This is a genomic window from Streptomyces sp. NPDC037100 (assembly GCF_055606225.1).
Map to the genome: position 1 here is coordinate 78,450 of NZ_JBVJSX010000003.1, position 55,023 is coordinate 133,472.

52 protein-coding genes, 3 tRNA genes and 3 pseudogenes (1 of these 58 cut by a window edge) are annotated in these 55,023 nt (G+C 71.0%); 29 read left to right on the forward strand and 29 right to left on the reverse strand.

Going from position 1 to position 55,023, the window contains the following annotated elements:
- Window positions 1-155: 155 nt before the first annotated feature.
- Complete coding sequence (locus ACZ7EG_RS10415) at window positions 156-323, reverse strand: hypothetical protein (protein WP_471075112.1); 168 nt, start codon at window positions 321-323, stop codon at window positions 156-158.
- A 13-nt stretch (window positions 324-336) separates the two neighbouring features.
- Window positions 337-2,814 carry a SpoIIE family protein phosphatase gene (locus ACZ7EG_RS10420; RefSeq protein WP_471075115.1) on the reverse strand — a complete coding sequence of 826 codons (2,478 nt, stop codon included), beginning with the start codon at window positions 2,812-2,814 and terminating at the stop codon, window positions 337-339.
- Between the two features lie 146 nt (window positions 2,815-2,960).
- Here ACZ7EG_RS10420 and ACZ7EG_RS10425 point away from each other — a divergent pair, with 146 nt between their 5' ends.
- Window positions 2,961-3,923: a DUF72 domain-containing protein gene (locus tag ACZ7EG_RS10425; protein ID WP_471075118.1), complete on the forward strand. Its 963-nt coding sequence runs from the start codon at window positions 2,961-2,963 to the stop codon at window positions 3,921-3,923.
- Here the strand turns inward: ACZ7EG_RS10425 and ACZ7EG_RS10430 are convergent.
- The 4 genes from ACZ7EG_RS10430 to ACZ7EG_RS10445 form a co-directional block, all read right to left on the reverse strand.
- On the reverse strand, window positions 3,823-5,727 hold the full coding sequence (locus ACZ7EG_RS10430) for a copper resistance CopC/CopD family protein (protein WP_471077024.1): 1,905 nt from the start codon (window positions 5,725-5,727) through the stop codon (window positions 3,823-3,825). The two genes, ACZ7EG_RS10425 and ACZ7EG_RS10430, sit on opposite strands and share 101 nt — an antisense overlap.
- 227 nt (window positions 5,728-5,954) lie before the next feature.
- Entirely contained in the window at window positions 5,955-6,434 is a 480-nt protein-coding gene (locus tag ACZ7EG_RS10435; protein WP_471075121.1) for a cupin domain-containing protein, read from the reverse strand.
- On the reverse strand, window positions 6,431-7,039 hold the full coding sequence (locus tag ACZ7EG_RS10440) for a GNAT family N-acetyltransferase (protein ID WP_471075124.1): 609 nt from the start codon (window positions 7,037-7,039) through the stop codon (window positions 6,431-6,433). Before ACZ7EG_RS10440 ends, ACZ7EG_RS10435 begins: the two co-directional genes overlap by 4 nt.
- Window positions 7,032-9,332 (reverse strand): penicillin acylase family protein, encoded by a 2,301-nt coding sequence (locus ACZ7EG_RS10445; RefSeq protein ID WP_471075127.1) that lies wholly within the window; start codon window positions 9,330-9,332, stop codon window positions 7,032-7,034. Before ACZ7EG_RS10445 ends, ACZ7EG_RS10440 begins: the two co-directional genes overlap by 8 nt.
- Window positions 9,333-9,413: 81 nt before the next feature.
- On the opposite strand from ACZ7EG_RS10445, the gene ACZ7EG_RS10450 reads away from it, so the two are divergent.
- From ACZ7EG_RS10450 to ACZ7EG_RS10465, 4 genes are all read left to right on the forward strand, one after another.
- Window positions 9,414-10,136, forward strand: coding sequence for a siderophore-interacting protein (locus tag ACZ7EG_RS10450; protein WP_471075130.1), 723 nt, complete (start codon window positions 9,414-9,416; stop codon window positions 10,134-10,136).
- Window positions 10,137-10,172: 36 nt separating this feature from the next.
- Window positions 10,173-10,766, forward strand: a complete 594-nt coding sequence (locus ACZ7EG_RS10455; RefSeq protein ID WP_471075133.1) for an HhH-GPD-type base excision DNA repair protein — start codon at window positions 10,173-10,175, stop codon at window positions 10,764-10,766.
- 309 nt (window positions 10,767-11,075) lie between these two features.
- Window positions 11,076-11,501, forward strand: a complete 426-nt coding sequence (locus ACZ7EG_RS10460) for a hypothetical protein (protein WP_471075136.1) — start codon at window positions 11,076-11,078, stop codon at window positions 11,499-11,501.
- A 77-nt stretch (window positions 11,502-11,578) separates the two neighbouring features.
- The gene (locus tag ACZ7EG_RS10465; protein ID WP_471075139.1) at window positions 11,579-11,716 is read left to right on the forward strand and encodes a hypothetical protein; all 138 of its coding nucleotides are present in this window, start codon (window positions 11,579-11,581) and stop codon (window positions 11,714-11,716) included.
- A 333-nt stretch (window positions 11,717-12,049) separates the two neighbouring features.
- Here ACZ7EG_RS10465 and ACZ7EG_RS10470 read toward each other — a convergent pair whose 3' ends face one another.
- Window positions 12,050-13,651, reverse strand: a complete 1,602-nt coding sequence (locus ACZ7EG_RS10470) for a helicase HerA-like domain-containing protein (RefSeq protein ID WP_471075142.1) — start codon at window positions 13,649-13,651, stop codon at window positions 12,050-12,052.
- Between the two features lie 106 nt (window positions 13,652-13,757).
- Here ACZ7EG_RS10470 and ACZ7EG_RS10475 point away from each other — a divergent pair, with 106 nt between their 5' ends.
- Together ACZ7EG_RS10475 and ACZ7EG_RS10480 are read left to right on the forward strand one after the other, a co-directional pair.
- Window positions 13,758-14,054: a type II toxin-antitoxin system VapB family antitoxin gene (locus ACZ7EG_RS10475; protein ID WP_003999914.1), complete on the forward strand. Its 297-nt coding sequence runs from the start codon at window positions 13,758-13,760 to the stop codon at window positions 14,052-14,054.
- Between the two features lie 121 nt (window positions 14,055-14,175).
- Window positions 14,176-14,793 (forward strand): LytR C-terminal domain-containing protein, encoded by a 618-nt coding sequence (locus ACZ7EG_RS10480; protein ID WP_471077027.1) that lies wholly within the window; start codon window positions 14,176-14,178, stop codon window positions 14,791-14,793.
- A gap of 25 nt (window positions 14,794-14,818) precedes the next feature.
- Here the strand turns inward: ACZ7EG_RS10480 and upp are convergent, their stop codons facing one another.
- On the reverse strand, window positions 14,819-15,454 hold the full coding sequence (gene upp, locus ACZ7EG_RS10485; RefSeq protein ID WP_104778992.1) for a uracil phosphoribosyltransferase: 636 nt from the start codon (window positions 15,452-15,454) through the stop codon (window positions 14,819-14,821).
- Window positions 15,455-15,586: 132 nt separating this feature from the next.
- Here upp and ACZ7EG_RS10490 point away from each other — a divergent pair, with 132 nt between their 5' ends.
- The 4 genes from ACZ7EG_RS10490 to ACZ7EG_RS10505 all read left to right on the forward strand — a co-directional run bounded on the left by ACZ7EG_RS10490 (window position 15,587) and on the right by ACZ7EG_RS10505 (window position 17,257).
- A complete protein-coding gene (locus ACZ7EG_RS10490; protein ID WP_471075145.1) occupies window positions 15,587-15,820 on the forward strand; it encodes a hypothetical protein in 234 nt (77 codons plus the stop codon).
- A gap of 276 nt (window positions 15,821-16,096) precedes the next feature.
- Window positions 16,097-16,639 (forward strand): tRNA adenosine deaminase-associated protein, encoded by a 543-nt coding sequence (locus ACZ7EG_RS10495; RefSeq protein ID WP_471077030.1) that lies wholly within the window; start codon window positions 16,097-16,099, stop codon window positions 16,637-16,639.
- Between the two features lie 56 nt (window positions 16,640-16,695).
- Entirely contained in the window at window positions 16,696-17,127 is a 432-nt protein-coding gene (gene tadA, locus ACZ7EG_RS10500) for a tRNA adenosine(34) deaminase TadA (RefSeq protein ID WP_471075148.1), read from the forward strand.
- 45 nt (window positions 17,128-17,172) lie between these two features.
- A tRNA-Ser gene (locus ACZ7EG_RS10505) sits at window positions 17,173-17,257 on the forward strand.
- A gap of 58 nt (window positions 17,258-17,315) precedes the next feature.
- On the opposite strand, the gene ACZ7EG_RS10510 is transcribed toward ACZ7EG_RS10505, so the two are convergent.
- Entirely contained in the window at window positions 17,316-18,041 is a 726-nt protein-coding gene (locus ACZ7EG_RS10510) for a hypothetical protein (RefSeq protein ID WP_471075151.1), read from the reverse strand.
- Window positions 18,042-18,260: 219 nt separating this feature from the next.
- On the opposite strand from ACZ7EG_RS10510, the gene ACZ7EG_RS10515 reads away from it, so the two are divergent.
- From ACZ7EG_RS10515 to ACZ7EG_RS10530, 4 genes are all read left to right on the forward strand, one after another.
- Window positions 18,261-18,437, forward strand: a complete 177-nt coding sequence (locus ACZ7EG_RS10515; protein WP_104778998.1) for a hypothetical protein — start codon at window positions 18,261-18,263, stop codon at window positions 18,435-18,437.
- On the forward strand, window positions 18,437-18,730 hold the full coding sequence (locus ACZ7EG_RS10520) for a Dabb family protein (RefSeq protein WP_031105389.1): 294 nt from the start codon (window positions 18,437-18,439) through the stop codon (window positions 18,728-18,730). The genes ACZ7EG_RS10515 and ACZ7EG_RS10520 overlap by 1 nt, the downstream gene beginning before the upstream one ends.
- Window positions 18,731-18,870: 140 nt before the next feature.
- The gene (locus tag ACZ7EG_RS10525) at window positions 18,871-19,863 is read left to right on the forward strand and encodes an RNA polymerase sigma factor SigF (protein WP_471075155.1); all 993 of its coding nucleotides are present in this window, start codon (window positions 18,871-18,873) and stop codon (window positions 19,861-19,863) included.
- 268 nt (window positions 19,864-20,131) lie between these two features.
- Window positions 20,132-21,034 carry an RNA polymerase sigma factor SigF gene (locus ACZ7EG_RS10530; RefSeq protein ID WP_471075158.1) on the forward strand — a complete coding sequence of 301 codons (903 nt, stop codon included), beginning with the start codon at window positions 20,132-20,134 and terminating at the stop codon, window positions 21,032-21,034.
- A gap of 357 nt (window positions 21,035-21,391) precedes the next feature.
- Here ACZ7EG_RS10530 and ACZ7EG_RS10535 read toward each other — a convergent pair whose 3' ends face one another.
- Window positions 21,392-21,589 carry a hypothetical protein gene (locus tag ACZ7EG_RS10535; RefSeq protein ID WP_471075161.1) on the reverse strand — a complete coding sequence of 66 codons (198 nt, stop codon included), beginning with the start codon at window positions 21,587-21,589 and terminating at the stop codon, window positions 21,392-21,394.
- A gap of 217 nt (window positions 21,590-21,806) precedes the next feature.
- On the opposite strand from ACZ7EG_RS10535, the gene ACZ7EG_RS10540 reads away from it, so the two are divergent.
- The 3 genes from ACZ7EG_RS10540 to ACZ7EG_RS10550 all read left to right on the forward strand — a co-directional run bounded on the left by ACZ7EG_RS10540 (window position 21,807) and on the right by ACZ7EG_RS10550 (window position 25,874).
- A complete protein-coding gene (locus ACZ7EG_RS10540) occupies window positions 21,807-22,295 on the forward strand; it encodes a MarR family winged helix-turn-helix transcriptional regulator (protein WP_471075164.1) in 489 nt (162 codons plus the stop codon).
- A 97-nt stretch (window positions 22,296-22,392) separates the two neighbouring features.
- Entirely contained in the window at window positions 22,393-24,927 is a 2,535-nt protein-coding gene (locus ACZ7EG_RS10545; protein WP_471077033.1) for an MFS transporter, read from the forward strand.
- An 89-nt stretch (window positions 24,928-25,016) separates the two neighbouring features.
- Complete coding sequence (locus ACZ7EG_RS10550) at window positions 25,017-25,874, forward strand: YceI family protein (protein WP_471075167.1); 858 nt, start codon at window positions 25,017-25,019, stop codon at window positions 25,872-25,874.
- On the opposite strand, the gene ACZ7EG_RS10555 is transcribed toward ACZ7EG_RS10550, so the two are convergent.
- A complete protein-coding gene (locus tag ACZ7EG_RS10555) occupies window positions 25,857-26,558 on the reverse strand; it encodes a GAF and ANTAR domain-containing protein (RefSeq protein ID WP_471075170.1) in 702 nt (233 codons plus the stop codon). The two genes, ACZ7EG_RS10550 and ACZ7EG_RS10555, sit on opposite strands and share 18 nt — an antisense overlap.
- A 57-nt stretch (window positions 26,559-26,615) precedes the next feature.
- On the reverse strand, window positions 26,616-27,335 hold the full coding sequence (locus ACZ7EG_RS10560; protein WP_471075173.1) for an ANTAR domain-containing protein: 720 nt from the start codon (window positions 27,333-27,335) through the stop codon (window positions 26,616-26,618).
- A gap of 206 nt (window positions 27,336-27,541) precedes the next feature.
- On the opposite strand from ACZ7EG_RS10560, the gene ACZ7EG_RS10565 reads away from it, so the two are divergent.
- Both ACZ7EG_RS10565 and ACZ7EG_RS10570 read left to right on the forward strand, forming a co-directional pair.
- Window positions 27,542-27,904 (forward strand): STAS domain-containing protein, encoded by a 363-nt coding sequence (locus ACZ7EG_RS10565; RefSeq protein WP_471075176.1) that lies wholly within the window; start codon window positions 27,542-27,544, stop codon window positions 27,902-27,904.
- Between the two features lie 10 nt (window positions 27,905-27,914).
- A complete protein-coding gene (locus ACZ7EG_RS10570) occupies window positions 27,915-28,385 on the forward strand; it encodes a PPOX class F420-dependent oxidoreductase (RefSeq protein WP_471075179.1) in 471 nt (156 codons plus the stop codon).
- 243 nt (window positions 28,386-28,628) lie between these two features.
- Here the strand turns inward: ACZ7EG_RS10570 and ACZ7EG_RS10575 are convergent, their stop codons facing one another.
- The 8 genes from ACZ7EG_RS10575 to ACZ7EG_RS10610 all read right to left on the reverse strand — a co-directional run bounded on the left by ACZ7EG_RS10575 (window position 28,629) and on the right by ACZ7EG_RS10610 (window position 38,891).
- Window positions 28,629-29,435 carry a TetR/AcrR family transcriptional regulator gene (locus tag ACZ7EG_RS10575; protein ID WP_471075182.1) on the reverse strand — a complete coding sequence of 269 codons (807 nt, stop codon included), beginning with the start codon at window positions 29,433-29,435 and terminating at the stop codon, window positions 28,629-28,631.
- A gap of 155 nt (window positions 29,436-29,590) precedes the next feature.
- Window positions 29,591-31,087 carry an MFS transporter gene (locus tag ACZ7EG_RS10580; protein WP_471075185.1) on the reverse strand — a complete coding sequence of 499 codons (1,497 nt, stop codon included), beginning with the start codon at window positions 31,085-31,087 and terminating at the stop codon, window positions 29,591-29,593.
- A 106-nt stretch (window positions 31,088-31,193) separates the two neighbouring features.
- On the reverse strand, window positions 31,194-33,386 hold the full coding sequence (locus ACZ7EG_RS10585; protein WP_471075188.1) for a glycosyltransferase family 39 protein: 2,193 nt from the start codon (window positions 33,384-33,386) through the stop codon (window positions 31,194-31,196).
- On the reverse strand, window positions 33,383-34,804 hold the full coding sequence (locus ACZ7EG_RS10590; RefSeq protein ID WP_471075191.1) for a bifunctional glycosyltransferase family 2/GtrA family protein: 1,422 nt from the start codon (window positions 34,802-34,804) through the stop codon (window positions 33,383-33,385). The genes ACZ7EG_RS10585 and ACZ7EG_RS10590 overlap by 4 nt, the downstream gene beginning before the upstream one ends.
- Window positions 34,805-34,818: 14 nt before the next feature.
- Entirely contained in the window at window positions 34,819-36,450 is a 1,632-nt protein-coding gene (locus ACZ7EG_RS10595) for a sensor histidine kinase (RefSeq protein WP_471075194.1), read from the reverse strand.
- On the reverse strand, window positions 36,447-37,187 hold the full coding sequence (locus ACZ7EG_RS10600; RefSeq protein ID WP_471075197.1) for a response regulator transcription factor: 741 nt from the start codon (window positions 37,185-37,187) through the stop codon (window positions 36,447-36,449). Before ACZ7EG_RS10600 ends, ACZ7EG_RS10595 begins: the two co-directional genes overlap by 4 nt.
- Before the next feature lie 307 nt (window positions 37,188-37,494).
- A complete protein-coding gene (locus ACZ7EG_RS10605) occupies window positions 37,495-38,367 on the reverse strand; it encodes a DUF2797 domain-containing protein (RefSeq protein WP_471075200.1) in 873 nt (290 codons plus the stop codon).
- Between the two features lie 131 nt (window positions 38,368-38,498).
- Complete coding sequence (locus tag ACZ7EG_RS10610; protein ID WP_471075203.1) at window positions 38,499-38,891, reverse strand: HGxxPAAW family protein; 393 nt, start codon at window positions 38,889-38,891, stop codon at window positions 38,499-38,501.
- Between the two features lie 94 nt (window positions 38,892-38,985).
- On the opposite strand from ACZ7EG_RS10610, the gene ACZ7EG_RS10615 reads away from it, so the two are divergent.
- Window positions 38,986-39,462: a MarR family winged helix-turn-helix transcriptional regulator gene (locus tag ACZ7EG_RS10615; protein ID WP_471075206.1), complete on the forward strand. Its 477-nt coding sequence runs from the start codon at window positions 38,986-38,988 to the stop codon at window positions 39,460-39,462.
- A 122-nt stretch (window positions 39,463-39,584) separates the two neighbouring features.
- Here ACZ7EG_RS10615 and ACZ7EG_RS10620 read toward each other — a convergent pair whose 3' ends face one another.
- The 5 genes and pseudogenes from ACZ7EG_RS10620 to ACZ7EG_RS10640 all read right to left on the reverse strand — a co-directional run bounded on the left by ACZ7EG_RS10620 (window position 39,585) and on the right by ACZ7EG_RS10640 (window position 45,242).
- Entirely contained in the window at window positions 39,585-39,848 is a 264-nt protein-coding gene (locus ACZ7EG_RS10620) for a hypothetical protein (RefSeq protein ID WP_471075209.1), read from the reverse strand.
- 313 nt (window positions 39,849-40,161) lie between these two features.
- Complete coding sequence (locus tag ACZ7EG_RS10625; RefSeq protein WP_471075212.1) at window positions 40,162-41,382, reverse strand: hypothetical protein; 1,221 nt, start codon at window positions 41,380-41,382, stop codon at window positions 40,162-40,164.
- Window positions 41,383-42,873: 1,491 nt separating this feature from the next.
- A pseudogene (locus ACZ7EG_RS10630) lies at window positions 42,874-43,236 on the reverse strand (hypothetical protein); the annotation flags it as partial.
- Window positions 43,237-43,502: 266 nt separating this feature from the next.
- Window positions 43,503-44,006, reverse strand: a complete 504-nt coding sequence (locus ACZ7EG_RS10635) for a hypothetical protein (RefSeq protein ID WP_471075215.1) — start codon at window positions 44,004-44,006, stop codon at window positions 43,503-43,505.
- A 237-nt stretch (window positions 44,007-44,243) separates the two neighbouring features.
- Window positions 44,244-45,242, reverse strand: a complete 999-nt coding sequence (locus ACZ7EG_RS10640) for a zinc-dependent alcohol dehydrogenase family protein (RefSeq protein ID WP_471075218.1) — start codon at window positions 45,240-45,242, stop codon at window positions 44,244-44,246.
- A gap of 98 nt (window positions 45,243-45,340) precedes the next feature.
- Here ACZ7EG_RS10640 and ACZ7EG_RS10645 point away from each other — a divergent pair, with 98 nt between their 5' ends.
- Window positions 45,341-46,282 carry an AraC family transcriptional regulator gene (locus tag ACZ7EG_RS10645; RefSeq protein WP_471075221.1) on the forward strand — a complete coding sequence of 314 codons (942 nt, stop codon included), beginning with the start codon at window positions 45,341-45,343 and terminating at the stop codon, window positions 46,280-46,282.
- A 14-nt stretch (window positions 46,283-46,296) separates the two neighbouring features.
- Here ACZ7EG_RS10645 and ACZ7EG_RS10650 read toward each other — a convergent pair.
- Both ACZ7EG_RS10650 and ACZ7EG_RS10655 read right to left on the reverse strand, forming a co-directional pair.
- Window positions 46,297-46,754 (reverse strand): annotated as a pseudogene (locus ACZ7EG_RS10650) (IS5 family transposase); the annotation flags it as partial.
- A pseudogene (locus tag ACZ7EG_RS10655) lies at window positions 46,755-47,484 on the reverse strand (tetratricopeptide repeat protein); the annotation flags it as partial.
- A 113-nt stretch (window positions 47,485-47,597) separates the two neighbouring features.
- Here ACZ7EG_RS10655 and ACZ7EG_RS10660 point away from each other — a divergent pair.
- The 5 genes from ACZ7EG_RS10660 to ACZ7EG_RS10680 all read left to right on the forward strand — a co-directional run bounded on the left by ACZ7EG_RS10660 (window position 47,598) and on the right by ACZ7EG_RS10680 (window position 51,370).
- Complete coding sequence (locus ACZ7EG_RS10660) at window positions 47,598-47,840, forward strand: hypothetical protein (RefSeq protein ID WP_471075224.1); 243 nt, start codon at window positions 47,598-47,600, stop codon at window positions 47,838-47,840.
- Between the two features lie 206 nt (window positions 47,841-48,046).
- Window positions 48,047-48,490, forward strand: a complete 444-nt coding sequence (locus ACZ7EG_RS10665) for a glycine-rich domain-containing protein (RefSeq protein ID WP_471075227.1) — start codon at window positions 48,047-48,049, stop codon at window positions 48,488-48,490.
- A gap of 68 nt (window positions 48,491-48,558) precedes the next feature.
- Window positions 48,559-49,401: a protein kinase family protein gene (locus tag ACZ7EG_RS10670; protein ID WP_471075230.1), complete on the forward strand. Its 843-nt coding sequence runs from the start codon at window positions 48,559-48,561 to the stop codon at window positions 49,399-49,401.
- A 456-nt stretch (window positions 49,402-49,857) separates the two neighbouring features.
- A complete protein-coding gene (locus ACZ7EG_RS10675) occupies window positions 49,858-50,226 on the forward strand; it encodes a tyrosine-type recombinase/integrase (RefSeq protein ID WP_471075232.1) in 369 nt (122 codons plus the stop codon).
- Between the two features lie 163 nt (window positions 50,227-50,389).
- Window positions 50,390-51,370, forward strand: coding sequence for a hypothetical protein (locus ACZ7EG_RS10680; protein ID WP_471075235.1), 981 nt, complete (start codon window positions 50,390-50,392; stop codon window positions 51,368-51,370).
- A 447-nt stretch (window positions 51,371-51,817) separates the two neighbouring features.
- On the opposite strand, the gene ACZ7EG_RS10685 is transcribed toward ACZ7EG_RS10680, so the two are convergent.
- Window positions 51,818-51,890: transfer RNA gene (locus tag ACZ7EG_RS10685), tRNA-Arg, on the reverse strand.
- Window positions 51,891-52,086: 196 nt separating this feature from the next.
- A tRNA-Ser gene (locus ACZ7EG_RS10690) sits at window positions 52,087-52,177 on the reverse strand.
- Between the two features lie 184 nt (window positions 52,178-52,361).
- Between ACZ7EG_RS10690 and ACZ7EG_RS10695 the strand changes: the two genes are divergently transcribed.
- Both ACZ7EG_RS10695 and ACZ7EG_RS10700 read left to right on the forward strand, forming a co-directional pair.
- Entirely contained in the window at window positions 52,362-52,880 is a 519-nt protein-coding gene (locus ACZ7EG_RS10695) for an SSI family serine proteinase inhibitor (protein ID WP_471075238.1), read from the forward strand.
- Between the two features lie 534 nt (window positions 52,881-53,414).
- Window positions 53,415-55,023 carry the beginning of a PAS domain-containing protein gene (locus tag ACZ7EG_RS10700; protein ID WP_471075241.1) on the forward strand. Its footprint extends 3,521 nt past the window's final position, so the window shows 1,609 of its 5,130 coding nt (coding positions 1-1,609); its start codon is at window positions 53,415-53,417; the stop codon falls past the right edge of the window.

The window sequence follows — 55,023 nt, forward strand, 5'->3', positions numbered from 1 at the left end:
TGGCACGGAAGTCGGGGTAGGGCAGGAAGGTCTGCATGACGTCCTCGGTGATCCTTACCGTGCGTCGGTACGCGGGCCGCGCCTGCCGAGGTCCAAGGCCGTGGCACGGAAGTCGGGGTAGGGCAGGAAGGTCTGCATGACGTCCTCGGTGATCCTTACCGTGCGTCGGTACGCGGGCCGCGCCTGCCGAGGTCCAGGGGCAGGCCGACCATGGCGATGCCCGGGACGACGTGGAGCCAGTCGTCCGCGGAGTTCCTGCCGCCCGTCAGGGCGGCCTGCTGCACGGGTGCGCGGGCGGCCGGGCGGGACGCTCGTCGGGTCATGGCCGGTGGCTCCTCACGCGGGGGACAGGGTCTGTTCCGCCCAGATGGTCTTTCCCGTCTCGCTCTGGCGGGTGCCCCAGCGCTCGGTCAGCTGGGCGACGAGAAGCAGGCCGCGGCCGCCCTCGTCGTAGGTGCGGGCGCGCCGCAGATGGGGCGCGGTGTTGCCGCCGTCGGAGACCTCGCAGATCAGGGTCGTGTCGTGGATCAGGCGCAGCTGGACCGGTGGCTCGGCGTGCCGGATGGCGTTGGTGACGAGTTCGCTGACGACCAGCTCCGTGACGAACACGGCGTCGGACAGCCCCCACCGTTCCAATTGCGCCACCACGTCCTTGCGGGTCTGCGCGACCGCGGACGGGTCGGCCGGCACCGCCCAGGTGGCGACCTGCGTCGCGTCGAGCGCGCGGGTACGGGCGATGAGCAGGGCCACGTCGTCGGCCGGCCGCGGCGGCAGCAGGTCGGCGAGGACCGTGTCGCACAGGGCGTCCAGCGAGGCAGCCGGGCGGCCCAGGGCCTCCCGCAGCCGGCCGACGCCGGTGTCGAGGTCGCGGTCGGGGGTCTCGACGAGGCCGTTGGTGTAGAGGGCGAGCAGACTGCCCTCGGGGACGACGACCTCGGTGGACTCGTACGGCAGGCCGCCCACGCCGAGCGGGGGCGCGGTCGGGAGCCCGACGAGTTCGACGCTGCCCTCCGGGCTCACCACGGCGGGTACGGGATGCCCGGCCCCCGCGAAGCAGCAGTGCCGGGTCACGGGGTCGTAGACGGCGTACAGGCAGGTGGCCCCCAGGTCGCCGGCGGTCCGGGCCGGGCCCGTCGCGCTGCCCTCGGCGTCGCTCTCCTCCTCCCTGTTCAGCCGGGCTACCAGGTCGTCGAGGTGGGTCAGCAGCTCGTCGCAGGGCAGGTCGATGTCGGCCAGCGTGCGGACCGCCGTACGCAGCCGTCCCATGGTCGCCGACGCCACCAGCCCGTGGCCGACCACGTCTCCGACGACCAGCGCGACCCGTGCCCCCGAGAGCGGGATGACATCGAACCAGTCCCCGCCGACACCGGCGTGCCCGCCTGCGGGGAGGTAGCGGGAGGCGACCTCGACGGCGGCCTGCCGGGGCAGCCGCCGCGGCAGCAGGCTGCGCTGGAGCGTGACCGCCGTGGCACGTTCGCGGGTGTAGCGGCGGGCGTTGTCGATGCTGACCGCGGCCCGTGCCACCAGTTCCCCGGCCAGGACCAGGTCGTCGTGCCGGAAGGGGTCCTGGTTGCGGTGCCGGACGAAGAAGACGACGCCCAGGGTGGTGCCCCGGGCGGCCAGGGGCACGGTCATCACGGAGTGGATGCCGAACGCGCGGACCCGGGCCGCACGGGCCGGGTCGCGGGCGAGCCAGGCGGTGAAGGCCGGGTCGGTCGTCTCGTGCAGTGCGGGCCGTCCGGTGCGCAGGCTCTCGAAGGGCATCGAGTCCGCCGGGTAGGCGTCCACGGTGCCGGCCGGTACGACCGACTCCGGGGCGCCCGGGGTCACCGACCGCAGGGCGGCCCGGCGCAGCAGCAACGGCCCGTCCGCCGGAACGGCCCGCGCGGGCGGCTCGGCCACGTCGTCCAGCGCGGCCAGCAGATCGACACTGACGAAGTCGGCCAGGGCCGGGACGGTCACGTCCGCCAGCTCCTCGGCCGTGCGCGTCACGTCGAGGGAGCTGCCGATGCGGCGGCCGGCCTCGGCGATCAGCTGGAGGCGCTTGCGGGCCCAGAACTGCTCCGTCATGTCGTGCGCCGACAGGCAGACGCCCCGGATGGTGCCCTCCTGGTCGCGCAGCGCGGACAGGAAGACCGACCAGGCGTGCTCATGGCTTTCGCCGGGGGCGCGCAGGTAGTTCTCCTCGTACTCCGGCTCACCGGTCCGCAGCACCCGGGCCATGCCCTGTTCCGCCCGTCGGCCGGCGTCGTCGTCGACGATCTCGGACACGCGCAGGCCCCGCATCTCCTCCTCGGTGAGTGCGGTGGCGCGTTCCATGTCGGCGTTGGCCCGGCGCAGCCGGAGCCGGGTGTCGTAGATCGCCAGGGCGCAGCACGGGGACTGGGCGAAGCTCCAGCTCACGAGGGACTCCTCGATACCGGCCGGCTGCCGGTCGGTCAGGGCGGAGACGATGAGCCAGGCGGGGCCGTCGGCGCCGGGCGGCCTGTGGTGGGCGAGGATCCCGACCGTCATCCTCCGGCCGTCGCGGTGCCGGAGCGCGACGTCGCCGTTCCAGCGGGGCAGTCCGGTGAGCGTGGGCAGGCCTCCCCGCATCGGTATCGGCTCGGCCAGCAGATCCGCGGCACGGCGGCCGGTCACCTGCCCGGCCGAGTAGCCGAGGAGCCGCTCGGCGCCCGCGTTCCAGCCGGTCACGATGCCGTGTTCGTCGAGGGTCACTCGGGCCGTGAGGGAGGCCCCGACGAGGGCTTCCAGGTCTTCCGGCTCTGCTCCGTGGGACCGGGTGGCCCGGCCGGCGGTGACGGGCTGCTCCATGATCGGTCATCTCACTCTCGGGGGAATCAGCCGTAACCCCGCATTTACGCAGATATCACCTGGTTACCAACATAGGGGGAGTCTCACCGTGCCGCCCCATCGAGAAGCCGAGCCTGCCGCCGGCCGGCCCGGGTAACCGCTCCCCCATGGGTCAGATCCGCGTGGGCACGTGTTCCTGGACCGACCGGGCGCTGGTCGGCAGCGGCTGGTATCCCCCGGGGCGGCGGGACGCGGAGGGCCGGTTACGGCACTACGCCGAGCGGTTTCCGGTCGTCGAGGTCGACGCCTCGTACTACGCGCTGCCGAGCGAGCGGAACAGCCGGTTGTGGACCGAGCGGACACCGGACGGTTTCCTCTTCGACGTGAAGGCGTTCTCACTGCTCACCGGGCACCCCACCCGGCAGGCGGTGATGCCCGGGGGGCTGCCGGCCGAGCACCGGGACCCGGCGGTGCTCGACGCGGTGTGGGCCCGGTTCGCGGCCGGGATCGAGCCGCTTCGGGAGGCCGGGCGGCTCGGGAGCGTGCTGTTCCAGTTCCCGCCCTGGTTCCGGCCCGGGCAGCGGGCGGAGGCGTTCCTGCGGGAGTGCGCGCAGCGGACGGCGGGCTGGCCCCTCGCCGTCGAGTTCCGGCATCCCTCCTGGTGGGAGCCGGGGCAGGCCGAGGCCACGGTCGCGCTGCTCGCCGGGCACGGCATGGCCGCGGTCGCCGTCGACATGACGCAGACGCTTGCGTCCTCCGTCCCGCCGGTCACTCCCGTGACCTCGCCCCGGCTCTCCGTCGTCCGCTTCCACGGCCGCAGCAGCGCCTGGGGCACCGGCAGCAAGGAGGACCGCTTCCGGTACGCGTACGACGAGGACGAACTCACCGAGTGGCTGCCGCGCGTGCGGCGGCTGGCCGAGCGGACCGAGCAGGTCCACGTCCTGTTCAACAACTGCTGCGGCGACGCCGCCGTCCGCGACGCCGAGACCATGACACGGCTCCTCGAACGGGACGGGCCGGTGGTGCTGCCTAGCGCGCGATCCGCACCTGACGCTCCACCGACACCTGGTCCACCTCCGACACCCGCACGGTCGTCTTCATCGTCCAGTTCCCGGGGAGCGGCAGGTTGACGGAGTTGGTGCTCCAGTAGCCGCCCTGGTCGGTGAGTTCGGCGTCGATCGGGCCGACCTTCCGGGAGGGCAGGGTGAAGGTGATGCGGACCTCGGGGACGACGACCAGGCCCTTGTCGGAGCCGGCGACCACGGCCTGGATGCCGTTCTCGCCGACGCGGGCCGGGTCCACGGTGACCTGCACCGTGCCGCGACCGCTCACCGATTCCGTGCCCGTGTCGTAGGGCACCGTGATCAGGGTGGTGGGCGGCAGCGCGCCTGCCGGGGCCTGCCGGGCCGCCTCGGCCTGGGCTCGGGCCGGAAGGGTGCCCGTGAGCACGGTCGTGATCATCAACACCACCGCGGCGACGGCGACTTCCACGAGGACGGAGCGGCGCAGGCGGCGCCAGGTGTCCGGGTCGGCCCCGGACGCGGGAGGCTCCTCGGCCGCCTCGCCCGGCGCCCCGGCGGCCCCGGACGCGGGAGGCTCCTCGGCCGCCTCGCCCGGCGCCCCGGCGGCCCCGGACGCGGGAGGCTCCTCGGCCGCCTCGTCCGGCGTCCCGCGTTCCTCGGAGCCGTCGTGTGCCGCCGGTGCCCCGACCGGCTGCAGGACCCGCTCCTGGACGGCGGCGGCCCGGGTGACGGCGGCCGGGGCCGCGAGCCTCGCCGTCCAGCGCCGCGAGTACCGGGCCACCAGCAACAGCACGGCCACCCCCGCCAGTTTGGCGAGCAGCAGACGGCCGTACGACGTGCCGGTCAGTGCGGAGAGGGAGCCGAGGCCGCGCCAGGACTGGTAGACGCCCGTGACGGCCAGGACGGTCACCGAGGCGAAGGCGATGCGCGAGAAGCGGGGTACGACCTCCACCATGTCGTCCGCCACCGCGTCGCCGGACGAGCGGCGCAGGGTCAGCAGCAGTGCCGCGAGGCCGCCGAGCCAGACACCGGTCGCCAGGAGGTGCAGGACGGACGACGTCATCGCCAGGGGCACCTGGATCCCGGCGGAGGCGTGCTCGGCCGCCGCCCAGGTCAGGGCCAGGGCGGCGGCCAGGGCCGTGCCGATCGCCAGGGCGACGGGCCGCTCCCTCGGGTCACGGCGCCGGGACAGCCACAGCAGGAAGGCCGCGGTCAGCAGGAGCAGGACCAGCCGGGCGACCAGGGCCAGGCCCGGGCGGCCGGTCAGGGTGCGGCCGAGGGCGGAGGCGTCGAAGGCGGTGGCCGGACCCGTGCCCGCCTCGTACGGGGCGCGCAGCAGGAGCAGGACGAGCGTCGAGCCCAGCAGCGTCCACCATGCCGCCACCAGCGGCCGGCGCAGGGCGGAGGTGTTCGCCGGCCGGCAGAGCAGGGCGAACGCGGCCAGGCCGACGAGCAGCGCGGCCGCGAGGTAGGCGAGGTAGCGGGCGGCGTCGTTGAGGCCGCCGGTGAGCGGGTCCTCGGTCGAGCCGGTGTCGATCTGGACCGTCGTCGCCGAACGCTTCCCCACGGAGAAGGAGAAGGCGCCGGAGACGGGGTGACTGTCGGCGGAGACTACTCGCCAGGCCACCGTGTACGTGCCCTGGGCGAGCTTGCCGGGCAGGCCGACCCGGGCCGTGTCGGAGCGGCCGTCCGCGTGCGTGGCCTCGCCGGTGTGGACCCGGCGCTGGTCGGGGCCGAAGACCCGGAAGGAGTCGTCGAGCAGGCCCACGGACTCGGTGAAGGTCAGGGTGATGTGACGGGGTGCCTGCCGGACGAGGGATCCGTCGTCGGGGTCGGTGCCGCGGAGGGCGGCGTGGGCGGAGGCGGGGGCTGCTCCGGCGAGGAGCAGTACCAGCACGGTGCCGAGCAGCACCAGGGCTTGGAATCGCCGGGGATGTCCGACATTGCGATCCTCGTTCCGCCGTTGGTCCACGTGGGTCTCCGGGGTCTGGCTGTACGGCTACGAGTGGAGTACGGACGGGATCGGTGTAGTGCTCACCGGAGTGGGCGCTGTCCGTCGTTCGGCGGGCGACTGTTGTCCGTGTACGGGGCGGATCGCCCGCACGCGGCGGAGCCGCACATCGGTACGGTTCCGCGCCCCTAGGAGGCAGACCTGGACAGTGCTGCGATCTCGTCGGCCACGGCCGGATAGCGGGCCGTCAGCTCGGCGGCGTCCCCGTGCTCGTAGCCGTCGAACGTGAAGCCGGGCGCCATGGTGCAGCCGAACAAGGTCCACCGCCCGGCCCCGCGCACCCTCCCGCCCATCCACGTGCCGGCGGGGACCGTGAACTGGACGTGCTGGCCGTGCAGGACGTCCGGCCCGAGCACCACCGTCCTCGTGGTGCCGTCCGGGGCGAGCAGCAGGAGCTCCAGGGGGTCGCCCCGGTAGAAGTGCCAGATCTCGTCCGTCGGCAGGCGGTGCAGGGCGGAGAAGTCGTCCGCCGTCAGCAGCGCGACGATCGCCGTGCCCTCCGGCCTGCCGTCGGGTCGTTCGGGGCCGGCCCAGGTCTGGCGGAACAGGCCGCCCTCGCGCGGGATCGGCTCCAGGCGGTAGTGGGCGATGAGGTCCTCGGGGGTCACCCGGGGAACAGTATCTCCCGGTCCAGGAAGGCGAGCTGGGCCTTCTTCTCCGGCAGGTACACGTCCGGGAGGTCGATCTCCGGCAGGACCACCACCGGGCCGGAAGTGAAGCCCATCCGGAGGAAACGGGCGATCGCCTTCTCGTTGCGCACGTCCGGGTCGACCACGATCCGGCGGCGGTCCAGGCCGGGCAGGACGTATGCCGCGATGGCGGCCAGCAGCCCGGCGGTCCAGCCGCGTTGTCCGCCGCCCGGACCCGCGGGAGCGAGGAGCAGGTGCAGGCCGATGTCGCCGGGGCGGACCTCGTAGCACTCGCTCACGCGGTCGGCCTCCGGCTCGTAGGTCTGGAGGAGGGCGACCGGCTGGCCGTCCCGCACGACGAGGTGGGCGTGGTGGGTGTCGAGCGTGGCCATGTGGGCGTAGACGCCGGCGACCTGCTGTTCCGTCAGCTCGGTCATGCCCCAGAACGCGGCCCGTTCCTCGCTGACCCACCGGTGGATGACGGGGGCGTCGGCCGCGGGGTCCAGCGGCAGGACGCGGACGGTGCCGAAGCCGTCGGTCACCTCCTCGTGGACGGAGGTGCGGGAGGCGTACGGGTCAGACATCGGTTTCCTTCTTCAGCAGGGACCAGTCGGTGACGACCGGGGCGAGGTCTCCCGCGAGCCACAGGGGGAGCTGATCGCGGTGGTGGGGCGAGCCGGGGACGCCCGAGGCGCCGAGCGGGACCACCCAGCGGCTGTCCTCGCGCCGGGCCAGGTCCCAGACGTACCGGGCGGCCGGGCCCCGGGCGGCTCGGTCGGTGAGGCCCGGCACGCCCGAGGTGCACAGCACGCAGTCGTGGTCGCCGGACAGCCCCGGTTCGTCGTACGGCCGCTCCGGCTCCAGGGCCCGCCAGGGGGCGAGGCGATGGGTGTCGCCCCAGACCCCGGCCGGCGGGCGCAGCGCCACGTCCTCGATCGCCGCGCGGACGGCCGCCGGGCGGTCGATTCCGTACAGTTCCCCGGCCCGCAGCAGGTGTTCCAGGGCGAAGCCGACCCGGGGCACGAGGGCCAGCCACGGCTGGAACACCTCGGGGTACGCCGGTGGTGTGGTGAGACCCGCGAAGACGGGGTGCGCCGCGAGCCGCCGCACGACCGCTCCGCGCACGGCCGCGTAAAGCGCCGCGTCGGCGCTGCCCGCGTCCATGCGGCGGTCCCAGCCGAGGAGGCGGTCCCGGAGGGCGGCGGCCTCCGGGGTGAGGGCGTCGAGGGCGGCGAGGTGGTCCAGGAGGGGGGCCGCGGAGGCCAGGTGGGTGTCGGTGTGGAGGGCGGGCATGTCGGCGGCGGACCAGTGCTCCTTGCCCGCGAGCAGCGCGGCGATGCGGTCGGCGCGGTGCGGCGGGGCGAACTCGACGCCGAGGGGTTCGGCCGGGCCGCGCTGGTTGGCCATGACGGCGACGCCGTCGGTGAGCCCGGCGCGCGGTGACACGTGCCAGCCCTGCCACTCGTGGCCGGGCTCCCAGGCGGGCACGATCCGCAGGGAGTTGACCCCGGCGCGCACCGGCACCCGCCCGGCCACGCGGTGCAGGACACCGCCCTCGGTGTCGGCGGCCTGGACGACGTTGACCGGCTCGGCCCAGCGGTCGAAGGCCCGGTCCACATCGGCGACCCGGCGGGAGCGCAGCAGCGGCAGCAGGGCACTGAAGCCGAGGTCGCCGGTGACGCGGGGCGGGTAGCGCAGGCTGATCGCCACGGGCGGGGCGACGGGAGCGGCGGGAGCGGCGTCGGCAGGACCGGCGGGAACGGCGTCGGCAGGAGCGGCGTGGGCAGGACCGGCGGGAGCGGCGTGGGCAGGACCGGCGGGAACGGCGTCGGCAGGAACGGCATCGGCAGGACCGGCGGGAACGGCGTCGGCAGGACCGGCGGGAACGGCGTCGGCAGGACCGGCGGGAACGGCGTCAGCGGGACCGGCGGGAGCGGCGTCGGCGAGGCCGTCGTCGATCCCCTCGGGTCCGCCGATGATCACCGGGCCCCGATCGGTCTCGATCACCTCGACCTCGACCGGCTCCGCGCCCGCCACCTCGACCGTCTCCGTGTGCCGGGCCGCCCGCCGCCAGACCCCGTCCGGGCCGAGGGCCTCCACCCCGGCGCCGGTGCGCCGCAGCCGCTCCCTGTAGAGGTCCTGGTAGTCGGCCATGGCGTTGGTGATGGCCCAGGCGACCGAGCCGGTGTGCCCGAAGTGGGCGATGCCGGGGACACCGGGGACGGCCAGGCCCACGACGTCGAACTCGGGGCAGGACAGGTGGATCTGCTGGTAGACGCCCGGGTCCTCGATCCAGCGGTGGGGGTCGCCGGCGATGACGGCCTGCCCGGTGACCGTCCGCTCGCCGCCGACCAGCCAGCCGTTGCTGCCGGAGGTGCCGGGACCGTCGGTGGCGAAGAGGCCGATGGCGTCCGCGTCCAGGTGGGCGGCGACCTGCTCGCGCCAGAGCTTGGCGGGGAACCCGGCGAAGAGGATGTGGATGGCGAGCCAGACGCCGAGGGGGGTCCAGGGCTCCCAGCGGCCGGGGGTGAGACCGGTGCGGGCGAACTCGGGTGCGGTGGCGTGGGCCAGCCCCTCGTTGACCCCGTCGACGTACGCCCGCACCCAGCGCGCCGTCCCGGGGTCGCGTCTGTCCAGGTCCGCGAAACAACGTCTCGCGGTGTCGTCGAGTCGTGCCCGTCTCGCGAACCGGTCCCAGGCCAGGGCGTCCTCACCGAGGAAGGACGCCGAGGTGCCCTGCGCCCGGTGGCGGTCGGTCTCCAGCTGCCAGGCCCGGTCGCGGGCGGTGACGAGGCCCTGCGCCCGGGCGAGTTCGGCCGCACTGTCCGCACGCAGGTGCGGAATGCCCCAGGCGTCACGGTAGATCTCGGTGGCCACGCTGTACCCCCACTTACCTTTAGGTTAGCCTTGCCTAAGTCAAAGCTGTGGCCGAAATCGTACGCGAGGGGCTGGAACGCGATGGGGCAGGGGCGGGGTTGGGAGGGCGCGGTCCTCAAACTGCTGCGTGCCAAGGACTTCGAGTTCACGGTGACGGACGTCGAGGACGTCACCCCGGACTACCGGCGGCTGCGCTTCACGGACGGCGGTCTGCTGGCCGCGACCGGAGTGCACCCCACCATGTGGGTACGGCTGTGGTTCGACAACGCGGGCAAGCCGCACCAGCGGGCCTACACCCTGGTCGATCCGGACGCCCGGGCCGGCACCTTCGGCCTGGAGTTCGCCCTGCACGAGGGGTGCGCGAGCGACTGGGCCAGGGGGGCGAGCCCGGGCGACACCATCGAGGCGACCGTCCAGGGCACCGGCTTCGAGCACCCGAGCCCCGCCCCCTCCCACGTCTTCGCCGTCGGCGACCCGGCCTCGCTCCCGGCCATCAACTCCCTCCTGGGCGCCCTCGGTTCCGCCCCGGCCACGGTCTGGTTCGAGGGCGGCGACGAGGACCTGCCGTTCCGTGCCGACCCGGACCGGCACGAGCTCCGGAGGGTGCCCCGCCGGGACTCCGGCGCCCACCTGGTCGACCGGGTGAAGTCGGACCTGCCCGGCCTGCTCCAGGACACGGCCGACCCCTATGTCTGGATCGCCTGCGACACGGCGACGACCCGGGCCCTCGCGACGTACGTCCGCAAAGAACTGGGGCTGCCCAAGCAGCGGGTGCATGCGCTGGGCTACTGGCGGGCGACCTGAGCAGCGGGCGGGCCCGCCCCGGGGGATGATCGGGGCATGGACGTCACTCTTCACCTCGCCCAGGATCCCGAGGCCGACGCGCTGCTCGGCCGCAGCCCGCTCGCCGCGCTGGTCGGCATGCTGCTGGACCAGCAGGTCCCCATGGAGTGGGCGTTCAAGGGCCCGGCGACGATCGCCCGGCGGCTCGGCACGGACGATCTGGACGCGCACGAGATCGCCGCGCACGAGCCGGAGGCCTTCGCCGCGCTGCTCTCCGAGAAACCGGCGGTACACCGCTACCCGGGCTCCATGGCCAAGCGGATCCAGCAGCTGTGCCAGTACCTCGTCGAGCATTACGAGGGTGACGCCGAGGCCGTCTGGAAGGACGTCGGCACCGGCAAGGAACTGCTGAAGCGTCTCGCCGAACTGCCCGGCTTCGGCAAGCAGAAGGCCCAGATCTTCCTCGCCCTGCTGGGCAAGCAGCTCGGCGTGCGCCCCACGGGCTGGCGCGAGGCGGCGGGCTCCTACGGCGAGCCGGACTCGTTCCGCTCGGTCGCCGACATCACGGGCCCCGAGTCGCTGGTCAAGGTGCGGGCACACAAGCAGGAGATGAAGGCGGCGGCGAAGGCGGCGAAGGCCTCCGGCAAGTAGACCCCGGCCCGAGCGAGAACACCGGCTTCCCGGCCCGCCCCCGGCAACAGTCAGGAGCGGGCAGGTCAGCCGACCGGCCCACCCCCGGCAACAGTCAGAAGCGGGCAGGTCAGCCGACCGGCCCACCCCCGGTAACAGTCAGAAGCGGGCACGTCAGCCGCCTGGTCCGTTCCGGGTGGCGGCCGCTTCCGGCACGGTCGCAGCATGAACCATGACCGAGCCACCGAGCGGCTCCCCCGCGTGGGCCGAGCGAGCGGATCCAGCGGTCGGCGGGATGAACGGCGTGGCCGCCGCGGGGAATGACATCCCGTGACCCCCGCACCGCAGCCGGTCCCCCGCGGCCCACGCCGGCACGCCTGGCTGAGGGCGCCGGTCCCCCGCGGCCCGTGCCGGCACGCCTGGCTGAGGGCGCCGGTCCCCCGCGGCCCGTGCCGGCACGCCTGGCCACGGGTGCTGATCGTCCTGCTGCTCGCCCTCCTCGTGCCGGGCACCCACGCCGAGGCCCACTCGGGATGGACGGCCCCCGTCTCCGGGGAGAACACCACCGTCGAGTGCGACCTCCTCGCCACAGCCCTGCGCCCACCGGCCCGGGGTGTCCGTCGCGTCGCCGCCCCGCCGGCCCCGGCCCCGCTCGCGTGCCCCGGACCCGAGTACGCCGCCCAGCGGTTCGTGCCCGTGACGCCGAGCCCGCCGCACGGCCCTCGCCCCCTGCGTTCCGAGGTCCTGCGCTGCTGACAGGACCGGCCGTCCCCCGGCCCGTCCGTCCCGCACGCAACCAGGAAAGACGAACGAGGAACGACGAGGAACCAGCCATGCTCCAAGACCCGTACGCGGTCCTGCGCGCCCTCCTGCGGGCGGAGGCCGCCCGCAGCACCCCCAAGCCCCACTCCCGGCCGGACACGCGGAAACCGCCGCAGCCCCCGCAGGGGAGAAGAGAAGACCGCGGCTGACCCAGCACACGGCGGAGGCACCCCGACGCCTCCGCCGTCCCGACGCCTGCGCCCTCCCGAGGACCCGCCGGCCCAGCTCCCCCGCCCTCCCGAGGACCCGCCGGCCCAGCTCCCCCGCCCTCCCGAGGACCCCGCCCGACGCTTCCGCCCCGACCACTCCGCCGGCCTGGCGCCTCCGCCGCGCCCCGAACGCCGTGCCCGCCGCCGGCCCAGCGCCTCCGCCACCCCGAGGACCCCCGCCCGCCGCCGGCCTAGCGCCTCCGCCACCCCGAACGCCGTGCCCGCCGCCGGCCTAGCGCCTCCGCCACCCCGAACGCCGTGCCCGCCGCCGGCCTAGCGCCTCCGCCACCCCGAACGCCGTGCCGTGCCGAACAGCGATCGGGTGATCTCCCGCCCGGTCTGCGTCCCCACCGACCTGGCCGGCGACATGAAGACGCCGCTCTCGACCACCTGCTCGGCCATGGACGGCTGCTCCTGCGCCCGCCCCCGTCGTTCAGGTGCCGCGTCCCGCATCTCGTCGGGCTCCTTCGCACCCCCGCCGCGCTCCAGTCGCTCGTACGCCGACTCCCGGTCCACGGCCTGCGCGTACCGCTCCTTCAGCGGCGACTCCGCGACGGCCCGCTCCAGGGCCTCCTGCCCGAGCGGCCCCATCAACGACTCGGGTGCCCGCAGCCGGGTCGCGGCGACCGGGGTCGGGGCGCCCCTCTCGCTCGGCACCGTCACGACCGCCTCACCCGTCCCCAGATTCGTCAGCACCTCTTCGAGGTCGTAGGGCGACTTCGGGAAGGTCCTCACCGCGGCGCTCAGGGCCTTCTGGTCCTCGGGGGTGAAGGCCCGCAGCGCGTGCTGGACACGGCTGCCGAGCTGGGCGAGGACGTCCGCGGGTACGTCCTTCGGGGACTGCGTCACGAAGAGGACCCCGACCCCTTTGGAGCGAATCAGGCGCACGGTCTGCGTGATCGACTCCACAAACGCCTCGGAGGCGTCGTCGAAGAGCAGATGCGCCTCGTCGAGGAGGAACACCAGCCGCGGTTTGTCGATGTCGCCGAGCTCGGGCAGATCCTGGAAGAGATCGGCGAGCAGCCACATGAGGAACGTCGAGAAGAGCTGAGGCCGGTCCTGTACGGCGCTCAGTTCCAGGACCGAGACGACGCCGCGTCCGTCCTCACCCGTACGCAGCAATTCGGCCGTGTCGAACTCCGGCTCCCCGAAGAAGCCGGACGCGCCCTGCGCCTCGAAGGCGGTGAGGGACCGCAGGATCACCCCGGCCGTGGCCGCCGACAGACCGCCGATCGTCCTCAGCTCCGGCCTGCCCTCGTCCGAGGTCAGGAAGGTCACGACCGCCCGGAGGTCCTCCAGGTCGATCAGCTCCAGGCCCTTGCTGTCGGCGTAGTGGAAGATCAGCCCGAGCGACTGCTCCTGGGTCCGGTTCAGCCGCAGCGCCTTGGCCAGCAGCACCGGCCCGAAGCCGTTGACCGTGGCCCGGACGGGGACGCCGCGTCCGATGTCGCCGAGGGCGAAGTACTCGGCCGGGAAGCCGGTCGCCGCCCAGCGCTGGTGGACGTCGGCGGCCCGGCCCTCGACCCGGGCGTCCGGTCGGCCCGGCGCGGCGATCCCGGAGAGGTCGCCCTTGACGTCGGCCAGGAAGACCGGCACGCCCTGGGCGGACAGCTGCTCGGCGATCAGCTGGAGCGTCTTGGTCTTGCCGGTGCCGGCGGCGCCCGCGACCAGGCCGTGGCGGTTGAGCATCGCCAGCGGCACCCGGATCCGGGCGTCCGGCAGGCACCGCCCGTCCCACAGCAGGGCCCCCAGGTGCAGGGCCGGGCCGGAGAACGCGTAGCCGGAGGCGATCCGCAGGGCGTCCTGAGGTAGGGCGGCGGCACGCTCGGACACCTCCGGAGCGGGGGCCGACGGCATGGCCTCGCGCTCCGGCATATTCGCGCACCTGTTCCGGGTTCGTACCGCCTTGTATTGATTTTTTCAGCGTCGCACTCGCTCGCCATGGCTGCGCCCGGAAGGTCTTGACCGGTAGGCTTTCCGTGTGATCTTCAAGCGCATCGGAAACGGCCGGCCGTACCCCGACCACGGCCGGGAAAGCACCCGGCAGTGGGCGGACGTCGCGCCGCGCCCGGTCCGCCTCGATCAGCTCGTGACGACCAAGGGTCAGCTCGATCTGGAAACGCTGCTCGCCGAGGACTCGACGTTCTACGGCGACCTCTTCGCGCACGTCGTGAAGTGGCAGGGCGACCTGTACCTGGAGGACGGACTGCACCGCGCGGTGCGGGCCGCACTCCAGCAGCGCCAGGTGCTGCACGCGCGCGTGCTCGAGCTCGACTGATCCCCGGCGGTCGCGGGTTGGCCCTTTCGGGTTCCACTGGGCGACGTCGAATGATCATCTAGTAGGCACCGTCGCCCGGGCGCACTACGCTGCGCTCATGAGCATGCTGACTCCCCCCGGCATGGGCGGCAAGTACCGCATCACGGGCAACAAGTACCCCAAGATGCGTCGGCCCCGGCGGCGCGGCAGGCTCGTCGTCCTGACCGTCGCGTCCGTCGTCGTCCTCGGTGTGGGCGGGTGGGGCACGCTGCAGCTCATCGACGTCTTCACCGGCGGCGGCAAAGAGGCTTCGGCGGCCGGCGACGGGACCGACTGCGGCATCAAGACCAAGGCGAGCCCCTCGCCCAGCGCCAAGCCCCTGCCCGAGCCGCGCACGATCACCGTCAACGTGCTCAACGCCACCACCCGCGGTGGCCTGGCGAAGAAGACCGCCGACGAGCTCAAGAAGCGCGGCTTCAAGATCGGCGACGTGGGCAACGCGACCAAGCAGTACGACAAGAAGGTCAAGGGCACCGGCCTGTTGCTCGGCCCCGCCGCCGCGCTCGACACCTCGCTGCCCGTGCTCGGCACTCAGCTCCCGGGCGCCGAACGGCGTACCGAGGCGGCCCGCAAGGGCGCTGCCGTCGACCTCGTCATCGGGGACCGCTTCAAGGAACTGGCGAAAAGGCCGGACGCCGACCGGGCGCTGACCAAGCTGGCCACGCCCGAGCCGGCGCCGACGTCGAAGAAGGGCTGCTGAACCCGCTGGGTCCAGCCGGGGAGACCTACTCGGCCGCCCCGTACATCCGGTCCCCCGCGTCTCCGAGGCCCGGCACGATGTAGCCGTGCTCGTTCAGCCGCTCGTCGACCGAGGCGGTCACGACCGTCACCGGCGTGCCCGCCAGCTCGCGCTCCATGATCTCGACGCCCTCCGGCGCGGCCAGCAGCACCACGGCGGTCACGTCGTCCGCGCCACGCCGGATCAGCTCCCGGATCGCAGCGACCAGCGTGCCGCCGGTGGCGAGCATCGGGTCGAGCACATAGACCTGACGCCCCGACAGGTCCTCGGGCATCCGCGTCGCGTACGTGGAGGCCTCGAGCGTCTCCTCGTTGCGGATCATGCCCAGGAAGCCCACCTCGGCGGTCGGCAGCAGCCGGACCATGCCGTCCAGCATGCCGAGCCCGGCCCGCAGGATCGGCACCACCAGCGGCCGCGGGTGCGAGAGCTTGACGCCCGTGGTCCGCGCGACCGGCGTCTGGATGTCGACCTGTTCGGTGCGCACGTCACGCGTGGCCTCGTAGGCGAGCAGGGTGACCAGCTCGTCGGCGAGACGGCGGAAGGTCGCGGAGTCGGTGCGCTGGTCGCGCAGCGTGGTGAGCTTGTGGGCGACCAGAGGGTGGTCGACGACGTGGAGACGCATGTCCACAACATTAACCGGGCGGGGTGCCCCGGACCGCACGGCAAGCCCGCCGTCCGGCCGTCACCCGATCGCCGGCGTCAAACCGCCCGTCCGGGGGAAGGCGGATAGGACGGATTAGGGGTGGTGAACCTGATGCCCGACCGGAAATTCCGAGATGATCCATTGCCGCTCATGTGGCCGGGGACGGGCCCGAAGCCCGACCGTACGGACGGGACCGAGGAGTCCGACGCCGAGCGGCGCCGGCGTCGCGCCCGGTTCCTGCGCGATCTGGCCGAGGCCCGGGCGCTGCGCGACCGCGTCCAGCCGCGCCGCGTCAAGACGGCCCGGCTGCGGCACGCCATGCGCATGCGCACCTTCCGCTGGTAGGAAACCGGTGAGGAAACCCCCGGCAAAGATCACGAACCGCGCGGAGATTGTCGCGGGTGACCGTGCGTGGAGCGAGGCAAAGCCGCGTACGATCCGCAGGTGGCGGCAACGGGCGTGCGAGCAGAACTGCCGGACACAGGGAGCCGAAGACGTCCCCTGAACGCCTTGTTTCTGCCACGATTCCGAGTGGGTGGGGCTCGGACGAGCACTCCCCGCCCGTAACCTCCGCCGGGGGGACCCCCAACCGGCACGCCTATGACCAGTGGGAGAGTCACGGTGTACTTCGCCGCACTGCTCGCGCGCACCGAAGACGGGTGGGAAGCGAGCGACACAGAGCTCGACGATGTGGAAACCCTGTCGGATCTCGCCGACCTGGCCCGTGAAGCCTCCCCCGACGAGGACACGGTGCTCGTGCTCATCGAGCAGGAGGACGCCTGGTTCGGCGTCGTCCGCGTGGACGGCGAGGAAGACCCTCGCATCTACGTGTCGGACGCCGCCGCCGCTGCCCGCAGCAGCTACGGCGAGATCCTGCTGACCGACGAGCTGCTCGGCCGCGATCCGGACGACGGGGACGTCCTCGACGCCCTCGATCTCGACGGTACCGAGGACGGTGAATCCGACGAGGACGACGACGATGCCGAGGGCGGCTCCGGGCCAGCCGCCTCCGCCGAGTCCGTGCCGCACGGCCCGGTCGGCGATGCGCTGATCCTGGACGACCTCGGGGTGAGCGAGAAGGAACTGCGGCTGATGTCGACGGACGCCGTCACCGAGATCGCCGAGTCCCTGGGCGCCTCGGAGACCCTGGAGGCCGTCCGCTGACCGCTCATGCCGCCCCGGCACCGCCGGACCCGGTCCGGGACCCCTGGCGGCCCGCGATGCGACTCGCCCTGGACGAAGCCGCCGAGGCCGTCCGGGGCGGGGACGTCCCCGTCGGCGCCGTCGTCCTGGCCCCGGACGGCACGACCGTGCTCGCGGCCGGGCACAACGAACGCGAGGCCGACGGCGACCCCACGGCCCATGCGGAGCTCCTCGCCCTGCGGCGGGCCGCGGCCGCCCTCGGCGCGTGGCGGCTCGCCGGCTGCACCCTCGTGGTCACGCTGGAGCCCTGCACGATGTGCGCGGGTGCGATCCAGCAGTCCCGCGTCGACCGGCTCGTCTACGGCGCCCGCGACGAGAAGGCCGGCGCGGCCGGCTCCCTCTGGGACCTCGTCCGCGACCGGCGGCTCAACCACCGGCCCGAGGTGATCGAGGGCGTGCTCGCCGAGGAGTGCGCCGGGCTGCTCACCGAGTTCTTCCGCGGTCGCTGAATACCGATTTCAAAGCACGCGGCTCCTTGCTGTAAGGTCTCCCTCGGTAGCGTGTCCGAGCGGCCGAAGGAGCTCGCCTCGAAAGCGAGTGTGGCGCAAGTCACCGAGGGTTCAAATCCCTCCGCTACCGCTTGTGGACGAAGGGTCCGGCTCATCGAGCCGGGCCCTTCGCGCGTCTCCGTCTCTTTTCAACTCCCGGCCGGTGGGGCGAACTGCTGCCACGCAACGATCTTGGGCTTGGACATGTAGCCGTTGATGTCCTCCACGGAGAGGACCAGCGCAAACGGCTTGGACGTGTCGAATCGCCGGGCGAGTCTCCTCGCCGAGTCGGGAGAGAAGACGGCAGGCGCAGCCAAGGTGGCCAGGTAGCCGCAGCCTGCCATCATGATCAATCTGCTGCGGGGCTCGAAGGGGTTCCAAGCAAAGATCACCAGCGCGTGATCCTGCCCGACTTCGACATCGGCGCCCCTCAGCTCGCCGAACGACGCGCCGGTTTCCCGGGCGACGATGCGATAGCGGTCGCCGACGATCTGGAACTCGTACGGCACGTCCAACCTGCTCGCATACGTCTTCCACACCTCGTTCATCGCGGGCCCGCCGATGACGACCACGTTGTCCTCTGCGTGTCCGGCCATGCTGAAGGCGGACGATCTCACGGTGCCGATCGCATGGATCTTGAGCTCACGGGCGAGGCTGATGCGGATGTTCATCGCCGCCAGGGCATCCGACTCCCAGAGCAGTCTCCTCTCACGCGCACTGCCGACGACAGCGGTCACGGGCCTTTGTCGGTCGATCCGCCACAGGCGGGCCACCGGACGGCTGTCGCGGAAGTACGTGAGGAGATTGCGGGTCAGCCATCCGGTCGAGAAGGCCACGAACGACGCGGCCAGATTGATCGCAAGATCAAGTGACACAGCTCGCCCTCCCCCGCCTCAGCCGTCGAACACCGAGCCGACAGCGCCCCGGCTCAGTGCGTCCCGCAAGCATGACCGCCGAGCGGTGGCCTGAGAAGACCGCGACGGGGCGGGCAAGCACCGAAGCAGCCCGTGGCCGGCCCGCCGCGTTCTTCGTGTGATCGGACCTTCGTGCGATCATGTGCGCTGCATGGGACACCAGTGACATGGGAGGCCGCGATGGCGGTGAACGCGAAGAAGGTCGCCGTCTATGTCGTCGTGGTCTTCGTGATGTACGTGATCGTCACGGACCCGAAGAAGGCCGCCGACTACGTCCAGATAGGGTTCCAGGGCATATCGGACGCCGCCGGGGCTCTCGGCGACTTCGCCACGTGGGTTGCGAACGGAGCAAAGTGATGATCCGCCACCTGGTGCTCTTCAAGCTCAACGAGGGCGTCGAGCGCGACGACCCCCGGGTCGTGAAGGGCGTCGAGGCCTTCCGCGCGCTCGGCGACAAGATCCCGGAACTCCGTTTCTGGGAGCTCGGCTGGAACGTCAGCGACCGTCCCATCGCCTACGACTTCGCCATCAACTCGGCCTGCGACGACGCCGACGCGCTGCGGCGGTACGTGGAGCACCCCGACCACCAGGCCGGGGTCGCGCTGTGGCGGGAGTTCGCCACGTGGGTGATCGCGGACTACGAGTTCTGAGACCGGTTCCGAGACCGGTCGCCTCCGCCCCCTGTCGCTTCGACAGGGGGCTCTTCTGTTGAGTGAGGATTCGTGCGGCTTTCATTCCTCAACACGTAGTTATGGGGTGCTTGCACACAGAGTGCATGTCTTGTGATGCTATGACCGCTTTTGATGGAAGAGTTGACGGATGCGTTGACGATGACGAGGTGGAGTTGACCGTGCTGGCCAGTACCGCACCTCAGGCAGCACCCCCTCAAGCCTCCCCCTCGTCCCCTCAGGCGCCGCCCTCGCCCTCTCCGGCCGCGGCCCCTCAGGCGGCACCCCCTCAGGCAGCACCCCCTCAGGCGGCATCGCCGGAAGGCGTTCCGGCCGCGCCCCAGCGCAGCAGCCGCGGCGCCGACACCCGGGCCCTCACCCAGGTCCTCTTCGCGCAGCTCAAGGAGCTCCAGCCGGGCACCCCGGAGCACGACCGCGTGCGCGGGGCGCTCATCGAGGCCAACCTCCCGCTCGTGCGCTACGCGGCCGCCCGGTTCCGCTCCCGCAACGAGCCGATGGAGGACGTCGTCCAGGTCGGCACCATCGGGCTCATCAACGCCATCGACCGCTTCGACCCGGACCGGGGCGTGCAGTTCCCGACGTTCGCGATGCCGACCGTCGTCGGCGAGATCAAGCGGTACTTCCGCGACAACGTCCGCACCGTCCATGTGCCGCGCCGGCTGCACGAGCTGTGGGTGCAGGTCAACAGCGCGACGGAGGACCTGACGACCTCCTTCGGACGCACCCCGACGACCGCGGAGATCGCCGAGCGGTTGCGCATCACCGAGGACGAGGTGCTCTCCTGCATCGAGGCCGGGCGGTCGTACCACGCGACCTCCCTGGAGGCCGCGCAGGAGGGCGACGGGATGCCGGGGCTGCTGGACCGGCTCGGCTACGAGGATCCCGCGCTGGACGGTGTGGAGCACCGTGATCTCGTCCGGCATCTGCTCGTCCAGCTGCCCGAGCGGGAGCAGCGGATCCTGCTGCTGCGGTACTACAGCAATCTCACGCAGTCTCAGATCTCCGCGGAGCTCGGTGTCTCGCAGATGCACGTGTCGCGGCTACTCGCGCGTAGCTTTCAGCGGTTGCGGTCTGCGAACCGCATCGACGCGTAATCGCAAACGCTAGCGAGAGGTCACCGCGGGGAGGGAATCGCTCATCAGGGCGGTTGCCGACAGTTGAAAGCCGAAAAGCCGTCAGACCCCGTGTTTGCAGGGCGTATTCGCGTCTCAGATGTCGACATGTCACTACAGCGTGTTGCCGACATGTGACATTCTGCGGGAAGCGCGTTTGCCAGAGCTCCGGCTCCGGTATTCAGGTGAAGGCTGCGTTCCTCAAGCGGGGGCGTTCGCCGCGACCGTCCCGCGACCCAAAGGGGGTGGCATGTCCGCAGAACAGGGCAGCTCGAAGGTGCTCACGCTCGCGGAGAGCGAGACAGCTCCCCATGCTCTCGACTCACTCGGCTCCATCGATGACGTACCGGCCCTCGCGGCCGAGCCCGTTCCGGTCCTTCCGGCTGCGGGCGCCATCGACACCCGCACCCTGTCCCGCTCCCTGTTCCTGCGGCTGGCCGCGCTCGACGAGGACAGCCCCGAGCGTGCGTACGTCCGTGACACGCTCATCGAGCTCAACCTCCCGCTCGTGCGGTACGCCGCCGCGCGGTTCCGCTCCCGGAACGAGCCGATGGAGGACATCGTCCAGGTCGGCACGATCGGGCTGATCAAGGCGATCGACCGGTTCGACTGCGAACGGGGCGTGGAGTTCCCGACGTTCGCGATGCCGACGGTGGTCGGGGAGATCAAGCGGTTCTTCCGGGACACGTCCTGGTCGGTGCGGGTGCCGCGCCGGCTGCAGGAGCTGCGGCTCGCTCTGACCAAGGCCAGCGACGAGCTCTCGCAGAAGCTGGACCGGTCGCCGACGGTGAGCGAACTGGCCGCCGTGCTCGGGGTGTCCGAGGAGGACGTCGTCGACGGGCTGGCGGTGGGGAACGCCTACACGGCGTCCTCGCTGGACTCGCCGGCGCCGGAGGACGACGGCGGCGAGGGGTCGCTGGCGGACCGGCTGGGGTACGAGGACACCGCGCTGGAGGGTGTGGAGTACCGGGAGTCGCTGAAGCCGCTGCTGGCGAAGCTGCCGCCCCGTGAGCGGCGGATCATCATGCTGCGGTTCTTCGCGAACATGACGCAGTCGCAGATCGGTGAGGAGGTCGGCATCTCGCAGATGCACGTCTCCCGGCTGCTGACCCGGACGCTGGCGCAGCTCCGGGAAGGTCTGATCTCGGACTAGCGGGTCCTGACCGAGGGCTGGGGCGCGGTCGTAGGGGCCGCGCCGTTCGCCTGTGGCCGTGCCTCCGGCGGGGGGCGCGCATTCGCTTCGCCTGACCGTTGGGTGTGGGCCGGGGCCGCGCCGGGTGGGGGTGTCCGTGGTGGCGATCACCGCCGCCATGCTGCACCCGGTCGGTCTCCTCGGAACGGCGCGACGGACCCACTCACCGACTGACGGGCGTCGACGCGCCCAACCGCTGCGGGCGGAGACCCCCCGACACGGCCCCTTCTCGCCGTACGTGGGTGCGGGCGCGCTGGCTGGCTGCCCTGGCTGCGGGCAGGCGTGCCGCCAGGGGCGGCAGGGGTGGGCGCGGGCCGGTTACGCCAGTGCCAGCCAGGCCACCGCCGCGACGATCGCCACGGCGACCACGACGCCGAGGATGAGGCCGATGCGCGGGCCGCTGCTGGTAGGTGCCGCCGCCTGACGGCCCTGCGGGGCCTCGTCGACGAACGCGCGGAACATCTGGGTGCTGCCGGCGGGGTCGTGATTGCCCTGCGGGGCCTGGTAGTTAGCCATGGCCCGAGACCCTAGCGAAAACGGCGGGGCTCCCCCAAGTGGGGGTTGGGGTTCCGTTCGGGGCCGAGTGATCCCTACCGCCGGGCTCACCACCAGCACGTTTACTCCCGCAATACTTGCCTTTGCCAAGTTTTTGTACCCGCACCACTCCCTTTTATTTGCCTGCAGCAACCAACAGCTCCTATGGTTGCCCTAAGCAACGAAAGCGGGAGGTGTCATGGCCGAAAGGGCGCAATACGAAGAGCTGGTCCGCCAGTTCAGCGCCTTCGGCGCCGTGAAGCGGGAGCTCGGCCGGATCATGCCCGCCGAGTGCCCCGGCGGGTCGGCGGCCGTTCTGACGCTACTGGGCCGACACGGCGACATGCGCATGAGCAAGCTCGCCGAGCTGCTCGCGGTGGACATGTCGGTCACCAGCCGCCACGTCGCACATGTCGTGGCCCGGGGCTGGATCGAGCGCTCCCCCGACCCGGCGGACAAACGCTCACGCATCCTGCGCCTCACACCCGCGGGCCACGCACAGCTCGACGAGCTGTCCCGGCGGACCACCGAGGTCCTCGCCGAGCGCCTGAGGGACTGGACCGACGAGGAGGTCGGCCAGCTCACGGACCTCATGGCGCGGCTGAGGGAGAGCTTCGACTGCCGTCCCGGGAGCCGGGCCGCACCGCCCGCTTTCGACCAGACCACCCGTACACCCGCAAGCACGTAAGAAAAGGAAGCCCATGGCAACGACCACACCAGCCGGTGTGCGGGCTCATGCCAAGCACGGGGGAGGCTCCCACGGCTCCTCCGGCGACGGCGCTCCCATGACGCACCGGCAGATCATGGAGGCCCTCACCGGCCTTCTGCTCGGCATGTTCGTCGCGATCCTGTCGTCGACGATCGTCTCCAACGCCCTGCCCCGCATCATCGGCGACCTCGGTGGCGGCCAGAGCGCCTACACCTGGGTCGTGACCGCGTCCCTGCTGACGATGACGGCCTCCACCCCGCTGTGGGGCAAGCTCGCCGACCTGTTCTCCAAGAAGCTGCTGATCCAGCTCGCGCTGGTCGTCTTCGTGCTGGGTTCGGCGGCGGCCGGCATGTCCCAGAACCCGGGCATGCTCATCGCCTTCCGCGCGGTCCAGGGCATCGGCATGGGCGGTCTGTCCGCGCTGGCCCAGATCATCATGGCGGCGATGATCTCGCCGCGTGAGCGCGGGCGTTACAACGGCTACCTCGGCGCCACCTTCGCCACCGCCATGGTCGGCGGCCCGCTGGTCGGCGGTGTCATCACCGACACCGACTGGCTCGGCTGGCGCTGGTGCTTCTACGTCGGCGTGCCCTTCGCGGTGATCGCCCTGATCGTGCTGCAGAAGACCCTGCACCTGCCCGTGGTCAAGCGGAAGGTCAAGGTCGACTGGGCCGGCGCCTTCTTCATCACCGCGGCCGTCTGCCTGCTGCTGGTCTGGGTGACGTTCGCCGGCGACAAGTACGACTGGCTCTCCTGGCAGACGTACGCGATGGTCGGCGGTTCCGTGGTGCTGCTGGCGCTGTTCGTCCTCGTCGAGGCGAAGGCGAGCGAGCCGATCATCCCGCTGCGGCTGTTCCGCAACCGCACCATCACGCTGGCCTCCATCGCCTCCCTGTTCGTCGGCGTCGCGATGTTCTCCGGCACCGTCTTCTTCAGCCAGTACTTCCAGCTGGCGCGGGACAAGTCGCCGACGATGTCCGGTGTGATGACGATCCCGATGATCGCGGGTCTCTTCGTCTCCTCCACCGTCTCCGGGCAGATCATCACCCGGACCGGCCGCTGGAAGGGATGGCTGCTGGCCGGCGGTGTGCTGGTGACGGCCGGGCTCGGGCTGCTGGGCACGATCCGGTACGACACCGAGTACTGGCACATAGCGATCTTCATGGCGCTGATGGGCCTCGGCATCGGCATGATGATGCAGAACCTGGTGCTCTGCACGCAGAACCAGGTGGAGCCGGGCGACCTGGGTGCCGCCAGCTCCACGGTGACCTTCTTCCGGTCCCTGGGCGGTGCCGTGGGCGTCTCGGCGCTCGGTGCGGTCCTGGGCAACAAGATCACCGACTACGTCAAGGACGGCCTGGCCGACCTCGGCGCGAAGGGCGCGGCCCTCGGTCACGCCGGCACCGGCGGTGGCGGCATCCCCGACCTCGACGCGATGCCCGCGCCGATCCGCACCGTCGTGGAGAGCGCCTACGGCCACGGTGTCGCGGACGTCTTCCTCTACTCGGCCCCGATGGCGCTGCTCGCCCTGCTGGTGTCGCTGTTCATCAAGGAGGTCCCGTTGAAGACGAAGGGCGGGCTGGCTCAGGCCGCCGAGCCCGAGACGCCTGCCGTGGCTCCCGCCGAGACGCCTGCCGTGGCTCCCGCCGAGGCGGTCGCCGTCGAGGCTCCCGCCGCGGAGAAGACCGCGCCGAGCTGGGCCGTGGCCGACACCGAGGCCGCCGACGGCACCGGTCCCGAGGGCACCCGGCCCGACGGCACCCGGCCCGAGGGCACCGGGCCCGAGGGCACCCAGCGGCTCGCCGCCGTCGCCACGGCGGAACGTCAGGAGGAGACCTCCGGACCTGTCCTCGGCATCCCCGTCCGCGGGTTCGTCCGCGGGAACGAGTCCGCGCCCGTGCCGCAGGCCGCCGTCACGCTGATCTCGCTGGGCGGGCGTCAGCTGGGCCGGTCCGTGGCGCAGGCCGACGGCTCGTACGCCGTGGACGCCCCGGGCGCCGGCTCGTACGTCCTGATCGCCTCCGCCGACGGCTTCCAGCCGCAGGCGTCCACGGTCGTGGTGAACGGCGAGCCGGTCGCCTACGACATCCTGCTCAGCGGCACCAGCGGGCTGACCGGCCTGGTGCGGGCCGCCGAGAGCGGGCAGCCGGTCAAGGACGCCATGGTCATCGTGACGGATGTGCGCGGGGACCTGCTGGCCAACGGGACCACGGGTGAGCAGGGCGAGTTCTCCTTCACCGAGCTGGTGCCGGGGGCGGTGACCGTGGCGGTGAACGCCGCCGGGTACCGGCCGCGTGCCCTGCCCGTCGAGGTGGGCGGTACCGGAGTCACCCGGGTCGAGATCGACCTGGACTCGGGCGCCCGTGTCCAGGGTGTCGTCCGCGCCCCGCACGGCCCGCTGGCCGATGCCCGGGTGACGCTGGTCGACCAGGCGGGCAACGTCGTCGGCTCGGCCACGACCGGGGCGGACGGGGCGTACGCCTTCACCGACCTGGACGGCGGCGAGTACACCGTCATCGCCACGGGCTACCCGCCGGTGGCCACCGCCCTGACGGTCACGGGCCCGGGCACCGACGCCCACGACATCGAACTCGCCCACCCCGGCGAGTAGTACGGACCCCGGCCCGTGGCGGGTGGGCGCGCTCTGAGCGGCGGTGCGCCCCCTGTCGCGGGCCGGTTTCTTTCTGAGGAGCAGGTGAGATGGGACTGACCGCGAGGATCCGTACCCGCGACGGATGGGCCGTGTCGCACGCGGTCGTCACGGTCGCGGACATGACCGGCGCGCAGGTGCTGCGGGCCGAGGCCGACGCGGAGGGCGCCGTGCGGGACACGACGCCGATGGAGGCGGGGGCGTACACCGTCATCGTCACGGCTGTGGGTTACGCGCCCGCGGCATCCAGTGTGATCGTCACCGCTGGGGGCACCTCCCGCTCGAGCGAAGTCGAGAGTGGGGGAGGGCGGGCCGAGGTCGGCACCGTGACGCTGGCCCGGCAGGGCGGCACCGAGCTGCCGCCGCCCGGGCCGTGGACCGTCGACCCGGTGCACTCCAGCGTGGCCGCCGTGGCCCAGCATCTGGGCATCTCCAGCGTGCACGGCCGGTTCACGGAGTTCTCCGGCGCGATCGAGATCGCACCGGACGACGTCACCAAGTCGCGGGTGGAGGCGGTGATCCGGGCCGCGTCGATCGACACCGGCAACGGCATGCGCGACGGGCACCTGAAGTCGCCGGACTTCCTGGACGTCGAGCGGTTCCCGGAGATCACCTTCCGGTCGACGGGGCTGACGGCGACCGGGTCCGACCGGTGGACCGTCCACGGCGAGCTGGGCATGCACGGGGTCGTACGGCCCGTGGACCTGGATCTGGCCTACCTCGGCACGGGTCCGGATCCGTGGGGCGGTACCCGCGCGGCCTTCCGCGCCACGACCGAACTGCACCGCGAGGACTTCGCCATGAACTACAACCAGGTCCTGCAGGCAGGCATCGCCGCCATCGGCACGACGCTGAAGGTGGAGCTGGACATCCAGGCCGTGCAGGGCGAGTCACTTCCGGCGGCGTGAGTCCGGGGCGGAGACCCGCGCCACCAACTGGCCGCACAGGTCACGGAGTTTGACATTCCGGTCCTGCGAGGCCCGGCGCAGCCGCTCCAGCGCGTTCCGTGCGTCGATCCGCTCCCGGGCCATCAGGATGCCGATCGCCTGGTCGATGACGCTGCGGGAGAGCAGGGCGGTGCGCACGTCGGCCGCCGACTCGTGGCGGCGCTCGATGCGCAGCGCCACGTCGATCGCGTCCCCGGCACGGGCCGCGAAGGCACGGGCCGCGTCCCGGCCCGGGTCCAGCGCCCCGGCCCGCACTCCGTAGAAGTTGAGCGCGGCGCCCTTCTCGCTCTCGACGACGACCGGCACGGCCAGCACACAGCGGACGCCCTCGGACAGCGCGTACTCCGTGTACGCCGGCCAGCGGGACTCCTCGGCGAGATCCGGGGCGTACTGCTCCTCGCCGGTCTCGGCCGCGTCGACGCAGGGCCCCGCGCCGTTCTCGTACTGGCGCAGGTCCAGGCCGCTGGGCATGCCGTCGCTGCCGGCCAGGGTGAGCAGCCGGCCGGCCCGGCGCACGGTGATGCTGCACGCGTCGGCGCCGGGCACGTCCTGCACCGCGCGGTCGGTCAGGTCGCGCAGCAGGGTGTCGAGACCACTACTGCGCACCATCGCCTGGTCCAGCGTGTCGGACGTCTCGGAGCTCATGACCGTACGGGTATCCCGTCACCGGCCGGACACGCCACCGACGTAATCCACCTCACGTCAGGGGGCGTTGCCGCCCACGATCCGGCGGGCGAGGTCGCGCAGTTTCACGTTCTCCCGCTGGGAGGCCCGCACCAGGCTCTCGAAGGCCGCGGTCGCGTCGATGCCCTGGCGCTCCATGAGGATGCCGGTGGCCTGGCCGATCAGGTCCCGGGTGTGCATGGCCTCGGTGAGCTGCTCGCGCACGGTCGCCGAGTCCAGGGCGATGCTGACGTGCGCGCTGAACAGCCGGCCGACGCGCGTGGCCTCCTCGTCGAAGGCGCCCGGTTTGCGCGCGTAAGCCGTGAGCACGGTCAGCCGGCGGCGGTCGGCGCGCAGCCGCAACGACAGCGCCGAGCGCAGTCCCAGGGCCGCCAGCACGTCCCAGCCGTCGTCCGCCTCGCTGTCCGTTATCCGCGCGATCGGGCTGTTCCACAACTGGTCCCACAGCCCGTGCTGTTCGCGGCCGGTGTGCCGGGCCTCGGCGGAGCGCACGACCTCGTCGGTCCAGGCGAGCGTGCGGAGCTTGTTGCCGCGCTCGATGACGGAGATGCCGGCGTGCTCGGCCCCCGGCATGAGATGCACGGCCAGCCGGGCGGCCGCGCGCAGGGTGCTGTGGGGCGTGAGGGTCTCGTGCAGTTGCTGAGAAGCCACCGTGAGAGCCTCGGCCAGCTCGACGCCGACCGGAAAACGGGGCAAATCAGGAAACTCGGACGCAGCCACCACGAACCTCTTCGGCATGCACGGCCATGGCCGTGCGCAGGAGAGCTCCGCAGCACATTCCCGACTGCGAGCACAGGACGGACAGCACTCTAACTGCTCGGTTGCCTCCGGGTGACGCCCGGCCGACGGCGCCGCGGGGAGCTTCCACCGCCCGCCCCCCGCATGGTGGAATGGCCTTCGGGTCAGGAAGCGGCCTTACCGGAATCCGGACGAACGTCTGCCAGGTGAGTGCCGTGACCCTCTTCACGAATCCCACAGAACCGCGCGACCTCCCCGGTCGCGTCCACCTCGCCATGCCCGCCGAGATCGACTTCTGTAACGCGACGGAGCTGTTGCCGCTCGTCCTGTCCGCAGCCCGGGCCCGCGGCGACCGGCTGGAAGTCCTCGTCCTCGACCTGACCACGACCTCCTTCATGGACTCCCAGGGCATCCGCCTCATCAACGACGTACGGCGGCGGCTGCGCCCCGGGGCCACCCTGCGTCTGGTGGCCCGGCCCGAGGGGATCACGAGCCGGGTCCTGGAGCTGACGGGGATGCGCCGGGACGTGCCCGTGTACGACGACCTCGCCGAAGCCCTGGCGTCGTAGGCTGCCGCACATGGCACCGAACATCGCGACGAACACCCGCGTGTCCCTGGACGAGTTGCTCGACTTCGTACGCCCCCGGCACCACGCGATCCTGCTGACCCGGCGGGCCGACGGCGGCCCTCAGGGCTCCCCGCTGACCTGCGGTGTCGACGACTCCGGCCGGATCGTGGTCTCCACCTACCCGGAGCGCGCCAAGACCCGCAACGCCAAGCGGGACCCCCGCGTGAGCCTGCTCGTGCTCAGCGACGACTGGAACGGCCCCTGGGTCCAGATCGACGGCACGGCCGAGGTCGTCGACTCTCCCGACTCCGTCGAACCGCTCGTGGAGTACTACCGGAACATCGCCGGTGAGCACCCCGACTGGGACGAGTACCGCGCGGCCATGCTCAAGCAGGGCAAGTCGCTCATCCGGATCACGCCGGAGCGGTGGGGGCCGGTGGCGACCGGGGGGTTCCCGGCGCGGCTGGTGGAGGGGGAGTAGGCCAGCTCGCCCCGGGGGCTTGTGCTTCTGGGGCGCCGGGACTTCTGCTTCTGCTTCTGGGGCTCCGGGGGCTTTGACGGCTTCGGGAGCTCTGGAGGCTCAGGGGGCTCCGGGAGCTCTGACGGCTTCGGGAACTCTGGCGGCTCAGGTGGCTCCGGGAGCTCTGACGGCTTCGGGAGCTCTGGCGGCTCAGGGGGCTCCGGGGGCTCTAGCAGCTCCGACGGCTTCGGGAGCTCTGGCGGCTCAGGTGGCTTCCCCCGCGCTGGAGGCCTCTTCCTCCCCGGAGGCTTCCGCCTCCCGGGCGACCATCGCCTCGATGCCCGCGATCAGCAGCTCCAGCGCGAACTCGAAGTCGCGCTCCAGCATCTCGGCGACCGTGTCGCCACCGCGCGCCGCCATGATCTCCCGGGACTCCCGCAGGACGTCGGCGGCCTGCGGGGCTGCGGTCACCGTGCTCAGGGCCTGCTGGAAGTACTCGTCCACGCTCATCCCGCCGGCCGCGGCCCGGGAGGCGAGGTGGCCCTCCAGGGTGCCGTAGCCGTAGACGAACTGGAAGACGGCCGAGATCGTGCTCGTCAGGCGTTTCGCGGGCAACCCGGTCCTGCGGACGACGCGCTGGACGACCCGGGAGAACGCCAGGCTGTGCGGGCCGATGTTGAGGAAGACCCCGACCAGCGCGGACACCCAGGGATGCCGCACCAGCAGCGTCCGGTACTCCCGGGCGAGCGCCCGCACCTGGTCCCGCCAGTCCTCACCGGCGTCCGGATCGGGCAGCCGCATCTCGCCCATCGCCTTGTCGAGGGCGAGTTCGAGCAGGTCGTCCTTGGTGTCGACGTACCAGTAGACGGACATCGCGGTGACGTTCAGCTCGCCGGCCAGCCGCCGCATGGAGAACTTGGCGAGTCCATCGGCGTCCAGCAGCCGGATCGTCATCCTGGTGATCCGCTCCCGGTCGAGCCCCGAGGGCTGCCCGCCACCGCGCCGCCGGTGCGCCGTGCCCTCCAGCCAGACACTGGACCGCGGCTGATCCTGCCGGGCGGCTTTCGCCATGGCGCACCTTCCTCGATCTTTCAACGCCGCTCATGCTAGACGCGCCGTTCGCCACGGGCGCGGGGCTGTGCCGCTGTGCGGCTCCGCCGCGCGGGCGCGATCAACCACGATGAACCCGCACCCGCACCCGCACGACAGCCGTCGGCCCCGAGCTCCTAGGCGGACTCTGCCCGCTCAGCGCGCCGAAGCAACCCGGCCGCGACCAGTCCGCCCGCCAGCACGGCAACCGCCCCCACCAACTGACTGGTCTCCAGCCCGGAGGCGAACGCGTCGGAGATGCGCGCCTTCTCCTCGGCACTGTCGGCCGCCGCCAGCGCCGCCGGCAACGACGCCGCGGAGACGGCGACCAGCGAGGCGAACCGGGAGTTGAGCACAGCACCGAGCACCGCGACGCCCAGCCCGTTGCCGAACTCGGCGAGGGTTCCGTTGATGCCCGCTCCCACACCCGCCTTCTCCGGCGGGATCGCCCCCATGATGGCGTTGGCCATCGCCGGCATCGACAGCGCCACACCCGCGCCCATGACCACCAGGCCGAGCAGCATTCCGCCGTACCCGTGTCCACCGAGCAGGGCGATCGCCGCCAGCCCCGCGGACACCAGGGTCATGCCGAGCGCGATGGCCGCCGGCGTACCGGCCTTCAGCACCAGCTTCGCCCCGACCCCCGTGAAGTTGAGCGCGACGACGGTCAACGCCAGCGGCGCCGTCCGCAGCCCGGCGTCCAGCGGCTCGTACCCGAGGACGAACTGCAGGTGCTGCGTGAGCAGGAACAGCGACCCGGTCATACCGAACGCCACGAGGATCGCGCCCGCGACCGCGCCCACGAACTTCTGGTTGCGGAAGAAGTGCATGTCGAGCATCGGGTGCTCGGTCCGCAGCTCCCACAGCGCGAACAGGCCGAGCACGAGCAGGCCGATCAGCGCCGAGACCAGCACCTGCGCGGAGGTCCAGCCGTGCTCGGGCCCGGTGATGATCGCGTACACGACGGCCGTCATGCCGATCGTCGACAGGACCGCGCCGAGCAGGTCGGGCCGGTCACCGGCCTTGTGCTTCGACTCCGGCACCAGCGCGGCGACCGCGACCAGGCCGAGCAGGGCGACCGGGATGTTGATCAGGAAGATCGCGCCCCACCAGAAGTGGTTCAGCATCACGCCGCCGATCAGGGGTCCGGCCGCGAAACCGAGCGAACTGACCGTCGACCAGAGCGCGATGGCCTTCACGCGCTCCTGGTCGTCGAAGATCTGCACGACCACGGCGAGGATCGTGGTCATCAGCAGCGCCCCGCCGACGCCCATGCCCGCACGGGCCGCGATCAACTGGCCCGGGCTCTGGGACAGGCCGGCCGCGAGCGAGCCCAGGCCGAAGATCGCGAGGCCGGACATCAGCAGCAGCTTGCGGCCGTAGCGGTCGGCGGCGTTCCCGGCGGTGAGCAGCAGGCCGGACTGCACCAGCGCGTACGCGTTCATCATCCACTGGACGTCGGCGGTCGAGGCGTCCATCTCGCGGGTGAGCGAGGGGATGGCCACGTTGAGGATCGTGTTGTCGAGCAGCACGGTGAGCTGCGCGAGGCAGATGACACCGAGGATCAGCCAGCGCTGGGGGTGGCCGTCCCGCACGGTCGGGGGCGCGGCCTTTTCCTGGGGGGACGTCGTCATGTTGTACACCGTAGAACACTTCCTATACGGCGTACAACGGAGTTTCGGCCGGGACGATGACGGGCGGTGGCTTTCGGCCACCGCCCGTCATCCGGTCGGGGTCGTGTCAGCTGCTCGCCTTCTGGGTGAGGTCGTAGAAGGTGCTCGAACCGACTGTGACCTTCTTGAAGTTGGCCTCGACCCAGGAGGTGATCCGGGAGGACGTGCCCTCGCCGCTGCCGCCCATGCCGCCGCCCATGCCGCCCGAGGCGATGAAGTAGTGGATCTTTCCGTCCGCCACGTACTGCTTGAACTGGGCCAGGGTCGGGGACGGATCGGTGCCGTTGAAGCCGCCGATGGCCATCACCGGGTCGCCGGTGGACAGCTGGTAACTCGCCGCGTTCTGGGCACCGATGGCCGCCGCGGCCCAGGTGTACCGGTCGGCGTCGGTCTCCAGCAGCTTCTTGGCCTCGGAGCTGACGCTGGCGCCGTTGAGCAGGCCACCGACACCGCCACCGCCACGCATGCCACCCATGCCGCCCATACGACCGCCGTCGCCGTTCTGCCGGTTCTGGCCCTGCTGGTTCTGGCCCTGCTGGTTCTGGCCGCCGCCCGGGAACCCGCCGCCCGGGAACCCTCCGCCGGGGAAGCCGTTGCCCTGCTGCCCCCGCGCGTTGCCGTTGCCGTTCTGCTGGTTCTGGCCGCCGCCCGGGAAGCCACCGCCGGGGAAGCCGCCACCGCCCGGGCCGCCGCGGCCGCCCGCGACCGCCGGACCCGCCGTGACGATCGAGCCGGTGTGCCCCTCGTTCACGGTGGTGAGGGTGTACGCCGCCGGACCGGCCAGCGCGGCGAGGACGCCCAGCCCGGCCGCACCCAGGGCCAGTCGGCGGCCGAGCCGGCCGGCGAAGATCAGGCCGAGGGCCGCCGTCAGACCGCCGACCAGGACGAGCCACTTGAGCCAGGGCAGGTAATCGGAGGAGCGATTGAGCAGGACGTACCCCCAGGCCGCGGTCGCCGTCATCGCGGCGGCCAGGGTCAGCGAGGCCCACGCCTTGTCCCGCTTCTCCCAGAGCAGCGCCGCGCCCATCCCGATCAGCGGGGCGATGTAGGGGGCGAGGGCCACCGTGTAGTACTCGTGGAAGATGCCCTGCATGTAGCTGAAGACCAGCATGGTGGTGAGCAGCGCGCCGCCCCAGACGAGGAACGAACCGCGGGTCACCGACGTGCGCCTCGCCTTGCGGGTCGCCACCAGCCCCGCGACGAGCAGGATCAGAGCGGCCGGGATCAGCCAGGAGATCTGGCCGCCGACGGAGGAGCTGAACAGCCGGTCCCAGCCGGTCTCGCCCCAGTTGCCGCCGGCGTTCCCGCCGCCACCGCCGCCTCCGACGCTGCCGGTCTCGTCGCCGTTGAGGCGGCCCAGGCCGTTGTAGCCGAAGGTCAGTTCCAGGAAGCTGTTGTTCTGCGAACCGCCGATGTACGGGCGGGAGGAGGCGGGCCAGAGTTCGACGATCGCGACCCACCAGCCACCGGAGACGACGATCGCGGCGAGACTCGCGGCGAGTTGGCCGATCCGCTTCTTCACCGTCACCGGGGCGCAGACGCCGTAGACGAGGGCGAGCGGCGGCAGGATCAGGAAGGCCTGGAGCGTCTTGGCGAGGAAGGCGAAGCCGACCGCGGCACCGGCCCACAGCAGCCACTTCGTGCGGCCGTCCTCCAGGGCGCGGATGACGAGCCAGCAGGCCGCCGCCATCAGCAGCGCCAGCATCGCGTCGGGGTTGTTGAAGCGGAACATCAGTGCCGCGACGGGGGTGAGCGCGAGCACCGCGCCCGCGATCAGCCCGGCCGCGGGGCCGAACCGGCGGCGCACGGCCGCGTACACGACGGCCACCGTGCCGACGCCCATGAGGACCTCGGGCGCGAGGATCGCCCAGGAACTGAGGCCGAAGAGCCGCACGGACAGGGCCATGGGCCACAGGGCCGCCGGAGGCTTGTCGACGGTGATGGCGTTCGCCGCGTCGAGCGAGCCGAAGAAGAACGCCTTCCAGGACTGGCTGCCGGCCTGCACGGCCGCCGAGTAGAAGGAGTTGGCGTAACCGGAGGCGCCCAGGTCGTACAGGTAGAGCACGGCGGTCGCCAGCAGCAGGGCGAGGAAGGCCGGGCGGGCCCAGCGGGGGTCCTCGGGGCGCCCGCGCCACAGCCGCTGCCGGAAGGGCAGGTGGGGGGCGCCGGCCTGCGGAGCCGGCGCGGATACCGGGGGCCGCGTCCCGGTGCCGGGACTCGTGCCTCTGCCGGTGATCTGCTGGTCGAAGTGGACGGTCATCGGAAGTCCCTCGCATCGGTGTCGTGCGGGCGCACCGGCAGCAACTGCGCGGTGGTGTCCCGCCAGGAGTCCGCGGCGTCACCGGCGCGGAACGGGGTGGTGGCCCGCACTGCGGCGCGGGTGTCGTCGGCGAGCCCGGGGCCGGTGTCGTACGGGGCGACGGGCGTCGAGTCGTCCTCGCGCCGGTCGGGGAACACCCACGCCCGGAAGAGCAGGAAGCGCAGCACGGTCGCCGCGAGGTTGGCCGCGATCAGGACGGCCAGTTCGGTGGAGTGCGCGGGCTCGGAGGCCGCCGCGTTCAGCGCCGCGAGCGAGCCGCTGGTCAGGGCGAGTCCGATCCCGAAGACGACCAGGCCCTGCGCCTGGTGCCGTACGGCCCCGCCGCGCCCGCGCACCCCGAAGGTGAGCCGCCGGTTGGCCGCGGTGTTGGCGACCGCCGAGACCAGCAGGGCGAGGGCGTTGGCGACCTGGGAACCGGTGACGGCCCGGAAGCCGCTGTAGAGCAGCAGGTAGAAGAGGGTGGACAGGGCGCCGACCACGCAGAACCCCACGAGCTGGCGGGCCAGTCCCTTCGGCACGTCCTCCAGGTCACGGTCGCGCGGGTCGTCGCCGAACGGCCGGGCGAGCCGGTCCAGCGGCAGCGAGCCGGTGGCCAGGGCCCTGCCGACCCGCCACACGCCCTTGAGGTCGTCGGTCGCGGTCTTGACGATGTGCACGGTCGAATCGGGGTCGTCGACCCAGTCGACCGGCACCTCGTGGATCCGCAGCCCGGCGCGCTCGGCGAGCACCAGCATCTCGGTGTCGAAGAACCAGCCGGTGTCCTCGACGAGGGGCAGCAGCACGTGTGCCACGTCCCGGCGGATCGCCTTGAAGCCGCACTGGGCGTCCGAGAACCGCGCCTGGAGCGAGCCGCGCAGGATGAGGTTGTAGGCCCGGCTGATGAACTCCCGCTTGGGCCCGCGCACCACCCGTGAACTGCGGGCCAGCCGGGAGCCGATCGCGAGGTCCGAGTGGCCGGAGATCAGCGGCGCCACCAGCGGCAGCAGGGCGTTGAGGTCGGTGGACAGGTCCACGTCCATGTAGGCGAGGACGGGGGCGTCCGAGGCCGACCAGACGGCCCGCAGGGCCCGGCCGCGCCCCTTCTGCTCCAGGCGGAAGGTGGTGACCTCCGCAATCTCCGCCGCCAGCCGCCCGGCCACCTGCGGGGTGGTGTCCGTGGAGGCGTTGTCCGCGATCGTGATGCGGAACGCGTACGGAAACGTCCGTTCGAGATGCTCGTGCAGTCTGCGGACGCACGGCTGGAGGTCCTTCTCCTCGTTGTAGACGGGGATCACTACGTCCAGGACAGGCGTACCGGCTGGTGCGGCCGGGAGGTGCTCCCGCGCCGGCAGGGTGCCGGGAGAAGAGTCGGTTCGCATGGAGCCGACTTTCGTCAGGCGCCCTGTTGTGCCGATGTGGTGAGGCTGTGGCGTGCCTGTGAGTGCTGTTGCCGGCTCATGTCCGGCTGCGGCTGCGCCGGGAGCGCGGGCAGGTGCAGCGTGAAGACGGTCCGCCCGGGCACGCTGTCGACGGTCACGGCACCGCCGTGCGCGGTCGCCACGGCCTGCACGATGGCCAGGCCGAGGCCGGTCGAGCCGTGGGCGCGGGAACGCGCGGAGTCGCCGCGCGCGAACCGTTCGAAGACGTGCGGGAGCAACGCGGCCGGGATGCCCTGCCCGTTGTCCTCGACGTCCACGCACAGCCAGGGTCCGCGCCGCTGGACGCGGGCGGTGACGGTCGTACCGGGTGGCGTGTGGCTGCGCGCGTTGCCGAGCAGGTTGACGAGGACCTGTTGCAGCCGGGCCGCGTCCGCCGACACGAGCGCGGGCTCGTCGGGCAGGTCGAGGCGCCAGTTGTGGTCCTGGCCGGCGGCTCGAGCGTCGCTCATGGCGTCCACGACGAGCGGGACGAGGTCGGTCTGCTCGAACTGCAGGGGCCGGCCGGCGTCGAGCCGGGCGAGCAGCAGCAGATCCTCGACGAGCAGCGTCATGCGCCCGGCTTCGGACTCGATCCGCCCGAGCGCGTGCCGGGTGTCCGGCCCGACGTCCTCGCGCCCGCGTCTGGTCAGTTCGGCGTATCCGCGGATGGAGGCGAGGGGCGTGCGCAGCTCGTGACTGGCGTCGGCGACGAACTGCCGGACCCGCGTCTCGCTCTGCTGCCGTGCGTGCAGGGCGCCGTGGACGTGGTCGAGCATCCGGTTGAGCGCGGCGCCGACCCGGCCGACCTCGGTGTGCGGGTCGGTCTCGGAGTCGGGCACGCGCTCGCTGAGGTTCACCTCACCGGTGTGCAGGGGGAGTTCGGAGACGCGGGTGGCGGTGGCGGCGACGCGGCGGAGGGGACGGGTGGCCACGCCGACGATGACCGTACCGGCGATGCCGGCGGCGACGAGGCCGGCAGCGGTGACGCTGACCTCGACCAGGACGAGTGTGTTGAGGGTGTCGGTGACGTCGGTGGTGGGCAGCGCCACGTAGTAGGCGCCGTTGGCCCCTTCGCGGTATTCCGCGCGGTACTCGCCCAGCCCGGAGATGGTGACCGTATGCGCCTCGCCGTCCTTGGCGACGGCGTTCAGCTCGGTCGTCTGCGTCTTGCTCAGCGTGTACGGTGCGGCCTGCGTGACGTCGTTGTCGTCCTTGGTGGGCTTGCTGACCATGCCCTCGGTGATCGCGCCGCTCCGGACCTTCGCGGCGATGGTGCCGATCATCTGCTGCGGCCCCTGCGTGACGAACTCCGAGAGGTCGGGAGCCTTGAGCACCCCCTTGTCCGGCCGGCCCGTGGGCTTGGGCTGTGTACCGTCGGGCAGCTCGGGGCCGGCGCCCGCGGCGCGACCCACCACCCCGCTGAGCGCGCTGTCCAGTTGCTCGTAGAGGCGGGAGTGCATCGCGATCGTCGTCACCGTCCCGATGACGGCACACACGACGGCGATCAGCGCCAGGGCGGAGACCACGAGCCGCGTCCGCAACGTGCGCGGACGGCGTAGTCGCCCCTGGCTCTCCCTCTGGACACGCAGCCGTCGTCGTCCGCTCACGACACCGCGGGCTTGATCAGGTAACCGGCACCGCGCCGCGTGTGGATCATCGGCTCGCGCCCGGCGTCGATCTTCCGCCGCAGATAGGAGATGTACAACTCGACGACGTTGGCCTGGCCGCCGAAGTCGTACGACCACACGCGGTCGAGGATCTGCGCCTTGCTGAGCACCCGGCGCGGATTGCGCATCAGGAACCGCAGCAGCTCGAACTCGGTCGCGGTCAGATGGATGTTGGCCCCGGCCCGGGTCACCTCGTGGCTGTCCTCGTCGAGGGTGAGGTCGCCGACGACCAGCGTGGAGTCCGAGCGCCGGTCGGCGGCACCGGAGCGGCGTATCAGTCCCCGCAGCCGCGCGACGACCTCCTCCAGGCTGAACGGCTTGGTGACGTAGTCGTCCCCGCCGGCCGTCAGCCCGGCGATCCGGTCCTCGACGGCGTCCTTGGCGGTCAGGAACAGCACGGGCACGTCCGGCAGTTCCCGGCGCAGCCGCCCGAGGACTGCCAGCCCGTCCATGTCGGGCAGCATCATGTCGAGGACGACGGCGTCGGGCCGGAAGTCACGGGCGGTCCGGATCGCGCCCGTGCCGTCACCGGCACTCCTGATCTGCCACCCCTCGTAGCGCAGGGCCATGGACAGCAGCTCCGTGATCGACAGCTCGTCGTCCACCACGAGCACGCGGACGGGGCTCCCGTCCGGCCTGAGCAGTTCGGTGCGCCCCTGGGGCGAGGTCGTGGTCATGTGAACACGATGTCGAGGACCTCTGAGAACACGCTTTCGGCAACCTGTGATTTCCCTGAGAAGCACACAGGCGCTTCTCGGGGAACGCCGAGAGGCCCCGCCGGTCCAGAACGAGCCGGGTTTACCAGGGAACGCCCGAGAGGCCCGGCCGGTTCAGAACAAGCCGGGCTTACCAGGGAACGCCCGGGAGGCCCCAGGTGTCCAGAACAAGCCGGGCTCACCAAGGAACGCCCGAGAGGCCCCGCCGGTTCAGGGAACGCCCGGGAGGCCCGGCCGGTCCAGGGAACGCCCGGGAGGCCCGGCCGGTTCAGAACAAGCCGTCCTGTGCGCCCGTGACCTTCTTGAACTGCCTGATCGGGACGGTCACTTCACTCTCCGTGGCGGGCACCAGCCCCCACCCGGTCATCAACCGCGTGTCGAGCACCACGACCCCGGCGCCGGTGGCCAGATGCAGATCAGGTCCGGCGGCCGCGACCAGCTCCCCGCCGACCGCACCCCCGGCGACGAGCTCGCGCACGTCCCCGACGGCGACGGGCACCCCGGCGAGCCCGAACACCCCCACGTGGTCGACGACCCGCAGCGGCTCCCGTACGAGCGACTCCGGCCACGCGGGGAGCGCGACCGCCCGCTCGTACAGCTCGGCGACCTCACGGGCCCGGTCGGAGGCCGCCTCCGGCAGCGCGGCCCGCACGGCCCGCTTCTCGGCGTACGGGATCCGGTCGGGCACCCGCAGGGCGGCCCTGAGCAGCTCCTCCGTACGCCGCGCGGCCATGAGCGGACCGACGCCGAGCCAGCCGAAACAGACGGCTCCCTGTTCGAGCAGCCGCGCGCTTCCCCGCTCCCGCGCCGTGATCCCGACCTTGACCATGCCGGGCCCGAACCACGCCAGGTACACGCGGTAAGGCCGTGGATCGTCGGCGATGGTGTCCGCCGCCACCGAGTGCGCCCGGTCCAGCCGCGCGCACTCCTCGCACCGCGCCCCCGTACTCCGTCCCGGCACGACCGCACCCAGCGGGCACGCATGCCCCCGAGCCCCCACGCAGCTGCGCACGCCCCCTTGCGCGACCCCGAAGGCCACGCGTTTCCCCCAGGTCAGCGCACTGCGCCGACCGCCACCCCACACGAGCACGGGACCATCCGCCGACCACCGCAGCCCCGAGCACTTCCATGCCTGTGCCATCTCTGCCGAGGGTAGGGGGCACCACTGACATCGGGGACGGCCGACTGACATCGGAGACGGCCGACCGACATCGGGGGACGGCCGACCGACATCGGGGGACGGCTGATGGGGCCGTCTGATGAGGACCGGCCTCACCTCACGGAGTCGGCCCCCGCCGCGGCGACGGTCTCCGGCTCGCCCGCGCGCTGCACCGGCATGACCGGCTGCACCGCACCCGCCGCACGCCGCCCGCGCCCGGCCAGTCGGCACCCCAGGCACTCCTCGTGCCCGCCCGGTGCCGCCGAGTCCCGCACGCGCCAGCCCCACTCCGCCCGGGGCCGCACGCCCGGCCCCTTCCCCCACCCGGCGAGATGCAGGGCCCAGGTGACGAGCAGCGCCACGACCCCGATCGCCAGTCCGCCGGCGATCAGCACGCCGGAGACGGTGCAGACCCCCAGCCCGGCCACACCGGCCCCGACCGTGGCGATGCCGCAGCCGACCCACCCCGCGAGCGTGTGCCCGTGGTCATACTGATGTGCACTCACGTGTCACTCCCTCGCACCGAGGGTCCACCCACCGAACCCCTCACCTGCTAAGACTTTTACGATCCAAACATCTCACGAACTAAGGGATCTGGGAATGCGCGCGAAGCCTCGTCCGGCCGCGACACCGGAGCAGGCGCTGTCGGCGATGGACCAGCTCATCGCGACTCACCTGGTCGGACAGCACGAGATCGCCCAACAGGTGGGCCTGAGTGTGACCGACCTCACCTGCTTCGCGTATGTCATCGAGGCCGGCGAGAACCTGCCCACGGCCGGCGACCTGGCGGCTCGCGTCCATGTCACCACCGGCGCGGTCACCGGCATCCTCAACCGCCTGGAGCGCGCCGGTTACATCACCCGCCGCCCCGACCCCACGGACCGCCGCCGTATCCGCGTCGCGGCCCAGCCCGACGCGGTCGCCCGGGTGCGGGAGGTCTACGAGCCGTACTACGCCCGCCTCACACACCTCTTCGCCGAGTACTCGCCGGACGAGATCGCGGTCCTGCACGACTGGTTCACCCGCGCGAGCACGCTGGCGGCGACCTACCTGGAAGAGCACTGCCGCCCGGACTGAACCAAGCCCCCGGCCGGCCATCTCACCCCTGGGGCGCCTGGGGACCCACCGCCTCTGCCTGGGCTGCCGGTGCCGGCTCGACCGTCGGCTACCTGGGCTGCCCGTGCCGGCTCGACCGTCGGCTACCTGGGCTGCCGGTGCCGGCTCGACCGTCGGCGCACGGTGAGGACACAGGCGAGCAGGCCGAGGGCCCAGGCGATCAGGAGGGCTCCCCACAGCGGCATGGTCACGATCGGCACGAGCAGACGGATCTCGACGTCCGAGCGGTTCTCGAAGATGAAGATCAGAGCGACCGCGCTGACCAGAAAGAACGGCAGGAAGCGGCGGACGCCGGGGCGGGAAAGAAACGGTGTGCGCGCCTTGTGGTCCGGGCTGGTCTGGGTCATGGAGTACCCCTCCATCACGTTGCCCCCGACTCAAGCGTCCCCTTCCCCGACGCGGCCCGCCACCGACGCAGAAGAAGCCTGCGCTTGAGCGTCGTGGGTCTGGCTGCCGTTTGCAACTCCCTCACCTGTCCGCGCAAGACCGTGCCTTCGTTCTCTCCCGCCACAGACGACGGCACCTCCTCGGTCGCCTCGCCTCAGCCGCGCAAGAAGCTCCACCTGGCAGCACATACGCGCCATGAATTCGCTTTACAAGGGCCTGTGCACGGTCCCGCGCTCGCGGATTACAGGGAGGGGCGAGCTGCAGTGTCGGCCTTTACCGCCACTCCAGGACGTCCCCCACGCTCAGCGCCCTGTCCGCGCCCTTGGCAGTGATCTTCTTCGGGGTTGCGCCGGGAGCGATGGCGGAGACGAAGAGCTCGAGCCGGGTGCCCTGGAGCGAGGTGAAGATCATCTGCTTTCCGTCCTGCGAAATGGCCCGCACTGTGTTCTTCCGATCCGTCGCCGGGATGATCGGATCACCCAGGGCACCCTTCGGGAGATCCGCCGTGCCGTCGAGCCGAGAAGTGTCCAGCGTCCAGAAGGAGTTCTTCCGCTTCGGGTCCTCGACCTCGCCGAGCCGGGGGCCGCACAGCACGGTCCTGTCGTCGACCCAGCCGTAGGGGAAGCAGTCGGCGGCAGAGGGAATGCCGGTTGCCTTCACACGCTCGGCCTTGAGCAGCGCACTGCGCTGTGGCACGTCGGCCACGTTGAAGCCCCGCCAGGTGATGAAGGCCGTCGCCTTGCGCCCGTCGTGACTGATCCGGACGTCCTCGCCGAAGAGCCCGCGCACCGGGTCACCCGCGAGCGCAAGGCCGGCCCCGTCCATGTAACCGCCATCACCGCCCCCCTGTTCGGTTACTGCATGATCTCCCGCGAGGGAACGGCTGGCGATCCGCACACGATCCGAGGAGTCGGTCTCGGTGAACCAGACAGCACTTCCGTCCTGGGCGAAGACGGCGTTCTCCTCTTTGGGCGTGTCACCGAAGTCCTCGCTCTGTTCACCGGACAGCTTGGTCAGCTTGCCGCTGGTGTCGACGTATCCCACCCCTGTCGCCTCGGTCTCTCGATCGATGAGAACGACGGCCATCCGGGAGAAGTCCTTGTCGAAGAGCTGCCGCAGCCTGCTGTCCGCGACAGCGCGCGGCCCGTCCTCGGACGTACCGGCACCAGGGAAGTTGTCAGCGCACAGCTCCACGAGCGGGGAGGCGACATCGTCGGCCTCCGCGACCACGGCCTCGGCCGGGACGGTGAAGGTCCGGGAGACGGTCCGTTCCCACGTCGTCTCACTCCAGCCCGTGACCGTCACGCTGGCCGGCTTGCTCGCGGGCACGGAACACGAGGCGGTGACGATCACGCCCTTGTCCGGGAAGGCACCGCTCCCCTGGTCTGCGTTCTTGCTCCCGCCCTTCTGTCCGGCAGCCGCCCGAGTGCCCTTGCCGCCGCGGTCGGCGTCGTCATGGCCCCCGCCACACCCCGCGACGAGTGGAAGCAGCATCGTGGCGACAGCCAACGCAGCCGTGCCCCCGCCCCGCCGGCGGCCTCCGTGGCCCTGTGTTCCCCTCACGTCCGTGTCCCCCTCGCGATGTCCTGCTCAGCAGCGGCCACGTGATCGTAATGCGAAGTGGCGTGAGCAGCCGTGGAGTTATGGTGGAGGAGCCGTTGGGCGTGGAGTGCCCGGTCGTCGCGACGGGGCAACGCAACGCTGAACGGCACATGAGGGTCTGACCCCAGCCGCGGCTCGTCCGGCGGATGAGTAACGGACGAACGGCCAGTGGACCGGCTGGAGCCGTTGCCGCCCGCGGCCACCGTCGCGGCCAAGCGGCCGGCGGCCCCACGTGTTCTTCGCCGTCACCTTCGCCTTCGTGAGGCACTGCTTCGCGGCCAACCTTCTTGGCCGGCTGGTTCACCTCCGTGGCGGCACGGTCGCGTTTCGTGACTCTGTGCCCGCGTTCTGAGGCGGCTACCGTCAACCACCGCCGTCAAGGCATACGTCAGAGGCCCTGTGGATCGCTCCACAGGGCCTCTGATCTGCTGTGCACTCGGCAGGATTCGAACCTGCAACCTTCTGATCCGTAGCTCTGGAGAGATCGGTCATTGGAGGTCATACAGGCTGCGGGGAGGGCCGTGCGGGCCGGTGTCGGTCGCTGGCGGCTGCTGGGTTGCTGTACTTCGTTGCTGTACAGCAGGATCCGGAGCGGGGGTGAGGTCATGGAGCGGGAACAGCTCGAACGGCTGTTGGGTGGTGGCGACGAGCAGTTCTATGGAAAACGACAGTCGGCCGGTGACCACCGTGTGGTGGTCACCGGCCGGCGCGGGTCATCCGGCGGGGCTGTGGTGCAGGTGCTGCCCTGCGTGGGACCCGGGGAGTCGGTTCCTTCTCAGACCGCTGTGATCTTGGCGAGCGGCTTGTTGGCGGTCCAGCAGGGTGAGTCGAACCTGAGGACGCCGTGCGCCTGTGTGGCTATGCATCGAATTGACCTCAGGGTTTAGCATTCCGAGACCTGAGGCTCATGGGGAGGCTGTTCTCCAGATGGCCACGGCATCTGTGACCCGCAGTGCCGGCCCGTTGTGGAGCGCTGCCCCCTCCAAGCCGAGTCAGGCGGGCTGACAGCAGCTGAGCGGTCAGTGCACTGTTCGTATGTGCCTCAGCCGCCGAAAGCCAGCCACGACGGCGGGCACGTCGAGCGGGCACCCGTCACGTGTGCCTCGAGCAACCCCGTACTGGCCTCAGCCATGCCTCCTGGATACGTCGCAGCCCTCACGCCATCGCGCCTGCACGCTCTGGACGTATGGACGATTCGCAGCCAGCTCCGGGCCTCCCCTGAGGCTTGTCCCGTAACTGATCTTGAGGGCGATGCTCGCGGTAGCGCGGTGTGGTCAGGCGAACCCGCTTCGGCCAGGTCCCGCGCTCGGCCGGGTCGGGTTGCATCCTGCTCCGACTGTCCGCGTCGGCGGTGTTGCGCGCTGCACGCCGTAGGCGGGCTGCTTTGAAGTCGTATGCGCGCACTGGGAGTTCCACACCTTGGCGGTGGGCCAGGGGTAGGAAGACCACTGGCCGGATCGTCCATGTGATGCGGGTGCTGGCGTGGGTCACAGAGACCGTGCGGGGTTCCAGGCGCAGGAGGGCTCGCCGTGTATCGATGCGGCCGTCGTAAAGCCAGGCCCAGGCCTCGTCGGAGGCGTCGGGATCGAGTGCTGGTGAGATGGTGCGCAGGGCGACCGCTACCCATCTGTCTGCTTGCGGTGCCGAGTAGGCGTCGAAGGATGCTCGGAGTGCCGGCCGCCCCGTCTCGTCGTTGACATCTTGCGTCCAGCACTCGCACCAGAAGCCCCGCTGGGGCTTGTCCATCAGCACGGGTGTCCTCCGGGCCGGGTGTCCGTGAAGAGTTCGCGGTGACGATGTAGCCGCTGTGGCTGCCGTGGACGACGGCCCGGTGTGTGATGACGTTGACCATGCCCAGGCCGCGGCCGTGTACCGACCGGGTTGCGGGTCATGCTGGGACGGCGAGGGGGCGTCCTTCCAAACTGACCAGCCCGGCGACACAGCACGAGCAGCCCAGCCATTGGGCACGCCTGTCTCCGGTCGTGAAGCGGCGGAAGATATCCAGGGTAGGGCTATGCCTGTCCTCGTGTCCGGTGCCGCTTTGCGTACGACCAGGTCACCGCGGTCATCAGGGCCGGGATGGCGAACAGCGGGGCGAAGACGAAGCCCCATATGGTCTGTGCCATACCACTCGACATGTACGTCTGACTCTCGACGGTGAAAGCGACCACGAGTTGCCACAGTGCCACCAGGACCAGGACCCCCGAGGCGGTCCAGGCCACTGCAGCCAGGGCCTGGGGGCGCAGCGGCCGCCACCGGTCGCTGACGAGTAACAGCGGAAACAAAGCGGCCAGCTCGGCAAAGACGGAGAGGCCGACGGCGTATGCGATGCCCCAGCCCGGTATGTCGAAGACGTCGCGCAGCACCTGATCGCTGTAGCCCACATAAACACCGGAGGCCATGGCGATGCGCCACAGGCCGGACGGAACTGCGCACAGGGCGATGGCGTGGGCGGCGCGACGAGCCCAAACGGGGGCGGGCGCGGAGACGGGGAGAGGAGCGGGCGCTGTGGTCATGACTTACATGCTGGTCCTGGCCACGGCAGCCGCGCGTCACCCGCTACGGCGGACCGTCTCCTCCCTGCAGAGGAAGGCGTGCCGCTGGGGGAAGACCTGAGGAGGACTCAATCGCCGGACAGGCTAGGTGGTCCAACCGTCCAGCTGATCAAGACATCGCGGCCAAACCCGGTGAACGATCATGGTCACAGCACTAGGCGGTTTCGTTTGGATCACCGTTCAGCCGCCGCCTGTGCCCTACAGGGTTACGAGGATCTTGCCGGTGTGTGCGTTGGACTCCATCAGCCGGTGCGCGTCGGCGACGCGGTCCAGCCCATCGAAGGTCTCGGCGATCACGGGCGCAAGCGTGCCGTCGGTCAGTCCCGAGCCGATGTATGCGGCGGCGCGCCGCCGGAGGTCGGAACGCTCCACGAGAGTGCCGTTGTTGTACATGTGAACCGTCTGGGGCCAGTTCAGACCCAACTGCGCCGGACGCGGGTCGAGCCAGCCGTACAGCACCGCTGTGCCGCGGGGGGCGAGGGCGTCGCCGAGTGCGGCGAAGCCGGGACCGCCGATGGCGTCGAAGACGATCTCGGCGCCCTTGCCCCCGGTGATTCGACGGACCTCTGTGACCAGATCCTCGGAGTCCGTCGCGATCACATGGGCCGCGCCGAGCTCCAAAAGCCGCTGCCGCTTCCGCGGGCCGCGCGTGGTGGCGATGGGGATCGCGCCGTGCCGCAGGGCCGTCTGGATCGCGGCCGTGCCGACACCGCTCGACGCGCCGGTGATCACCACATGGTCGCCGGGGGCCATCCCGGCGGTCTCCACCAGCCCGCCGTATGCGGTGGTGTAGGTCAGCCAGGCCGCCGCCGAGGTCACGGCGTCGGCGCCGACAGGGCGATTTACCACCGACTCCTGCGGCAATACGACCCGCTCGGCGTACACGCCGTGGACCCCGAAGTCGAAGTTGGCCGCGGCCATCACTGGGTCGCCAGACGAGAAGCCGGTCACGCCCTCGCCGACCGCCTCGACGACCCCGGCGGCCTCGTAGCCGAGTCGTGAGCCAGGCAGGGTGGGCGGGTAGTAGTAGGTGCCCGCGCGGAAGAGGGCGTCGGCACGGTTGAGGCCTATCGCGTCCACGCGGAACAGCACCTCACCGGGGCCGGGCGGGCCGAGCGGCACGTCCTCGACGCGAAGCACCTCGGGACCGCCGAGTTCGTGGAAGAGAACCGCCTTGGTGTGAAGGGAAGTCGTCATGGAGACGACGCTATGTATCAGCAACGAGACGATCCATGTCGCAATGTCTTCCCTTACTGTCCGATCGTCTCGCGGATCGCATGCCGTACGGTTCGAGCATGGATGTGCTCAGCGACGTGGTCGCCGCCATGCGCACGGGACGACCGCACTCCTCCCGCACGGCGCAGACCGCTCCGTGGGGCGTGCGGTTCCCCGCCTCGCAGGGCGCCGGATTCCACGTCGTGCTCCAGGGCGCGGCCTGTCTCCTGCGCCCCGGGGAAGCCGCTCCGGTGGCCCTCGGGTCCGGCGACGTGGTCTTCCTGCCGCACGGCTACGGGCACGCCCTGGCCGACCATCCCGACACTCCCCTGGAGGACTTCGCGCTGGGGCCGGACGGATCGTGGCCGGTGCTGGCGGATCCCGGCCCCGGTCTGGACGACGCGGACACTGTGCTGCTCTGCGGTGCCTACCAGTTGAACCGGTCGCGGGCGCACCCGCTGCTCTCGGAGCTGCCTCCAGTCGTCCACATCCGGTCCGCAATCGGGACACACCACGGCCTCCGGTCCGCCCTCGACCTGCTAGGCGCGGAACTGGCGGATCCGCACCCCGGCTCCGACGCGATCGTCTCCGGCCTCCTGGACACGCTGCTGGTATACCTGCTGCGGACGTGGTGGCTGCGCAAATCCGCGGAGGGGCGGGAGGCGACGGGCTGGGCGGCAGCCCTGCGGGACCCCGCAGTGACCACCGCGCTGCAGGCGATGCACTCCGACCCGGCCCTGCCCTGGACGGTGGACGGGCTGGCGTCCCATGTCGGCCTGTCCAGGGCCGCATTCGCACGCCGCTTCACCGCCCTGGTGGGCAGATCGCCCCTGGCCTACCTGACCTGGGTGCGCATGACGGCGGCGGGCCGCCTGCTGCGCTCGGGCGACACACCGCTGCGCGCCGTGGCGGAACGCGCGGGCTACACCTCGGAGTTCGCCTTCGCCAAGGCGTTCAAGCGCGAGTACGGCATCCCACCGGGGAAGTACCGTCAGCGTCCCGTGGCGGCCGCCGGCCGCTAGGAAGTTCCGTTGGATCACCGGGCGGACCAGAGGAAGATGCCCGCGACGTAGAGTCCGGCCAGGTAGCTGGTCGCGGTCTTCTCGTAACGGGTGGCGATGCCGCGCCGCTGCTTCAGGCGGTTGATGCACCGCTCCACGGTGTTGCGTTGTTTGTAGGTCTCGCGGTCGAAGGCCGGTGGTCTGCCACCCCTGCTGCCGCGACGCAGCCGGTGGCTCCGCTGGTCCGCCGGGACGGGGATCACTGCCCGGATGCCGCGCCTGCTCAGGTGCTCGCGGATCGCGCGTGAGGAGTACGCCTTATCGGCCAGGACCACGTCCGGCCTGGTCCGGGGCCGTCCTCGCCGACGGGGAACACGCAGGCGGGCCATGACGCGGTGAAGGCCGGTGCGTCGCCGGCCTGTCCTGCGGTGAGAACGAATGCGAGAGGCCGGCAGTTGCCGTCGTCCGCGAGGTGGATCTTCGTGGTCAGTCCGCAGGCGAGGACGTTAGCCATGAACTGCCGGTCGTCGATCTCCTTCGCCAGTTGCAGGGCCTCGGTGAAGTAGGCGCGGGCCTGGTTGTACTGGCGGGCATCGAAGTAGGTCCAGCCGGTCAGGCGTGCCAACTCGGCCGCGATGCCGTACAGGCCGTTCTGGATCGACGGCGGTCGGCTCTCCTTCAAGAGTCCGACGACATAACGGAGCTGGCCGACGATGGCTGGCCGCAGTGCTTCGCCCCCATGCTGGTCGTCTCGTCGCCAGTAGTCCTCGATCGAAGAGCGGAAAAGCTTCAAGCGTGGCCTTGTTCAGACTGGTTCGTGTGGCCAGCGCCAAGATGCTGTCCACATCGGGACCTGGCAGAGACGCGGGGGCCTGCTGCTCCGGCTCCGACCTCTGGGGCGCCTCGCGCTCGTCGACCACGAGGGCCTGGGGCGTCTCCCACGCTCGGCGGGCAAGCCCAAGCATGTCTCCTGGGATGCGCAAGCCGTCTGAGATTCGCTCGATGACATCCATGTGCTGCAAGTGGCGTCGGCCTGCGATGACTTCGCCCACGCGGCTCGGTGTCAGGTCACAACGGCGGGCGATCATCGAGGGGTAGATCCCCGCCCTGACCTTCACCAGCCGGAAGACTCTGGCGAAGTCCCGGACCCGACACGCATCGATCATCTCGGGATCGGTGAGCAGCCTGGCCGGCAGTTCCTGCGGCCGGTCCGGGTCGGGCATCGGCAAGCTCCCACACTGCGAGGGCTACGCAACGTCGCTGGTTCTCTACTTCCCGCGATGTTACCCAAGTTGGGTAATCAGCCTGACCTTTTGGCGGCGGCCCTCCGATCACGATGCTCCCTTGCATGGCGAGCAACCAGCAGACCAGACCAGGCATCGGTGAACTGGCGAAGGACACCGCCAAGGGACGTATCGGCATCGTCATGGGTGAGCTCGGCGGCCGAGTGCAGATACGGCCCATCGGCGGCGACCGGGAGTGGGATGCCATGCCGGACAAGGTGGTGCAGCCGAGTGCTCGGGAGGAATTGAGCGCACGCCTGGCCATCAGGAACGGCAACAGCAGGGACGGGCTGTGATGCGCGCCATCGGCCGATACGCGGGAGTCCTCTTCATCATCATGATCAGCGGGTCGTGCGGCCTGGTGATCGGCATGGCTCTCGCTGTCGGCTAGTAGACCGGCCGCCCCGGGCGGGTGCTCATTCCCCGGTTCCCCCACCACCGTTCGGGGCGGCCTCCCAATCCTGAAAGTGCCACGCTCCACTACCCATAAGGGAGTACTCGCATGACGGCAACGGCGAACGACCAGAGGACCGGCCGCGCGGTGGCTGGCGAGGAGCTGTTCCAGAGCCTCGCCCACTTCGTGGTCGTCCACAGCGGGCAGTCACCCGAGCGTGCCGAGCGGATCGCGGACCAGGCGGTCGCCTTCGTGGTCACCGCAGCCACCGCGATCGTCCCCATGGTCCCGTCGGACGACGTGGACCTGGGCCTGCACGCGCTCATCCTGCACACGAAGGAGTACGCCGAGCTGTGCGAGCGGCACGCGGGCCGCTTCCTGCACCACAACCCCAAGCCCGGTGGTGGCGCCCGTGATCCGAAGCAGGTCGCCGCTTCGGCACGCGCCATGAAGACTGCGGGGTTCATGGTCTTCGATGACCTGTGGACCGTGAACGGCACGAACCTTGCCCAGTGCGACTCCGACTGCGGCCGCCCGTACGGCCAGGCGTAGCAAGACAGCAGCGGCGCGGCCGGCCTCGACTCGTGGTCGGCCGCGTTCGCCCGGAAGGAGAACAGACGTTGTCCGGCTCACCCTCTGAACTGCCGATCGTTGTGCTCGACGCCCTCATGCCCACGTCTCAGCGCCTGGTCCTGAACCGCCGGGGCTCCATGGTCTGGGAGGTGCAGAGCCATCGAGGTCACTACGCCGTCAAGGTCGGCTATCCGATCGAGGCTACGGCCGACTGGCCCGCCCAGCCCTGGACCGCCCTCGCGCCCGCACGCGAGGGTGCCGTACTGCATCGCCTCGACTTCGACGACTTCGCGTACGGAGAGTGGGAGGGCGGAACGTGGAACTTCCAGCCGTGGCATGAAGGGCCGGACCTGTACCGACTGTGGGAGCCCTGCCGTGGCAAAGGCTCGTCCATCGCACCGCATGCCGGCGTGGCGCTGGGTTGTGTCGAGGCCCTGGCCGAACTGCACGCCAAGGGCTGGGCCCATGGTGACGTGCAGCCCGCCCACTTCATCGTCGGACCAGAACGGACGCATCTGATCGACCTGGCTCTAGCCCGAGGCGGACACGTCCCCGAGGGGTACGACTTCCCGTTCCGCGGCTGCCTCGTCCACTACGAAGCACCGGAGATCGCGCGCAGCGTGCTCGCCACGGGTGAAGCCGAGCCCACGCCGGAAGCCGACGTCTACGCCCTCGGCGCCTCCCTGCTCATCTCGGCCACCGGCTGGCGGGCTGTCGAGTACCCGGACGACGCTCCACGCCCCGTCCAGAGAGAGGCCGTGGCCAACGGCAGACGCCGTCCCGTCAAGGCGCCGGGTGAGCTGGGCGAGTTGATCGAAGCCATGCTCAGCCATGCTCCCGAAGACCGGCCGACCATCTACGAGGTAGGTAAGGCCCTGAGCTGCCTCTAGAGCCTGGTTCGCCCGGCGACGCTCGCATAACCAAGACCAACAACAAGAGACCGGACCACCCCTCAGCCTGGACAGCATTCCGGGTGGTCCGGTCGCGGAAGCCCTGATCAGGACGCCGGTGCCGATGGTAGCCGGGGCAGTTGGCGTGCTCGGATGCGGGTGCGGGCCCTCGGCTTCATGTTGTCCAACGAGGAAGGGCCTTGACCTGAGCCACCGAAAGTCAGCCATGACGGCGGGCGAGCCGAACGAGCACCCGCCACGTGTGCTTCCAGCAACCACTCGCCTGCCTTAACCACGCTTCTTCCAAGCGTCACGGCCTGGCCCTCGATCTTGCATGAGCGTTGCCGACATGCCCTGCGACTCCACCGGCCGCGCGGATGTGAGCTGGGGGCGGTCTGGTGGCGCGGTCGAGCTTGACGCGTCCCGGCCTGGTCCTGGTGCTCGGAGTGGGCGGGGTTGCGTGCCCAACAGATCGCCGACCGGAAGGCGGCAGGTGCCAACTGTAAGGGGACGAGCCACGGCCTCGCCTTCACCACGAAGAACGGGACTCCCATCGAGCCGCGCAACCTGAACCGCTCCTTCGAGGCGCTGTGCGTCCGCGCCGACATCCGCAGGGTCCGCTTCCACGACCTGCGCCACACCTGCGCCTTGCTCCTCCATGAGCAGGGCGCCGATGCCCGCATGATCATGGAAGTCCTGGGACACAGCTCGATCCGCGTGACCATGGACATCTACACCTTCGTCCGGCTCGACTCTCAGCGGTCCGCCTTCGACCGCGTCGGAGACGCGCTGAGGGGTGACAACAACGATCCGGACGGGCACTGATAGTTGGCTCCTGGCGACCGCGCTGGGCCGTCCCCATCTCTCCGAGGGGACCTGATTCCAGCCTCCAACAGCGTAGGGGTGATCCGAATGGATCTATGCGCTGGCGCCGATGTGCTAGATCAGGTTGTGTCTAGTTAACTGCACGCGACCGAAGGAGAACGAGATGAGCACGCCAATTCAGGGCTCTTCAACGGAAGAAGGTATTCCAGGGGTCAGGGGGGATAGCGCGAAGTGGAACGGCGTGCTCGGAGTGAGTCGCGCAAATGGCCATGCAGGCGTCGCCGGCGTGGCGGAGCAAGGCGGAAACGGTCTCTACGGCCGAGGCTCAGGAAACGGTGTCTGGGGACATGGATATTCCAGCCCTAATGCCATCGGTGTGGTGGGGATTAGCGACCACAACGACGGCGTGGCTGGCATCTCAAAGACCGTCGGAAAGTCTGGCGTCCTCGGCCTCCACAATGGTGAAAATGGCCAAGGAGTGTGGGGGCAGGCCAATAAGGGGACCGGCGTTGTCGGTCTGAGTCAGGTTGGCGCTGGCGTGTACGGCAGGTCAGAGATGGGTGAAGGTATCCGAGGGGAATCGCGGAATCCTCACCATGGCGGGATCGTAGGTATCAGTTCCGCTGCGGGCGGTCACGGCGTGTACGGAACCTGCGACGAGGGCACTGGCGTAATCGCGGTGACGAAGAAGGGGAATGCCCTATTCGCGAAGGCAGATCAAGGGAAGGCGGGGCACTTCCAAGGAGATGTCGAGGTCACGGGAAGGTTCACAAACCCTGACCTTCAGGGAAGGCTCGCCCGCATCGAGCAGGCCACACAAAAAATCGCAGCATTGGAAGAGAGGGTTACGGCCCTGAAAAACCAGGTCGACACGGCTATTTCAAACCTGACGACCCGAATGAGTACGGTTGAATTCGGGGTTGCAGGCTTGAGGTCCACCGCCCATACGCATTCCTCTGCTCGAGCTGACTCGGTGCCGGAGATCGAAATGGCGATCGCCAAAGCGGCTGATGCAAGCCCTGCGCCCTCTCTGGTGCCCCTGGACGGGGAGCAGCCCTCCTTCTCGTACCCAGAAGCCCCTTCTGTGGACGAAGGCCAGCGGAATCACTCTTCTTCGGGAGCCCTCTCGTCGAGTGAGACGTAGTCTCACAACAGGTAGTCACTGTGCGCCACCGCCGCAGCTCCGTGCCAGGGAGGAGAGGCTCGACGCTCGGCGAAAGACATGCAGACGCGTGGGAGCGTTGAGTCGCCAGGTACGGTCATTGGCCTTGTTAGGCGGCCGGCGCGCGGACGTCTTCTTCGCCGAGGCCCTCTTCCTTCGCGGCAGTCTCCCGGGCTGCACCTTCTTGGCGGCGCGGTCGCGCTTCGCGACTCCAAGAACCCCAACGGTGAGGCGATGGGCCCACCGCAGCTGAGTGGTCCGCGTTCCGCAGCGGCACGGCACCATGGCAGGTGAGCTGGAACGCGCATCGCCGATCCTGACGGCCGGTCCAACTCGTGCCCGTCCTCTGAGGCGGTTGCCGTCAAGCACCGCCGTCAAGGCATACGTCAGAGGCCCTGTGGATCGCTCCACAGGGCCTCTGATCTGCTGTGCACTCGGCAGGATTCGAACCTGCAACCTTCTGATCCGTAGTCAGATGCTCTATCCGTTAAGCTACGAGTGCTTGTTCTGTTTTTTCGCCGCTCTCGGGCCTTCCGGCTCGCTCGCGGCGACAGGAAGAACATTACATGACTGCCGCCGCCATGTGAAATCCGTTAGCCGCACCCCTTGTGAGCTGCGGAAACGGCGCTTCAGGCCGCACTTTGGAGGGCAACGACAGCGAAGCCCCGGTCGGGTGACCGGGGCTTCGTGATCGAGTGCGGAGGCGGAGGGATTTGAACCCTCGATGGGCTTTAAGACCCAAACCGCATTAGCAGTGCGGCGCCATAGACCGGACTAGGCGACGCCTCCAGCATCACTCCCGCGCGAGCGCGAGCGGTGCGTGCCGATGATGACACAGTCGAGCGTGCTGTCACCAATCGACCCCCACGGTACTAGGCGGGAAGGGCACGGGGCAAAGACCTTGTCAGGCCCGTGCGGGCCCCGCTCGGGCGTCGGCGCGCAACATCCGGGGCCACGTCGCGTTAGGCAGGGCATGTTGCGTGCCACTCCCCGGGCCACCGCCCGCCCCGTCCTGCGGCGTCTCCTCGTCGGCGCCGCCGCCTCCGTCGCCGCCGCCGGGTCGCTGACCGCGGTGCCCCCGGTCGCGTATGCCCAGGCCGAAGGAACCGGTCTGCCGTCCCCGACCAGGCCCGGCGAGGGCCGCGACCGGGATCACCTCACCGTCACCGTGCGGAACGCCGGCAACGGGGCCGACGGAACGTTCGAGCTCTACTGCAACCCCGACGGCGGCAGCCACCCCGACCCGAGCGGCGCCTGTGCCGCCGTGGAGCGGGACACCCGCTGGGGACAGGACGTCTTCACGCCCGCAGCGGAAGGCGGCTTCTGCACCATGCAGTACGGCGGCCCGGCCACCGCGCACGTCACCGGCACCTGGGCCGGCCGGCCAGTCGACGCCACGTACGACCGCCGCGACGGCTGCCAGATCTCCCGGTGGGACCGGCTCGTGCCGCTGCTGCCGGCGATGGGAGACGCCCGAGGCGCCAGGGCCTGAGCCGCCCGTACGCCCGTCGGTCCGTTCGCCCACCCCGTCCGCCCACCCCGACCGCCCGCTCGGCACGCCACTGCACTGCACGGCGGCCCGTGCGCGGCGGCTGGGCGTGGGACGGCAGGGCGGCGTGCTGTCCTAGCTGGGGGCGACAGGCCGTCGGAGCTGCGGGGCGGCGGGCCGTCGGAGCGGCAGGTCGTCGAGGGGCGAACCCCGGAGCGGCGTCCAGCGCCTCGCGCCCCGCGCCGCGCATCTCATTTGCGCCACCCTCCGCCCCCATCACGCCAGCCCGGCCAAAAGGTACAGAAAAGCCGTCGTCGTAAAGGTCCCGCGAAGGTCCCGCGACGTCGTCGCAGGAGGGCGGGCCTTTGACGGTTACTCGCTTCTCAGTTCGGGGTCACTTCCTCGTGCTACCTCCCTCTCATCCGGCGTCGCGAGCGCAACCGCAACCCTTAGACTCCCTCGCGTGACACGCCGCGGGACGGTTGGCAAGATGGCCCGAGCGGTCGGCAAGGTGCGGTAACAGGGAGGAAGCGTCTCGTGAGCAGCAGGCCATCCCGAGGCGCTGCTCGCCTCGCAGCCATACTGGACGCCCTTCCTGACGCGTTGGTGCTGGTCAACGCCAACGGCACGGTCGTCAACGCCAACACCATCGCCCTGGAGGCCTTCGAGACTCCGGGCACCGCTCTGGTGGGGCGCGGGCTGCTCGATCTGCTGCCGCAGTTCGACTCCAAGCTCATCCCCGGCTCCATGCGCCGGCCGGAGCACCTCGATCCGCACGCCCGGACCAAGCCCACCCGGATGATCGCGCGCAGGACCGACGGGACCGAGTTCCCCGTCGAGGTCACCAGTGCGAATCTGGAGAACGGGCAGCAGGCCTACGACGGTTACGGCTACACCGGCGACGAGCTGCTCATGCTCGTCGTGCGCGACCTGTCCGGGACCGTGGACACCGAGGCCGAGCTCGCACGGTCCCAGCGGCAGACCGAGATGATTCTGCGGGCCGCGTCCGAGGGCGTCGTCGGGACGGACACCGACGGGCGCATCGTGCTCGTCAACCCGGCCGCCGCCCAGATACTGGGATTCCGGGCCAGCGACCTCGGCGGACGCGAACTGCACAACCTCGTCCTGCACTCGCGCGCCGACGGCTCGCCCTTCCCGTACGAGGACTCGCCGCTCGCCGACACCCTGCGCTCCGGGCGCAAGCACCGGGTGCGCGGCCAGGTGCTGTACGCCAAGGACGGCGGCAAGGTGCCGGTCGACCTGACGACCGCGCCCGTGCGTGACGGCGACCAGCTCGTCGGCGCCGTGATGACCTTCACCGACCGGCGGCCGTACGACGCCGTCGTCGAGGAGAAGGAGGCGGCGGAGAAGAAGCACGCCGAGGAACTGGAGCGGATCGCCGAGGAGCACGCCTCCGAGCTCACCGCGCTGCGCCAGCAGCACGTCACCGAGGTCGAGGAGCTCACCGAGCGGCACGCCGAGGAACTTGCCGCGAACGAGGACCGCTACGCCGCGCTCGGGGAGCGCGAGAAGGACCGGTTCGAGGCGCTCGCCGCCCGGCACGAGCAGTTGCTGACCCTGCTCGGCCGGTCGCTGCGCGGGCCCCTGGAGGAGCTGCGCCGCGAGCTGGCCGCGCTCGCCGCCGACGACGCCGGGCAGCTGTGGCCCGAGGCCAACCAGGTGCTGCACCATCTGTCGGCCGGCTATGCGCGCATCACGACACTGATCGACAACGTCCTCGGTTACCAGCGGCTCGACGCGGGCAGCGAGAGCGTCGCCCGTACGAAGGTGATGCTGGACGCCGTCGTCGCCGCCGGGGTCGACGGGGCCGTCGAGCTGATCGGGCCCGGGCGGGTGCAGTTCGCCGTGCACGCGCCGCCCATCGAGGCCGAGGTCGATCCCCGGCTGCTGGCGACCGCCCTCGCGCATCTCGTCGCGGACGTGGCGGGAGTCGACGCGACCGGCAACACACCCGTGTCGGCGGGCGGTTATCTGGACAACACCGTCGTGGTGGCGGCGGCGCAGCGCGGCGAGGTCGTACGTATCGAGGTGCGTGGCCCGTACGCCGGTGGCGACACCGTGCACGAGCCCATCGTGCGCGGGATCGTCCGGGCCCACGGCGGTGTGCTGCAGACGCACGAAGTGC

Coding starts and splice junctions, on each gene's coding strand:
- ACZ7EG_RS10415 (WP_471075112.1), bottom strand. CDS start 323: ATGACCCGACGAGCGTCCCGCCCGGCCGCCCGCGCACCCGTGCAGCAG.
- ACZ7EG_RS10420 (WP_471075115.1), bottom strand. CDS start 2,814: ATGGAGCAGCCCGTCACCGCCGGCCGGGCCACCCGGTCCCACGGAGCA.
- ACZ7EG_RS10425 (WP_471075118.1), top strand. CDS start 2,961: ATGGGTCAGATCCGCGTGGGCACGTGTTCCTGGACCGACCGGGCGCTG.
- ACZ7EG_RS10440 (WP_471075124.1), bottom strand. CDS start 7,039: ATGTCTGACCCGTACGCCTCCCGCACCTCCGTCCACGAGGAGGTGACC.
- ACZ7EG_RS10450 (WP_471075130.1), top strand. CDS start 9,414: ATGGGGCAGGGGCGGGGTTGGGAGGGCGCGGTCCTCAAACTGCTGCGT.
- ACZ7EG_RS10455 (WP_471075133.1), top strand. CDS start 10,173: ATGGACGTCACTCTTCACCTCGCCCAGGATCCCGAGGCCGACGCGCTG.
- ACZ7EG_RS10465 (WP_471075139.1), top strand. CDS start 11,579: ATGCTCCAAGACCCGTACGCGGTCCTGCGCGCCCTCCTGCGGGCGGAG.
- ACZ7EG_RS10470 (WP_471075142.1), bottom strand. CDS start 13,651: ATGCCGGAGCGCGAGGCCATGCCGTCGGCCCCCGCTCCGGAGGTGTCC.
- ACZ7EG_RS10480 (WP_471077027.1), top strand. CDS start 14,176: ATGGGCGGCAAGTACCGCATCACGGGCAACAAGTACCCCAAGATGCGT.
- upp (WP_104778992.1), bottom strand. CDS start 15,454: ATGCGTCTCCACGTCGTCGACCACCCTCTGGTCGCCCACAAGCTCACC.
- ACZ7EG_RS10490 (WP_471075145.1), top strand. CDS start 15,587: ATGCCCGACCGGAAATTCCGAGATGATCCATTGCCGCTCATGTGGCCG.
- tadA (WP_471075148.1), top strand. CDS start 16,696: ATGCGACTCGCCCTGGACGAAGCCGCCGAGGCCGTCCGGGGCGGGGAC.
- ACZ7EG_RS10515 (WP_104778998.1), top strand. CDS start 18,261: ATGGCGGTGAACGCGAAGAAGGTCGCCGTCTATGTCGTCGTGGTCTTC.
- ACZ7EG_RS10520 (WP_031105389.1), top strand. CDS start 18,437: ATGATCCGCCACCTGGTGCTCTTCAAGCTCAACGAGGGCGTCGAGCGC.
- ACZ7EG_RS10525 (WP_471075155.1), top strand. CDS start 18,871: ATGACCGCTTTTGATGGAAGAGTTGACGGATGCGTTGACGATGACGAG.
- ACZ7EG_RS10530 (WP_471075158.1), top strand. CDS start 20,132: ATGTCCGCAGAACAGGGCAGCTCGAAGGTGCTCACGCTCGCGGAGAGC.
- ACZ7EG_RS10535 (WP_471075161.1), bottom strand. CDS start 21,589: ATGGCTAACTACCAGGCCCCGCAGGGCAATCACGACCCCGCCGGCAGC.
- ACZ7EG_RS10540 (WP_471075164.1), top strand. CDS start 21,807: ATGGCCGAAAGGGCGCAATACGAAGAGCTGGTCCGCCAGTTCAGCGCC.
- ACZ7EG_RS10545 (WP_471077033.1), top strand. CDS start 22,393: ATGACGCACCGGCAGATCATGGAGGCCCTCACCGGCCTTCTGCTCGGC.
- ACZ7EG_RS10550 (WP_471075167.1), top strand. CDS start 25,017: ATGGGACTGACCGCGAGGATCCGTACCCGCGACGGATGGGCCGTGTCG.
- ACZ7EG_RS10555 (WP_471075170.1), bottom strand. CDS start 26,558: ATGAGCTCCGAGACGTCCGACACGCTGGACCAGGCGATGGTGCGCAGT.
- ACZ7EG_RS10560 (WP_471075173.1), bottom strand. CDS start 27,335: ATGCCGAAGAGGTTCGTGGTGGCTGCGTCCGAGTTTCCTGATTTGCCC.
- ACZ7EG_RS10570 (WP_471075179.1), top strand. CDS start 27,915: ATGGCACCGAACATCGCGACGAACACCCGCGTGTCCCTGGACGAGTTG.
- ACZ7EG_RS10575 (WP_471075182.1), bottom strand. CDS start 29,435: ATGGCGAAAGCCGCCCGGCAGGATCAGCCGCGGTCCAGTGTCTGGCTG.
- ACZ7EG_RS10580 (WP_471075185.1), bottom strand. CDS start 31,087: ATGACGACGTCCCCCCAGGAAAAGGCCGCGCCCCCGACCGTGCGGGAC.
- ACZ7EG_RS10585 (WP_471075188.1), bottom strand. CDS start 33,386: ATGACCGTCCACTTCGACCAGCAGATCACCGGCAGAGGCACGAGTCCC.
- ACZ7EG_RS10590 (WP_471075191.1), bottom strand. CDS start 34,804: ATGCGAACCGACTCTTCTCCCGGCACCCTGCCGGCGCGGGAGCACCTC.
- ACZ7EG_RS10600 (WP_471075197.1), bottom strand. CDS start 37,187: ATGACCACGACCTCGCCCCAGGGGCGCACCGAACTGCTCAGGCCGGAC.
- ACZ7EG_RS10605 (WP_471075200.1), bottom strand. CDS start 38,367: ATGGCACAGGCATGGAAGTGCTCGGGGCTGCGGTGGTCGGCGGATGGT.
- ACZ7EG_RS10615 (WP_471075206.1), top strand. CDS start 38,986: ATGCGCGCGAAGCCTCGTCCGGCCGCGACACCGGAGCAGGCGCTGTCG.
- ACZ7EG_RS10620 (WP_471075209.1), bottom strand. CDS start 39,848: ATGACCCAGACCAGCCCGGACCACAAGGCGCGCACACCGTTTCTTTCC.
- ACZ7EG_RS10625 (WP_471075212.1), bottom strand. CDS start 41,382: ATGCTGCTTCCACTCGTCGCGGGGTGTGGCGGGGGCCATGACGACGCC.
- ACZ7EG_RS10635 (WP_471075215.1), bottom strand. CDS start 44,006: ATGACCACAGCGCCCGCTCCTCTCCCCGTCTCCGCGCCCGCCCCCGTT.
- ACZ7EG_RS10640 (WP_471075218.1), bottom strand. CDS start 45,242: ATGACGACTTCCCTTCACACCAAGGCGGTTCTCTTCCACGAACTCGGC.
- ACZ7EG_RS10645 (WP_471075221.1), top strand. CDS start 45,341: ATGGATGTGCTCAGCGACGTGGTCGCCGCCATGCGCACGGGACGACCG.
- ACZ7EG_RS10660 (WP_471075224.1), top strand. CDS start 47,598: ATGCTCCCTTGCATGGCGAGCAACCAGCAGACCAGACCAGGCATCGGT.
- ACZ7EG_RS10665 (WP_471075227.1), top strand. CDS start 48,047: ATGACGGCAACGGCGAACGACCAGAGGACCGGCCGCGCGGTGGCTGGC.
- ACZ7EG_RS10680 (WP_471075235.1), top strand. CDS start 50,390: ATGAGCACGCCAATTCAGGGCTCTTCAACGGAAGAAGGTATTCCAGGG.
- ACZ7EG_RS10695 (WP_471075238.1), top strand. CDS start 52,362: ATGTTGCGTGCCACTCCCCGGGCCACCGCCCGCCCCGTCCTGCGGCGT.